The organism is Streptomyces sp. NPDC057543 (genome assembly GCF_042801895.1).
Lineage (GTDB): Bacteria > Actinomycetota > Actinomycetes > Streptomycetales > Streptomycetaceae > Streptomyces.
Window position 1 is genome coordinate 1 of record NZ_JBHVFF010000029.1, and the last position, 44,737, is coordinate 44,737.

29 protein-coding genes and 1 pseudogene are annotated in these 44,737 nt (G+C 69.4%); 9 read left to right on the forward strand and 21 right to left on the reverse strand.

Features of this window, described 5'->3' with window-relative positions:
* Positions 1–335: 335 nt before the first annotated feature.
* From ACFU8Q_RS07890 to ACFU8Q_RS07920, 7 genes are all read right to left on the reverse strand, one after another.
* Positions 336–845: a GNAT family N-acetyltransferase gene (locus tag ACFU8Q_RS07890; protein ID WP_384449438.1), complete on the reverse strand. Its 510-nt coding sequence runs from the start codon at positions 843–845 to the stop codon at positions 336–338.
* Positions 846–1,190: 345 nt separating this feature from the next.
* The gene (locus ACFU8Q_RS07895; protein WP_384449363.1) at positions 1,191–1,607 is read right to left on the reverse strand and encodes a hypothetical protein; all 417 of its coding nucleotides are present in this window, start codon (positions 1,605–1,607) and stop codon (positions 1,191–1,193) included.
* Positions 1,604–3,472 (reverse strand): PQQ-binding-like beta-propeller repeat protein, encoded by a 1,869-nt coding sequence (locus ACFU8Q_RS07900; RefSeq protein WP_384449364.1) that lies wholly within the window; start codon positions 3,470–3,472, stop codon positions 1,604–1,606. Before ACFU8Q_RS07900 ends, ACFU8Q_RS07895 begins: the two co-directional genes overlap by 4 nt.
* 29 nt (positions 3,473–3,501) lie before the next feature.
* Complete coding sequence (locus tag ACFU8Q_RS07905; protein WP_384449367.1) at positions 3,502–6,330, reverse strand: fibronectin type III domain-containing protein; 2,829 nt, start codon at positions 6,328–6,330, stop codon at positions 3,502–3,504.
* 25 nt (positions 6,331–6,355) lie between these two features.
* Positions 6,356–7,276, reverse strand: a complete 921-nt coding sequence (locus tag ACFU8Q_RS07910; RefSeq protein WP_384449370.1) for a carbohydrate ABC transporter permease — start codon at positions 7,274–7,276, stop codon at positions 6,356–6,358.
* Complete coding sequence (locus tag ACFU8Q_RS07915) at positions 7,276–8,178, reverse strand: carbohydrate ABC transporter permease (protein WP_384449373.1); 903 nt, start codon at positions 8,176–8,178, stop codon at positions 7,276–7,278. Before ACFU8Q_RS07915 ends, ACFU8Q_RS07910 begins: the two co-directional genes overlap by 1 nt.
* Before the next feature lie 74 nt (positions 8,179–8,252).
* Positions 8,253–9,539 carry an extracellular solute-binding protein gene (locus ACFU8Q_RS07920; RefSeq protein ID WP_384449376.1) on the reverse strand — a complete coding sequence of 429 codons (1,287 nt, stop codon included), beginning with the start codon at positions 9,537–9,539 and terminating at the stop codon, positions 8,253–8,255.
* A gap of 630 nt (positions 9,540–10,169) precedes the next feature.
* On the opposite strand from ACFU8Q_RS07920, the gene ACFU8Q_RS07925 reads away from it, so the two are divergent.
* Positions 10,170–10,910, forward strand: a complete 741-nt coding sequence (locus ACFU8Q_RS07925) for a GntR family transcriptional regulator (protein ID WP_384449379.1) — start codon at positions 10,170–10,172, stop codon at positions 10,908–10,910.
* Between the two features lie 141 nt (positions 10,911–11,051).
* On the forward strand, positions 11,052–12,128 hold the full coding sequence (locus tag ACFU8Q_RS07930; RefSeq protein WP_384449382.1) for a mannonate dehydratase: 1,077 nt from the start codon (positions 11,052–11,054) through the stop codon (positions 12,126–12,128).
* A 265-nt stretch (positions 12,129–12,393) separates the two neighbouring features.
* Here the strand turns inward: ACFU8Q_RS07930 and ACFU8Q_RS07935 are convergent, their stop codons facing one another.
* Positions 12,394–14,466, reverse strand: a complete 2,073-nt coding sequence (locus ACFU8Q_RS07935) for a beta-galactosidase (RefSeq protein WP_384449384.1) — start codon at positions 14,464–14,466, stop codon at positions 12,394–12,396.
* Between the two features lie 267 nt (positions 14,467–14,733).
* On the opposite strand from ACFU8Q_RS07935, the gene ACFU8Q_RS07940 reads away from it, so the two are divergent.
* Positions 14,734–15,516, forward strand: coding sequence for an SDR family oxidoreductase (locus ACFU8Q_RS07940; RefSeq protein ID WP_384449387.1), 783 nt, complete (start codon positions 14,734–14,736; stop codon positions 15,514–15,516).
* A 45-nt stretch (positions 15,517–15,561) separates the two neighbouring features.
* On the forward strand, positions 15,562–16,419 hold the full coding sequence (locus tag ACFU8Q_RS07945; RefSeq protein WP_384449389.1) for an SMP-30/gluconolactonase/LRE family protein: 858 nt from the start codon (positions 15,562–15,564) through the stop codon (positions 16,417–16,419).
* A 186-nt stretch (positions 16,420–16,605) separates the two neighbouring features.
* On the opposite strand, the gene ACFU8Q_RS07950 is transcribed toward ACFU8Q_RS07945, so the two are convergent.
* The 11 genes from ACFU8Q_RS07950 to ACFU8Q_RS08000 form a co-directional block, all read right to left on the reverse strand.
* On the reverse strand, positions 16,606–17,430 hold the full coding sequence (locus ACFU8Q_RS07950; RefSeq protein WP_384449392.1) for an NAD-dependent epimerase/dehydratase family protein: 825 nt from the start codon (positions 17,428–17,430) through the stop codon (positions 16,606–16,608).
* Positions 17,427–21,446, reverse strand: coding sequence for a hypothetical protein (locus tag ACFU8Q_RS07955; protein ID WP_384449394.1), 4,020 nt, complete (start codon positions 21,444–21,446; stop codon positions 17,427–17,429). Before ACFU8Q_RS07955 ends, ACFU8Q_RS07950 begins: the two co-directional genes overlap by 4 nt.
* Positions 21,443–22,396 (reverse strand): carbohydrate ABC transporter permease, encoded by a 954-nt coding sequence (locus ACFU8Q_RS07960; RefSeq protein ID WP_384449398.1) that lies wholly within the window; start codon positions 22,394–22,396, stop codon positions 21,443–21,445. The genes ACFU8Q_RS07955 and ACFU8Q_RS07960 overlap by 4 nt, the downstream gene beginning before the upstream one ends.
* Positions 22,393–23,292 (reverse strand): carbohydrate ABC transporter permease, encoded by a 900-nt coding sequence (locus ACFU8Q_RS07965; RefSeq protein ID WP_384449401.1) that lies wholly within the window; start codon positions 23,290–23,292, stop codon positions 22,393–22,395. Before ACFU8Q_RS07965 ends, ACFU8Q_RS07960 begins: the two co-directional genes overlap by 4 nt.
* Positions 23,293–23,317: 25 nt before the next feature.
* Positions 23,318–24,673: an ABC transporter substrate-binding protein gene (locus ACFU8Q_RS07970; protein ID WP_384449404.1), complete on the reverse strand. Its 1,356-nt coding sequence runs from the start codon at positions 24,671–24,673 to the stop codon at positions 23,318–23,320.
* Between the two features lie 25 nt (positions 24,674–24,698).
* Complete coding sequence (locus tag ACFU8Q_RS07975) at positions 24,699–25,970, reverse strand: enolase C-terminal domain-like protein (protein ID WP_384449407.1); 1,272 nt, start codon at positions 25,968–25,970, stop codon at positions 24,699–24,701.
* Positions 25,971–26,186: 216 nt separating this feature from the next.
* Complete coding sequence (locus tag ACFU8Q_RS07980) at positions 26,187–29,015, reverse strand: sugar-binding protein (protein ID WP_384449409.1); 2,829 nt, start codon at positions 29,013–29,015, stop codon at positions 26,187–26,189.
* Positions 29,016–29,094: 79 nt separating this feature from the next.
* Positions 29,095–30,870, reverse strand: a complete 1,776-nt coding sequence (locus ACFU8Q_RS07985) for an alpha-galactosidase (RefSeq protein WP_384449412.1) — start codon at positions 30,868–30,870, stop codon at positions 29,095–29,097.
* A gap of 464 nt (positions 30,871–31,334) precedes the next feature.
* Complete coding sequence (locus ACFU8Q_RS07990; RefSeq protein WP_384449415.1) at positions 31,335–32,402, reverse strand: LacI family DNA-binding transcriptional regulator; 1,068 nt, start codon at positions 32,400–32,402, stop codon at positions 31,335–31,337.
* A gap of 89 nt (positions 32,403–32,491) precedes the next feature.
* Positions 32,492–35,545: a glycoside hydrolase family 2 TIM barrel-domain containing protein gene (locus ACFU8Q_RS07995; RefSeq protein WP_384449418.1), complete on the reverse strand. Its 3,054-nt coding sequence runs from the start codon at positions 35,543–35,545 to the stop codon at positions 32,492–32,494.
* 30 nt (positions 35,546–35,575) lie between these two features.
* Positions 35,576–36,604: a LacI family DNA-binding transcriptional regulator gene (locus ACFU8Q_RS08000; RefSeq protein ID WP_384449421.1), complete on the reverse strand. Its 1,029-nt coding sequence runs from the start codon at positions 36,602–36,604 to the stop codon at positions 35,576–35,578.
* 189 nt (positions 36,605–36,793) lie between these two features.
* Between ACFU8Q_RS08000 and ACFU8Q_RS08005 the strand changes: the two genes are divergently transcribed.
* Positions 36,794–38,980: a hypothetical protein gene (locus ACFU8Q_RS08005; protein WP_384449423.1), complete on the forward strand. Its 2,187-nt coding sequence runs from the start codon at positions 36,794–36,796 to the stop codon at positions 38,978–38,980.
* A gap of 72 nt (positions 38,981–39,052) precedes the next feature.
* Here the strand turns inward: ACFU8Q_RS08005 and ACFU8Q_RS08010 are convergent, their stop codons facing one another.
* Both ACFU8Q_RS08010 and ACFU8Q_RS08015 read right to left on the reverse strand, forming a co-directional pair.
* The gene (locus ACFU8Q_RS08010; protein WP_384449426.1) at positions 39,053–39,649 is read right to left on the reverse strand and encodes a hypothetical protein; all 597 of its coding nucleotides are present in this window, start codon (positions 39,647–39,649) and stop codon (positions 39,053–39,055) included.
* Positions 39,650–39,668: 19 nt separating this feature from the next.
* A pseudogene (locus ACFU8Q_RS08015) lies at positions 39,669–39,866 on the reverse strand (DUF1116 domain-containing protein); the annotation flags it as partial.
* A 206-nt stretch (positions 39,867–40,072) separates the two neighbouring features.
* On the opposite strand from ACFU8Q_RS08015, the gene ACFU8Q_RS08020 reads away from it, so the two are divergent.
* From ACFU8Q_RS08020 to ACFU8Q_RS08035, 4 genes are all read left to right on the forward strand, one after another.
* Positions 40,073–40,906: a TniB family NTP-binding protein gene (locus tag ACFU8Q_RS08020; protein WP_384449441.1), complete on the forward strand. Its 834-nt coding sequence runs from the start codon at positions 40,073–40,075 to the stop codon at positions 40,904–40,906.
* A 484-nt stretch (positions 40,907–41,390) separates the two neighbouring features.
* The gene (locus ACFU8Q_RS08025; protein ID WP_384449429.1) at positions 41,391–42,134 is read left to right on the forward strand and encodes an IclR family transcriptional regulator; all 744 of its coding nucleotides are present in this window, start codon (positions 41,391–41,393) and stop codon (positions 42,132–42,134) included.
* Entirely contained in the window at positions 42,131–43,168 is a 1,038-nt protein-coding gene (gene hisC / locus ACFU8Q_RS08030) for a histidinol-phosphate transaminase (RefSeq protein ID WP_384449432.1), read from the forward strand. The genes ACFU8Q_RS08025 and hisC overlap by 4 nt, the downstream gene beginning before the upstream one ends.
* Positions 43,169–43,242: 74 nt before the next feature.
* Positions 43,243–44,709 carry a purine-cytosine permease family protein gene (locus ACFU8Q_RS08035; protein ID WP_384449435.1) on the forward strand — a complete coding sequence of 489 codons (1,467 nt, stop codon included), beginning with the start codon at positions 43,243–43,245 and terminating at the stop codon, positions 44,707–44,709.
* Positions 44,710–44,737 lie beyond the last annotated feature (28 nt).

Genomic DNA, 44,737 nt, shown 5'->3' on the forward strand with positions numbered 1-44,737 from the left:
GTCGCCTGCACATCAGTAAGAAATTCCACCGGCACCCGGTGGACGGTAGCCACCCGTCATCCGAGCCCACTGGACTTCCAGAGAAACCTGTCACCGTATCCCGGAACTGTGTTAAACGACCAAGATCAATCTCAGCGCCAACCACGGTTCGATTGATCCCCTAGGCCGGACCTGGAGACCACGTTCGCCGCATTCGCGACCATGAACTGCGCCAGGCCACTACCGAGAGCAGGGCGCCTCCTGGCTCGCCAAGCGCCGTCTGGACGCCTGACCGAGCAGGGCATCGCCGAACTCGCCGCCACCGGCGCAGATGTCCTCGGAGCATCGGCCTCGTCTCAGGTCAGATCTGTGCGAGGGTGGATGGTCCAGTGGTTGGTTCGTAGGACTCGTCCGGCGAAGGTGACGTCCTGCTCGCCCAGGGACCTGAAACCGAGGGAGCGGCAGATACCGTTCGAGGCGGCGTTCGCTGTCGCCGGAAATGCGTGTATGAGCCCCCACCGGCCGTCGTCGCGGGCCAGCTCGAGCAGCATGCGGACGCCCTGCTTGCCGAATCCCCGCCCCTGAAACTCCGGCAGTACCATCCAGCCGATCTCGGAGATGTGTTCGACGTCGGTGTCGTGGGGCCACAAGGTCACGGTTCCCGCGACCACGTCCGGTTCGGCTTCATCGGGCACGATCATCTTTATCCAGTCCGTGCCGGACCCCGCCCGTTGAACATCACGCCGGACCTTCGACTCCATGCCCTCGCGAGGCAACGGGCCACCGAGATCGACCATCATGGCGGGATCGCATCGCATCCGAACATAGGCGTCGACGTCACCGTACTCAACATCACGTAGCAGCATCTGTGTTGCTCCTCTGCCCTGCTGATCTCTTGCTACTCCCGCGATCATTCCAAAAGGACCGTTGGAGGTGGACGTCATGGCCGGCGGCGGCTGATCGACGACGACGGTGATGTCGGATCTTGAGACATCGGGGAACCGGGCGAGCATGCGGCTGGACAGGTGCTGCCGGGCCTGGTTGCGCCAGTCGCCATGTTCATGTCTCCGCCGGTAGGGGTCCACAAGTTTCGGGAGATGCGGTCAGGGCAGCGAGCGCCTGGTCAGCAGGGAGCGTCCGGGAGATCTGCCCGGGGCAGCCGGCCAGTTCGTCGGCGAAGCCGACCAGCAGTGCGCCGCCGTCGACAGGGGTCACGCTGTGTACCCGGTAGGGGAAGCGCAGGGCGCGGCGAATCCGGGTGTGGGTGTGCAGGTCGCGCGCACGGTGGCATCGTCGCCGCCGGTGAGGCGACGACGCGGTCGCCGAGCGTGGTGACGGCCAGGTCGGCGATCCGGCGGCAGTGGGTTCAGCGGCTCGCCATGCTCCCGGCCTGTCGTGAGGTCCCAGACCCACCCGAAGCGGGCCGCCTCCAGGGACAGCAGCTGGGCCCGGCCCACGCCGTCGGCCCGGCTGAGCCGCCGGGCCACCGAGCGGTACACGGTCGCCGTGCGCCGCTCGTCCTCGCCGACGGGCGACGGTGCCGTAGGCAGTACCTCGCCCGGATCGGCGCCGACCAGGAAGTCCATGTCGGTCCACATCACCCGCTGTCCCTCCCGCCGTCCGCTCAAACCCGCAGGTTGCGCCGCGCCCGGGCGGGCTTGCGACCTGTCTCGGCGTCCACCGCGAGCACGGTGCCGGCGTGCGTGCCCACGTAGACGACTCCGTCGGCGTAGACGGGGCCGGTGCCGCGGCCATCCAGTGCGTGCCGCCACAGGACCACGCCGGCGCTCAGGCTGATCTTGAACAGGCCGCGCCCGTACTTGGTGCCGACGATCCACCCGGACGAGCCGCAGATCGCCGGGGACGAGGCGCCGTATCGGTTCGGCAGGTGCCAGAGGAGCCCGCCGTCGTTGCCGTCCACCGCGTACACGCCGCCGTGACTGTCGCCGGCGAAGACCACGCCTTCGGTCAGCGCCGGGGTGTTGTCGACCACACCGGCCGCCTGTACGCCCCACAACTGCTCACCGGTGGCGGCGTCGTAGGCGTACAGCTGACCGGCGCCGGTGCCCGCGCAGACGATGCCGTGCGCGACGCTCGGGGTGCAGCAGCTCAACTGGCTCGCGGTGGAGCCCTGGTGCCACAGCTCCTCGCCGCTCACCGCGTCGAAGGCGGTCAACTGGGCCCGCGCGCCCTGCACGTAGACCCGGCCGTCGGCGACCGCCGCTGCGGCGGCCGACCCGTCGGGCAACCGCCGCTCCCAGCGCTCCTCGCCGGTCGCCGCGTCCAGCGCGCGGATCCGGGAGGCATCGCGCAGGAGGTTGGCCGGGTGGTGGACGACGTAGAGCAGGCCGTCGGCGACCACCGGCGCCCCCGAGTGGCCCACCCGCTGCCGCCAGCGCTCCTGCCCGTCCGCGGCGCCGACCGCGTGCAGCACGCCGGACTCGCCGACGACATACACCGTCCCGTCGGCGACCGCCGGCGTCTGCTTCAGGGCACCGACCGCGTCGAAGGACCAACGCGCCGCGCCCGTCACCGCGTCCAGCGCGTAGCAGCGGCCGTCGGCGCAGTCGACGTACACGGTGCCCGCGCAGACGACCGGCGCGGCGACGACCGCGTCCGGCAGCCGCACGCTCCATGCCTGGAAACCGGACGGCAGCGTGCCCTTCGGATAGACGCCGGTGTGGGCCGGGCCACCGCGGACCATGGCGGACGGTCCGCCGCCGGGCCCGGCCGCCGACTGTGCTCCGGTGGAGGGAACGGCGTCCGATACGGCCGCGCGAACGGTGTCCCTCCTCTCACCCCCGGCATTGCCGGGAACCTTCTCCGCCCCCGCACGGCCGTCGCCGTCGCCGTCGCCAGGGACTGCGTCCGCCACCTCGCCCCACAACCCCGGATCCATCACCTCCACCAGGTCGACCAGTGAGCGCAGTTCGGTCAGGATCGCGTGGGCGTCGTCCCTCCCCCGGCGCGGGCCCGGAGGCTGCGCGTAGAAGAGGTAGCCGCCGTCCACCTGCCACTCCAGCCAGCGGCGGTCGTCGGTGAACTCGCGCACGGCCGGGGTGAGCAGCCGTGCCGCCGTCTCCGGGTCCACGCACTCCACGACATGGATGGCGTCGTAGGCCGGGTCGCCGATCTCGTACAGATGGCGGTCCGGACGCTCGGCGACGAGCCGCTTCAGCAGTGGCACCATCGTGTCCACGACCAGCGAGTGCCGGCTCACCGCGACCAGCGGCAGCACGGCCGGCAGTTGGACGAGGTATACGGTGCGGGCTGCCGAGGGGTCGTCGGTGACACAGTCGAAGACGCTGAACCAATGGCTGTCCAGGGTGCCGCTCACGGCGTCCACTGCCATCGCCTTCTCGGTATCGACGCCGAGCGCCCCCGCGCACAACTGCAGGCGTTCGGGATGCCAGTCCGTGTACGTCCACCGGTGTTCCTTCGCCAGGCGACGCCGCGCCGCGCTGCGTTCCCGCTGATCCTTTTTCCTTGACATGCCCTACCCCCTCCAGTCGCCCGGGGAGCCTACCTCGGCCCCAACTCCCCTCGTGGCAAAGGTCTGGTGTCCTCGGCCCGGGGGCGGCCGCGCCGGTCGTGGTCGTCGTCCACGGTGGTTACGGTCCAGTGGTCGAAGTCGTAGACGACGGATTCGCCATCGACCGAGGCCGTGAACGTCGAGCCCCGCTTGTCCTGCTGCAGCCACGGGGTGTCAAACAGCTTGTATGCGTCGTAGGCGACCGGTGTGCCGTTCACGAGATGAGTGGCGCCGGGTGCCTGGGACGCGGAGTCGAAGGTGATGTCTAGGTCGTCTCCGCTCAGGCTGTGGTACACGAGCCGCGGGTTCGTATCGTCGAGGTGGCTCACGTCCATTGCCGTGGCACTGGTGAGAGCTCTCGCGAACGCGTCGAGGTCGGCGTACGTGGACGCATCCGCCGATTCCAGCACCCAGGCGTTGCTGTCGGCCTGGCTGCGCAGAATGTCATAGCTGTAGCTGAGGGTGGCGGTCGGGTGGTTCTGCGCCGTCGTCTTCACCTTGTTCGCGGGGTCGTTCGGTGTTTGGTGGTACCAGGTCCCGGGCTTCGCCAACTTGTACGCGAAGTACATCCGTCCCGTGTCGGCGATCGTCCATCCGTCGACCTCGCGCCGTTCCCGGATCGAACCGTTCGCGGGGAACAGCGCGTTGATGTAGTTCGAGGTTTGGTCGCCCGACGACTTGTAGACGCCCACGGCCGTGGGGCCGTTCTGCATCACCCGCTGATTGGCCGGCTGGTCGTAGGCGCCGATCGGAGCGTTGCCCTGGTCGACCGACAGCCGGAACAGCGGATTCGCGGCGTCGGACTGCCAGCGGAGCACGACCGGCAGATCCTCGATCCAGTTGTCGACCCGACGGTACTGGACCTCGGTGGCGAGGCCCCAGGTGGGTCGCACGTAGCTCGTGCGGTAGACGTCCATCGCGTGGCCGCTGGAGTTCTGGAGGTTCGCCTTGTGCGCGGTGTAGGACTTGTCGGTCTTCCGGCCGATCTCCACCGCCGGCTCCGGCGGCGTGTACTTCGTCCCCGGCCAGGCCGCGAGACCGGCGTACTCGAGGTTCGGACGGTACGCCGAGGGCGCCGGGTTGTCGGATTCGCCGACACCCTGCTGTGCGCGGTGGGCGCCGAAGTACGTCCAGGCGAGCACCGAGTGGTCCGCGGGCCGCCAGGTCGGATCGTTGACGGAGGACAGGTCGCCCTTGGCGCGGCTCTCCGACGAGATCATGTAGCCGTCGATCCAGTCGTTCGCCCACTCGAACCACATCACGTCCATCGCCATCTTCACCCGCCGGCGCAACTGGGCGTCGTCGGCCCACTGATAGACGGCATTGAGGCAGAAGTACGTCATGAAGGTGTACTCGGGGCTCTGGTACTCCGCCCATCCGCCGCGCACGCCCGCGTTCACCATCTCGAGGATGTTCGCCTTGTTGGTGGCCTTCAGCTGGGCCCCGGAGTTGCCGTTCAGGTCGGCGAGGTCGGGGAAGTACTGGCCGACGAGGTATCCGGTGGCGTAGTTGCTCATCCGCAGGTTCTCGGTCTGCGGGAGCTTCTGGTAGGCGTACGAGGCGAAGTAGCTGCGCACGTGCGCGAGCATGCCCGGGCTGAACTGGTCCCCGACCATGAGGTAGGAGTACATCTTCGCCATGGTCTTGTACTGCTCGTAGTCGTAGTTCTGGAACTGGGTGTCGAGCTTGGCGAGGTTCGTCGTCACGTTCTCGTGGTCGGCGAGTTGCGCGGTGTACTGGGCCACGTTGACGGCGCCGCTCTCCTCCTTCATGGCCTTCGTCTTGTCCCACAGCCACTGCGTCCGGGTCTTTTGGGTGCCGGGGTAGGGGGCGGGCGACTCGGGCACGTACGGGCCGGTCGATGTCTTGAGCGGCGCGCTCAGCGCACTGATGTTGCCGCTCGCGTCCCTGGCCCGCACCGTGAAGTCGTAACGCGTGACCGGCATCAGGCCGGTGACGACGGCCGAGGTGGTGGTGCCGCTGACGGAGGCGACCTGGTAGCCGTCGCGGAAGACGTCGTACCCGGTCACTCCGAGGTTGTCGGTCGAGGCGGTCCAGCCGAGCGAGACGCTGCCGGACGTCACGCCGGCGGTCAGCCGGGTCGGGGCGGTGGGCGGCTCCGTGTCGGTGATGCCCCCGGCCACCTCGTAGACGCCGAGATTGTCGACGGTGATCGCCTCGTCGGTGCCGCCGGTGTCGACGCGCACCGAAAAGCCCAGCTCCACCGTGGAGATGAGCCGCTGCCCGCCGTTCGGCACAATCGTGAAGCGGTACGCGGGGAGGGCGGTGTCGTCGACCTGCGACAGGTGGCCGGAGGTGCCGGTGTACGCGGGGGTGGTGGTGACGCTCACCGCCGGCACCGGGAACCGCGGCACGAGATTGTTGTCGAAGTTGCCGAACTGGATCTGTGCGTAGATGTCCTTGGCGACGGGCTTGTCACTGGCCGCGCTCCGCGCCAGGTCGTACCGGAGGACGAACTGCCGGGCGGGGCTGCCGACCGGCTCGCTGTAGACGGCGTTGATGCGGTCCTTCAGCGCCCCGGTGGACCAGCGGTGGTAGAAGTAGCTGGAGAGATTGCTGCCCTGGGAGGCGTCGCGGAGTTCGAGGGCGTTGTCACCGTCGACCTGCACGATCTGCTGAGTGCCTCCCGATGTCTGGCCGGCCATGGTCAGCGGGCTCTTGCCGCTGTCGAATCCGGTGTCCAGGTCCGCGGCGAGCAGGTTCGTCGGCGGGTCGTCGGCTGCTACGGCGGTGGTGCCTGGTGCCGCCAGAAGCAGGACGACACACACGGCTGTCAGTCTTCGCGTCAGGATGTTCATGGATCATCCTTTCGGGGTGGGTGGGCTACTTGACGGCTCCGGTGACGAGGCCCTTGCTCCAGAACGACTGCAACGACACGAACATGGCGACGACGGGCACGACGGAGACCAGCGCGCCGGTGACGACGGTGGTGTAGCTGACGGGATAGCCCTGGAGCTCGCGCCAGCCGACGAGGCCCACCGTCACGGGCTGGAGCGAGGTGTCGGCGAGCATGAGCGAGGGCAGGAGGAAGTTCGTCCAGATCGCGACGAACTGGAACAGGAAGATCGTGACCATCGCGGGCGCCATGAGCCGCGCGCACATCGCGAAGATGCGCAACTCGCCGGCTCCGTCGATGCGCCCGGACTCGATCAGGGCGTCCGGTATCGAGGACGCGGCGTAGATCCGGCTGAGGTACACGCCGAAGGGGCTGACGATGCTCGGGACGAACACGGCCCAGAAGGTGTTGATGGTCCCCGTGTAGCTGAACACGAGGTAGAGCGGGATGGCGAGCACGGGTGCGGGCAGCAGCACGGCGGCGAGCACCGTGCCGAAGACGGCCTCACGTCCCGGGAACGGGAACTTGGCGAGCGCGTATCCGCACATGGACGCCAGGAGCGTGGAGACGATCCCGCCGCCGACCGCGTACAACAGCGAGTTGAGCAGCCAACGCGAGTAGATACCGCCCTGGGCCTCGAACAGGGTCCGGATGTTGTCGAAGAGGGCGAAGTGCTTTCCGAACCAGAAGCCGTTGCCCGAGAAGATCTCTCCGGTGCCCTTGGTGGCGGAGACGACCAGCCACCACACCGGGAGCAGGAAGTAGACGGCGAAGAGAGTCATGACGGCCAGTACGAACAGGCGCGATGCCGGGTTGACCGTCGTGAGGGCGCCCGCCCGGGAGCGCCGCGGCCTCGGTTCCCCGGCCGCGGACGCGGTTCGGACGGGTGATTGCAGGGTGGCGGTCATCAGTCGACGCTCCTGGCCGATGCGCGGAAGACAAGGACAGACAGCACGCAGATCAGCGCGCCGAGCACCACGGACTGCGCGGCGGCGTAGTTGAAGTCGTTGGCCGACAGGGACCGCAGCGCGGCCATGATCGGTGTGTAGGTGGACGACAGGTTCGGCGCCACGGATTTCATGGTGGCCGGCTCGTTGTACAGCTGGAACGTGCCGATGATGGAGAAGACGAGGGTGAGCAGCAGGGCCGGCCGGATCTGCGGGACCTTGATGAGCAGCGCGGCCTTCCAGCCGGAGCAGCCGTCGAGGGCTGCGGCCTCCATGGTCTCCTCGGGGACCGCCTGCAGGGCCGCGAAGATCAGGATGGTGTTGTAGCCGGTCCATGCCCAGGTCAGGATGTTGGCGATCGAGAAGGGCAGGGCGCCGTCGGTGACGAAGCTGAAGTGGACGCCCATCGACCCGAAGTACCGGGTGATGGGGCTCAGTGAGGGCGCGTACAGGAAGGACCACACCAGACCGGCGATCACACCGGGCAGCCCGTAGGGGATGAAGTAGGCGATCCGGAAGAACCTGCGCCCCTTCGTGGCCGACGAATCGATGAGCAGGGCGAGGAAGAGCGCGATGGCGAGCATCAGGGGCACCTGGATGACGCCGACGAAGGCCACCCGGCCCAGGGACGAGATGAAGTCCGTGTCGTGGAACACCCGGACGTAGTTGTCGAAGCCCGCGAAGACGGACTCGGCTCCGGACAGGCCGAGACCGGAGCGTTTTTCGGCGAAGAAGCTCTGGCCCACGGAGTACCCGGTGGGTACCAGGTAGACGATGACGAAGAGCAGGAGGAACGGCAGGACGAAGGGCGCGGCTCGCCAAAGTTCGCGCAGTCGGCGCCGCCGGATCGTCGAGGAGGACATGGTCACCTCTTCCGTGGAGTGGCGGGTTTGCGGATCCAGCGGGGGCCGCGTCGGCGCACGGCCCCCGCGCGGGGCTACTTGCTCACGGAGAATCCCTGGGACCGCAGTGCCGAGACCGTGCCCTTCTGGGCGCTGTTCAGGGCGTCCTGGAAGGTTCCCTTCTTGGTGTGCACCTTGCCGAGACCGTCACCGAGCGCCGTGGCCGTGGTCGACATGACCGGGCCCCACCGCCAGTCGGGGTTCACCTTGGCCGCCTCCTGACGGAACATCTGATAGATGGGCCGGCCGCCGTAGTAGCTCTGGGGAGCGTCCAGTGCCTTGTTGGCGAGCCCCGACTTGGAGGCCGGGAGGATGGCCGCGGAGGCGATCAGGTTCGACACCGAGCCGGAGTCGGTCGACATCCACAGGGCGAATTCGGTGGCCTCCTTCGGCCTCGGGCAGCCCTTCATCACGGCCGTGGCCGAGCCGCCCGAGTTGCCGACGGCGTCCTGGGTGCCCCACCGGGGCATCGGCGCGACGTCCCACTTGCCCGCGGAGCCTGCGGCGTTGTCCCGGATGAGGGAGGCGGACCAGACCGGGCCGACCTCCGCCCAGACCTTGCCCTTGCTCCACGCGGAGTACAGGGCGGCGTCGAAGGCCGGGTGGGAGGTGACGAGGTCCCGGTCGAAGAGTCCCTGCCAGTAGTCGGCGACCTTGCCGTTCGCCGCGCTGTCGAGCGAGACGGACCAGGCGTCGTTCTTGACGCCGAACCAGGGGGCACCGCCCTGCCAGGCGAATCCGGCGTACAGGTAGGGGTCGATGGGGAGGTTCATGAGGCGGGACGACGGATCGGCGGCCTTCACCGCGGCGGCTGCGGAGGTGAACTCGTCCCAGGTTCGGGGGACTTCGATGTGCGCCTTCTTGAAGAGGTCGGCGCGGTAGAACATCGCCATCGGCGCGGTGTCGACCGGGACTCCGTAGGCCTTGCCGTTGACGCCGACGTTGCCCCACACCCAGTCGGCGAACTCGTTTTTCTGCGGTTCGACGTAGCTGCTGACGTCCTGGAGGACACCGGTGGCGAGGAAGCTCGAGAAAGTCTCGTAGCCGACCTGTGCCAAGCAGGGGGCCTTGCCCGCCTTGGCGGCGGTGAGCATCTTGTCGTAGCCGCCCGCGCCGCCGTCGGTTATCGCCTCGTACTTCACGTGGCTGTCGGGGTGCGACTTGTTCCACAGCTCGACGGACTTCTCGTAACCCTGCGCCCACCCCCAGAAGGTGATTTCGGCCGAGCCGCTGCTGCTCGCTCCGGTACTGCCGCTGCACCCGGAAAGCATGATGCAGGTGGCGGTGATGATGGCCGCTGCGGCGAGTTTCGCCCTGCGCATGACCATGACGTCCTCTCAATTTCTGCTCTGAACAGCGTTGTTCGTGTCATCGAGTGGATCGAGGCCGCCCTCGCGGGCGGCCCTTGGCGTGCCTGACCGGTCTTGCGGGAAAATCTGGTCGGCGTCGAGTTCGTCGCTTCGTTCCCGGTCCCGTGCCGGGCGGGCGGCTGCGAAACCCGGTGGGAGGGGCGCGGCGGACGTACTGGTGCGTGGCCGGGCGCGGACGGGATGTCCCGCCGTGGCCGGCTGACTGCTCGGACTCCGATGCCGGTGGATCGGGCAACGGGCGTTCACCCGAAGGGAGTTCGCGCGTTGTGGGGACTTACCGGAACTGCGGTCGTCCGCGCGGTTCCCGACGGCTCGACGGAAGCGGCTCCCGGAGAGGCACGACTCCCGGGCGCTGACGGGACAGGGGCTCCGGGCTCGTCCGCGGCCACGGCCGTGGCGCTGCTTTCCCGTACGGGCGCGGGGCCCGGATCCTGTCGTCCCATTCGAATGAGGGAATTTGACGACTCGCCCTACGGTGACGGGTCTCGCGCGTCGGCGCACACGGTGTTTCCCTTCCACGACGAGTGGGGGTCGATAGGCGGGATACTTGCATACAAGCATACGGCGTGCAACGATCATTTCGTGAATCCCCCTCAACAACCTCGCATCCCTGAGCAGACATTGGCCGTTCGCGATGCGGGACTGGCCCCGATCACCCGGGACGGGGCGCGGACCCGGACGTCCGACCGCGTCTACGAGGAGTTGGCCGCCGCGATCCGCGAACTCCGGTTCGCTCCGGGAGCCTCCCTGTCCGAGACGGACCTGGCCGGACAACTCCACGTCAGCCGCACACCGGTGCGCGAGGCCCTCGCACGGCTCGTCGACGCGGGCCTCGTGCGCGTCGTGCCGCAGGTCGGCACCCGGGTCGGTCTGATCAGCCTGCGGGACGTCGAAGAGGCCCGCTTCGTCCGCGAGAGCCTGGAGGTCGCGGCCTTCGAAGTGGCGTGCGCCGACCCGACGGTGGACGTCACCGTGCTGCGAGAACTGCTCGATCGTCAGGAGCACAGCTGCCGCACCGAGGACTACGACGCGTTCTTCCTCGCCGACGAGGCGCTGCACTGCGAGATTTTCTCGCTCAGCGGCTATCCCGGTGCGTGGCAGGCTGTGCAGCGGATGAAGCTGCAACTAGACCGGCTCCGCCGGCTGGCCCTGCCCGGCGCCGCCGCGATGCGCGAACTGATCGACGAGCACCGGCTGATCGTGGACGCGCTGGAGAACGCCGACCTGCCCGCTGGTCGCACCCTGATCAGCCGGCACGCCCGGCGCGCTCTGGAACGCGGCCCGGCGCTGCGCGCCGAGTACCCGGGTTTCTTCACCGATTGACCTCGATCCGGACACCCGCCGGACCGCCACCACGGCACGCCCGGGGCGTGGCGTCGTCCGGCCCTTCCCCTACCTGAAGAAAGGCGACGTCATGGAGTTCGAGAACGCGGACGGGCTCGGCCGGCAGCGGGGCGGGCAGGCATGACCATACGGCTCTCCCTCGGCCACATCGACACCTACGACGCCCGCGTCGCGACCTTCGCCCACCAACTCGGGCTCAGCGGCGTCCAGTTCCACACGCCGGACCTGCTGCCGGGAGCCGACGGCTTCTGGAGCCTGCCGGAGCTGCAGGCCCTGCGGAACCGCTGCGACGCCGACGGGCTGACGATCGACGGCATCGAGAACGTCCCCCTCGCCCATTTCTGGAAGATCCAGCGCGGTCTGCCCGGCCGCGACGAGCAGATCGAGAACTACCGGAAGACCATCCGCAACCTCGCCGCCGTCGGGGTCGACGTGCTCGGCTACAACTTCCTCGCCACCTACGTATGGCGCACGGACATGGCGGCGAAGGGCCGCGGCGGCGCCAAGGTCACCGCCTTCGACCTGGCCGACGTCCCGGCGGGCAACGCGCTCGCCGGCTACCGGCTGACCCCCGACCGGAAGCTGGACGAGCCGATCGACGCCGAGCGGATGTGGGCGAACCACCAGTACTTCCTGGACGCCGTACTGCCCGTCGCGGAGGAAGTCGGTGTGCGGCTCGCCCTCCATCCCGACGATCCGCCCACACCACAGCCCCTCGGGGGCATCGCCCGGATCTTCACCTCTCCGGCCGCCATCGCACAGGCCCACGCCCAGGCCGGCGGCAGCCCGTCGTGGGGGTTGAACCTCTGCCTCGGCACCGTGTCGGAAATGGCCGGCGAGCAGAGCATCAACGAAGTCATCGACCTGCTGGGACCGGCCATCTGCTACGTCCACTTCCGGGATGTAAGCGGCACGGTGCCGCGCTTCAGCGAGTGCTTCCTCGGCGAGGGCAACTTCGACCCGGCACGGGTGATCCGCCGGCTCGACGCCTCGGGATTCGACGGCTTTCTGATCGACGATCATGTTCCGGCAATGATCGGTGACTTGGACACCTGGGGCGACACCTCGTCCGAGGCGTACTGCAGCCGGGGCCGGGCGCACGCGATCGGGTATCTGCAAGGCGTCCTGAACGGACTGTCGCTCGACGAGCCGGTCGGCCCACGCACTGTTCCGGCCGACGGCCGGCTGTCGGCATGACCGTGTGAGGCTCGCCCGGCCCGCACGAGGTTCGCCCGGTCGGGCGGCGGGGGCGGGGCGTCCTGCGCCGAGGTCCGGCGCGCGGCTGAGGGACCCGCTCGCCGGTGGCCGCCCGACTCGCGGTCACCACACCGGACGGCGCGCCTGCCGGGCTCCTTCCGGATCCGGTGTCCCGGATCCCCTGAGGACGAGCCGGGTGGGGAACACCCTGGTGGCGAACTCCGCGGCACGTCGGTGGGCCGTTGGTCGGTACGGCCGGGTGCGTTCAGCGGGCCCGTCTGAGGACCCTCGCCCCGCCCGCGGGCACCGTGACCCCGCCCTCGTGCACCGATCCGTCCAGCAGGTCGGTACCCCGGCCGGGAACGGTGGTCTCGGTGTCTCCGTGGTTGATGAGGAAGACGTAGTCATGACCCGCCGAGCGGCGCGTCACGGCCTCGACGGCGCTTCCGGCCTGAACCACTGTCACCCCGGACCGCTTCACGAGCTGCCCCACCAGACGCGCACGCGCGTCGGCGTCCAGCTCCACGCCCACGTACCAGGCTTCCCCCTCCCCCCGGTCCACGCGGGTGATCGCCGGTGTGCCCGCGAAGTCGCCGCTGTCGTACCAGCAGGCCGCTTCCGCGTCCGTGAGGTCGATCTCCTCGTGCCAGGTGGCGACCCGGGCCGGCCCCGTGACCCCGTCGATCTCGACGAAGTCCCCGTCCACCATCGGCGCGAACTCCTCCACGCGCACGCCCAGCAGCTCTCGGAACGCTCCGGGGTAGCCGCCGAGCCGCACCCGGTCGAGCGGATCGACGATGCCCGAGAAGTAGGTGACGAGCACGGTCACCCCCGCGTCCACGGCAGTGGTGAGCGCGGCCACGTCCTGGTCACGGACCAGGTAGAGCAGGGGCACGATGATCAGCCGGTAGTCCGACAGGTCCGCCGACGGCGGAACGATGTCGACGCTGACGCCCGCGTCCCGCAGACTCCGGTACCACCCGAGGGCGGCCTCCATGTACGACAGACCGTTGTGCGGATGCGACTCGCGGTCGGCGGCCCACCACGACTCCTCGGAGAAGAGCAGCGCGCAGTCCGCCGCCACCCGGCTGCCGAGCACCTCGGCACAGCGTGCCAACTCCGCGCCGAGCGCCTTCACTTCCCGGAACTTTCTACTGCCGGACCCGGCGTGCGGGAGCATCGCGGAATGGAACCGCTCGGCGCCCGCACGCGCGGCCCGCCACTGGAAGAAGCAGATGCCGTCGGATCCGCGGGCGAGGTGGGACAGCACGTCCCGGCGGAGCTGCCCCGGGCGCTTCGCGGGGTTGACCGGGCGCCAGCTCGTGGCACCGGTGGCCGTCTCCATCAGCAGCCACGGCTTCCCCCGGGACAGTCCGCGGGCCCGGTCGGCCGAGAAGGACAGCTCGGCCTGGGCGTCGGACGTCGGTCTCAGGTAGTGATCGGCGGCGATGAGATCCACATCGCCGGTCCACGAGCTGTAGTTCATGTTCTTCCCGGCGTCGAAGAGCACCAGGTTCGTGGTGACCGGCACATCCGGCGTGATCCGCCGCAGGACGGCGCTCTCGGCCCGCAGCTGCGCCCGCAGCTGGTCGGAGCTGAACCGGTCGAAGTCCAGCACCTGCGTCGGGTTCGAGTCGGTGAACGTAGCCCGTGGCGGCTGGATCTGTTCCCACGCCGAGTACGTCTGGCTCCACGCACTGGTCGTCCACGCGGCGTTCAGTTCGTCGAGCGAGTTCCCGTAGCGGTCTCTCAGCCAGCTCCGGAAGGCGACGGCGCTCGCTTCGCCGTAGCACCGGGAGTTGTGGCCGCCGAGTTCGTTGGAGACGTGCCACAACGCGAGCGCCGGGTGTTCGCCGTAGCGCTCCGCCATCTTCTCGACCAGCGCGAGCGAGTGTTCGCGATAGATCCGTGACGACGGCGACCAGGCCTGGCGTCCGCCTTGCGCCATCGTCCGCCCCTCCCGGTCGACCGGCAGTACCTCCGGATACCGCGTGGTGAGCCACGGCGGGGGCGACGCGGTGGCCGTGGCGAGATCGACGGCGACTTCGCCCGCGTGCAGCAGGTCGAGCAGGCGATCCAGCCAGCCGAAGTTCCATCGATCGGGCTCCGGCTGCAACGTCGACCAGGAGAAGACACCCACGGTGACCAGATTGACTCCGGCCTCGCGCATCAGCCGGACGTCCTCGGGCCATACGCTCTCGTCCCACTGTTCGGGGTTGTAGTCGCCGCCGAACGCCACGGGTTCCCCGCCGCACCGGGCAACGACGTTGGCGGGCCATCTGATCCATCCTGCCGTCACGAGCTTCTTCTCCTCACCGCCCGACGAACGAGCGCCCACGCGAAGGACCCCGACACGGCGTCGAGCAACAGCCGGGCGCGGCCGAGAAGCACCGCCCGAGAGTGCGCCGGAGTGCGGAACGGCCACAGACTAGCGGGCCGAGACAACGTTGTTTAGAGTGAAGTCGACGTCATCGGAACGTAGTTCGTCCGGACCCTCCGTGCGGTGGTCGTCAGCCGAAACCGCCCGTCGCAGCTGCCCACTGGATCCTTTCCACGGCAGGGTCCAGCCAGGCGCGAGGCCCGGAACACATCGAGGGAGTGGAACGTGGCGGAGTTCGATGGCAAGGTCGCCATCGTCACCGGTGGATTCAGCGGCATCGGAGGCGCGACGGCCCGGCTGCTGTCCGCGCGCGGGGCGGCGGTCGTGGCGGCCGGCATCCCACCGAAAGGCGCGTACGAGGAGCTGCCTCCCGGTGTCGAGCGCGTCGATGTCGACGTCACCGACGAGAGCGCCACCGCTCGACTCGTCACCCAGGTCGTGGCGGCGTACGGCGGCCTCGACATCCTCGTCGCCGCGGCCGGGATCCAGCGCTACGGCAGCGCGGCGGAGACCGGCGCCGACGAGTGGAACGAGGTGCTCGCGGTCAACGTGACCGGCGCCTTCCACGCCGTCAAACACACCCTGCCCCACCTGCGCACCCGAGGCGCGGGCTCGATCGTGATCGTCTCCTCCGTGCAGGCATTCGTCACGCAGACCGCCGTCGCCGCCTACACCACCAGCAAGGGGGCGCTCAACGCACTCGCCCGGTCGATCGCCATCGACGAGGCGAAGCACGGGATCAGGGCCAACACGGTCTGTCCCGCGTCGGTCGACACCCCGATGCTGCGCGCTTCCGCCCGCGCCTTCTCCGACGGCAGTGACCGGGGCACGCAGGAACTGGTCGAGTCCTGGGGACGGATGCATCCGCTCGGCCGGGTGGCGCGACCGGACGAGGTCGCCGAGGCGATCGCCTTCCTGGCCGGGGACCGGGCCAGCTTCATCACCGGCATCTCGCTGCCCGTCGACGGCGGGCTGCTCGCCAACGCGGCCGTGGTACTTCCCGGTTGAGGGCGGACGTCGTACTCGACCGCATGCGACAACGGAGGACTCCCGATGACGGCCAGGATTGCGATCCCCGGCAGAGCCAGAGTGGGCGAAGGACCGGTCTGGGACGCCGGGCTCCGGCGCCTGCACTGGGTGGACATCCCCGCCGGGCACATCCACAGCAGTGACCCGGCCACCGGCCGGACCACCACTCTTCGGCTGCCGACGCAGGTCGGCGCCGCGGTGCCGCGACGCGCCGGAGGCTTCGTGACGGCGACGGCCCAGGGATTCGCGAGCGTCGACACCGACGGTTCGATGACCACCCGGTGCGCACTCCTGCCCGACGGCGAGCGCATGAACGACGCGAAGTGCGACCGGCACGGGCGGTTCTGGGCCGGCAGCACGGCGATGGACTTCCGGCCGGGCGGCGGCGCCCTGCGCGTCCTGCTGCCGGACTGGACGAGCCGTGTGGTCCTCGAAGGGCTCGCTCTGCCCAACGGGCTCGACTGGAGCCCCGATGGCCGCGTCTTCTACCTCGCCGACTCGATCGCGGGCGAGATCTACGCCTTCGACACCACGGACGGAGACCCGTGGATCAGCCGTCGGCGTACACTCTTCCGGCTCCCCGCGCACACGGGCATGCCGGACGGGCTCACCGTCGACGCGGCCGGGTGTCTGTGGGTCGCGGTGTGGGGCGGCGCGCGCGTGGTACGGATCTCCCCCGACGGCGACCTGCTCGGCGAGATCCCGCTGCCCGTGCGCCAGCCGTCCTCCTGCGCGTTCGGCGGCCCCCGCCTCGACACGCTGTACGTCACCTCGGCCCGGGACGGCCTGGAACTCCCGGACGACGACCCGGCGGGGTCCGTGTTCGTCGTCGATGAGGTGGGCGGCGTCGTGGGCCTGCCTTCGGCCACATTCGCCGGATGAGCGGATCGGCCGGGGCGCGCAGGGCCGGGACGCGACGGGCCGAGCAGGACCGGGACCAGCAGGCCAGTGGCGGGCAGACAGGCCGGGCAGGCGTTCCCGGCCCGGGTTCCCCCTCCCCCACCCGGCCCCGGACAACGCTGTCCGACCTCGGAGGAACCGGCCCCGATCGGCCGGGCCCTCCGGTCGTCAGCCGAGCGGCATCGTGCAGAAGCGGGCGCCTACACGGAAGTTGCGAGGCTCGGCGGGATCGAGGTCCGTCGGGCCGAAAGTCCCGGAGCCGAGGATCGAAGCCAGGTGGTGTTCCGCGTCGTCCTCGGGGCGGTACCCGATGGCCTCCCCCTCCGCCAGGGACCACCACCGGCGGGTATTGCGGGAGATGCCCCACAGAATGCGGAACGCGGCGGGCTCGGCATGCAGGCATGCCTCGACGAGCCGGCCCGCGTCGCCCGGCGACAGCCAGGCGGCCAGGTCCTCGGGGGCGAGCGGGCGCGGCCGGAACGCGCCGATCCGCAGACAGGTGACGTCGACGCCGAACCGGGAGTGGTACAGGCTGCCCAGCGCCTCGATCGCGGCCTTGCTGACACCGTAGTAGGTGTCCGGGCGCGGCGGCACGACGGCGGGCAGGACGCCGTCGGCCGCGTCGTCCCGCGTGTGAAACCCCGCGGCGTGAATGCTCGACGCGAGCACCACGCGGGGAACGCCCTGTTTCCGTACGGCTTCGAGGATCCGCCTGGTGCCGTCGATGTTGATGTCGGCGATCCGCTCCCATGACGTCTCCCCGGCCAGTCCGCCCAGGTGGAGCACCGCGTCGACGTCCCGGCAGGCCGCGTCGATCGCGTCCTGGTCGGTGAAGGACGCCCGTACCGTCTCCACGTTCTCCTCCGGTCCGGCCTGCTCGATCTCCGCGACGTCCAGGAGGCGCAGGGTCCGGCCTGCGCGGGCCAGGCGCGGGCGCAGCTCGCGGCCGATGCGGCCCGCGGCCCCGGTGATCAGGATCCGCTGCCCGGTCACGGCGCCTCTCCGGCCGGGTGGGCGACGGCAGGCAGTTCCGGGGCCGGAACCTGGTGGCCGTAGGGGCGCGGGGTCGCGGACGCGGGAACGTAGGGAGGCTGGTTGTAGGTGTGCTGCCGGCGGAAGGCGAGATCCGTCGGTGGGAACCAGTGCCGCCAACTGCCTGGATCCGTGTCCACGGCCGCCGACTTCGGTCCGACGCCGTTGCCGTTCTCGGCCGCGACGGCGTACTCGTACACGGTCACGCCCGCCGGACGGGCCTGGCCCGGATCGTCGTGTCCGGGGATGACGCCGGGCGCGTGATCGATGTGCCGGAACCCGAACCCGGCGAAGATCTCGCGGTAGGCGACCTCGCCCTTGCGGCGCCGGTAGAGCCGATACCCGCCCGCGCCCAGCACCTCGCCCCAGGTGGCGGTGACCGTCCCGTGGTCGAGCCGGAGTCTCAGCCCGTCCGGCGGATCGGGCGCCCGGCGGGTCGGGTGGACGGGATAGTCGGCGCCCGGTGCGGCCTGTCGGTGACTGTTCCGGGCAATGACGCGGACGTGGCGCTTCTCGTCCTCGGCGAGGCCGGTCAGGTGCACGGGACTTCGTTCCGTCTCCGCGGCCGTCACCCAGGTGTGGCCGCCGTCGGCGCTGAGCTGGACGAGGTAGCGGTCCGCGGCGGCTGCCGCGGAGAAGTGCACGAGCGCGCCGTCGCCGACGGTCTCGGTGCGCAGGACCTGCGAGGGCGGCGGCTGCGGTTGTCCTCTCGTCAGTTCCCAGTGATGGCGGCCTCGGGGCAGGGCGACGGCGATCGTGTCCGGCGACATGGCGAGGGGGCGTACCTGCTCGCCGTCGATGTGGAAGCGGGCCGCGGCTTCGAGCCCGCCGGGGACGTGCAGGCTCACCGAACTGTCCGTCGGGGCGTGGTAGACGCCCTGGGCCTCGGTGGGGTCCCGGTAGCGCAGGGTGATGCCGAGATCGTCGTCCCCGGTGGTCAGGAGGAGTTCGGAGGTTCCCACGGCGCTTCCGTGGAAGAGGGTCAGTTGCCGCAGGCCGTCGTCGAAGAGCCTGATGGTCCCGGCCGTCCCCGAGAAGCGCAACCCCCGCTCGGCGAACTCGACGGTCTTGGGTTCATAGTGCACGGAAGCCTCGTGCCGGAACACGAAGTCCAGGCTGTGCGGGGTCCGGATCCGGGCTCCCCAGGGTGTCGAGTGCGCGGGGGCGATCTCCAGGTCGTCGCGGTGGCTCACGACGGCCAGCGTGTTGCCGTTCGCGCCGTCGTCCCTTCCTTCCAGGCGCACGCCCCAGGAGACGTCGGTCACGAAGGCACCGTCGAGGGCGCCGTCCGTACGCACGCCGCGGACCACGTGGATGAACGGCATCCGCTCGGCGAGGTGCGGGAAGCTGTTGGCGTCGTGACCGGTGGCCTCGGTCAGCACGGACCATGTCCACACCATGCGCTGGCCTGCGGCGAACGCGTCGTAGGTGACGAGGTAGTCGCTGCCGACGAGGATGACGCTACGGCTCAGGTAGAGGGCGCCCACCGGGCCGTCCGGGTCGGAGACGATCTCCGCGTACTGCGCGCCGTCCAGGTCGTGGAGGGGCCGGTCCAGGGTGTTCCGGCCGATCGAGCGGTACGCGCCGTCCTTCCAGACCGCGCAGGAGGTGGCGAAGGTGGCGTCGGGGGCCCGGCGGTCGCCGGCGTCTTCGGGGCCGTGGCCGCTGTAGGAGTGCCCTGCGGCGTAGTAGTAGATGTGCCCGCTGCCGTTGTCGTCGGCGATCCCCCAGCGGTAGTTGGGGCCGCGGTCCACCTGCTGAAGGAAGACCGCGACCTCGCCGGGCCGGTCGACGTCGGCACGCAGCGTGACGCCGTATCCGGTGTACTTGGAGCTCTTCAGCCGAGGATTGGTCCCCCGGTCACCGGCGGACCGCACCGTGACCCGCCACGGGTCCGGCGCGCCGGGCGGGCTGTCGAGCCGATGAGCGAACTCGTCGCTCCCCCAGAGCAGATGCTCCGCGACGAGTGGACGGTAGCGGCGCAGGGCCTCGCCGAGAAGCCGCATCTCGATGGGCGGGCGCCGGGGCCAGAAGGCGTGGGCTCCCTGCGCGGGGTGCAGGCGGCGGAGTTCGCCGCCGGGGCCTGTCTCGACCGGGGAGGTCAGGGCGTTCACCAGCCACTCGCCGACGGCAGCGAACTCCGGTGTGGCGAGGCGGTTGCGGCCGTCGGTCAGCCGGCCCAGGAAGTTGCCCTGGGTGACCGGGCGGAGGAAGGCCCAGACGTAGGTGGCGAGGCTCTCGGTCCAGCGGCCGGCCCGGGAACCGTGGGCCGGCAGCGCCGGTCTGGTGTGAAAGACGCCGGCCAGCTCGACGAACTTCTCGAACTGGTCGAGCCACTGAGGTGCTGCCTCGTGGTCGGGGAAGAGCCATGCGAGGCAGGCGAGCGCCGCCTTGCCGTCGGCAAGGAAGTTCGGGTGGCCCGCGATCATGCGGCGCAGCGGGCCGATCTCCTCGCCGGCCGAGACGTGGGCGGTCAGCAGCAGCAGCGCGTCGGCGCGTTCACGGTCCGCCGCTCCGAGCCGGTCGGCGAGGCGGTCGTAGCCGTCGAGCAGCCGGTCGTAGAGCGGGCGTTGACCGATGTTGAGGTAGCCGGGGTGTTCGTTCACCCCGTGGGCGATGAGACTCGGGCCCTCCGGTCCGGTGAACAGGGCTGCCGTCAGGTCGTCGGGGGAGCCGAGTTCGCCTTCGGAGCACAGCCGGGCGGGTCGCCTTCCCGAGTAGGTCAGGCTCCAGTCCTTGACGCGATCCAGGCTGAGCGTGCCCTGCCAGTGGTGGAGGTGGCGCACGTACGAGGACGGGTACTGCGTCCCCTTCTGGTCGCGCAGTACCTCGAGGTCGCGTTCGTGGTCGTAGAAGGCGATCGCGGTCCGGCGGGTCCCGGAGCGCAGGGGCCAGGTCCAGTGCAGCACGCCGTCGTGGCGGAAGCGGAGTTGGAGATGGTCCGCGGAGGCCCAGGACGCGTAGGTGCGGTCGTCCCACCGGGCGTGGTCGCGGAGGAACACTCCCATCGCATCGCCTCCGGTGGCGTCCCAGAACGTGGCGTGCGGGCGGATGTTCCATGCGTGGCTCGGGGCGTACGGGCCGACGGTGAAGGCGAAGTCGGTGTCCGGGCTCTCCCTGCCGCCGGGCCCGGAGAACGACGGGTCCTCGCCGCTGTCGCCGAGCACGATCGGCTCGTCGATCCCGAGCCAGTGGTACAGCTGCCGTGATTCCGGGTCGGCGTGGTCGTCGGAGGACTGCGAGAACGGCCAGGTCGACGAGAAGCGGTGGGTCGGCGTCACGCCGTCCCAGCTCAGCTCCCATGCCGTCGTCGCGGAGTCGAGCGCCGACATCTCCTCGGCCACATCGAGGAAGTCGCAGCCCTGGAGACAGCCGACGGTCACCGTGTAGGTGGCGTTGCCGGTGAAGTGGTAGCGGAGTTCGTGGGTGGCGAACAGCGGACCGGCTTCCACGAGCCGTACTTCCAGGCGTTCGAGGTGCGTGGTGCCGCAGCGCAGGGCGGACCTCCCCACCCAGCCGTGTCCTCGGTCCAGCTGGATGACGGGACCCGGTACGACGTCGGCGGCGAACCGGCCCGAGGAGGGCAGCCGGATCCGGAGCACTCCGCTGTCGACGACGGTGGACGGGCCGTCCTCGGTGATCCGGACCGGTCGCGGGACGCGGGCCGTCGGCAGCGATTCGTCGGCGCACAGGGTGAATTCGCGCGTCGCGCCGGACGGCAGGTCGGCGAAGAAGCTGACGACGGCGAACGCCAGGTGGCTGCCCGTCGATTTCACCCGGGAGAGCTGGAAGGGCACCGGCCGCCCCGTCCCGTCGACCAGCCGGAGCTGTTCGGCGCGGACCGACGGGGCGGCCCAGCGTACCGGGTGGTGCAGCAGGGTCCTGGGCCAGGCGAACTCCGGGTGGCACAGCGGATCGGCGAGCCGGAACCGCACCCGGTCGCCGCCCGGGGGCCAGGAGGTGACCGGGCCGGTCATGATCCGTCCCCCTCCTCGGCCGGGACGGCGGGCGCTCCGGTGACGCCCTGCGTGCCGAACGCCGCGCCGCCGGCGACGCCTTCGACGAGGTGGCGCTGGAGGAGCACGAACAGGAGCAGGATGGGTGTGGCCACGATGAACGTGCCGGCGGCGATGAGCGGCCAGTTCTGCGTGTACTCGCCGAAGAACGAGTACAGCCCGCGGGTGACCGGCCACAGTGCCGCGTCGGACAACATGACCAGCGGCAGAATGAGGTTGTTCCAGGCATGGACGAAACCGAAGATGGCGAAGGTGGCCAGGGCCGGCTTCATCTGCGGCATGATGATCGTGAAGATGAACCGGACGTAGCCGCAGCCGTCCAGCGCTGCGGCCTCGTCGATCTCGCGCGGGATGCCCTTGATGTAGCCGACGAAGAAGAAGAACCCCGCGCCGGACAGGCTGGTCAGGATCAGGTACCCGGCCATGCTGTTGTACAGGTGGAGCGAGCGCGCTTCGATGAACAGCGGGATGAGGCCGCCGGGCAGGAACCCGGAGAAGATGAAGAACGTGTACAAGAGATTGGAGCGCTTGAAGTAGCCGCGCGAGATGGGGAAGGCCAGGAAGACCCCGAGGATCAGTGTGACCGTGTCGGGGATGACCGCGTAGATCAGGCTATTGATCATCTGCCGTCCGAAATTGCCCTGGCTCCACGCCGTCGAGAAGCTCTCCGTGGTCCACGGATCCGGCATCCCGGTGGGGTTCTGGAGGAACCCGGTGTAGGTCTTGAACGCTTGCAGCAGCATGTACACCAGCGGCAGGGCGAACAGCACGGCGGCGATCGCGAAGCAGAGCAGGTTCACCCCGGCGGCCTTGGCCGCCTTCGTGGACAGCAGGGGTGCCTTCGGCTGCGGCGTACTGCTCCGTGCCGGGCTCTGATCGGTCCGGTCCAGGACGGCAGGAGAGGCCTTCACAGCGAGATCTCCCGTCGGCGCAGGGTGAACAGCAGTCCGCCGCCGATCACGACGGTCAGGAAGAACTGCAGCATGGCGAGCATCGAGCCGTAACCGAGTTGACTGTCGCCCCCGAACGCTGACTGGAACATGTACAGCCCGAGGGTCTTGGTGCCGAAGTTGCCGCCGGTGAGGACCATGATCAGCGCGTACTCGCCCAGCGTCCCCATCGCCGTGAGGAATACCGTCACCGTGGTGGCCGGGGCCAGCAGGGGCCAGGTCACGTGCCGGAACACCCGCAGGCGTCCGGCGCCGTCCATGGCCGCCGCCTCGTAGACCGCCGGTGGGATGTTCCGCAGCCCGGCGATGTAGATGAGCATCGTGTAGCCGGAGAACATCCACACGTTCACCAGGATCACCAGGGGCAGGGCCAGCGAGCTCGACCCGAGGAACGCAGAGGAGTTGCCGAAGATGCCGTGCATGACCTTCTCCACCGGGCCCGAGTAGGGGTCCAGCATGAGCGCGAAGATGGCGCCGACCACCGCGACCGAGAAGATCTGTGGCATGAAGATGATGGCGCGGTAGAGGGTGTAGGAGCGTCCGGGCCGGTTCAGCAGCAGGGCGAGGCCCAGACCGATCGCGGTCTGCAGTACGGTCACGCCGACCACATAGGTCAGCGTGACCCGCACCGCGTCCCCGACCACGGACGACAGCGACGTGAAGGCCGCCGAGTAGTTGCACAGACCGCAGACGTTCAGGGGCGTGCCCGGGAGCCCGGAGTACCGGGTGAACGAGTATCCGATGGTGGCGAGCGACGGGTAGAGCCCGAACAGCAGCCACCCGGCTCCCGGTATCGCGATGCTGGCCCAGGGGATGAACCGCCGCGTCCGTTGGTTTCCGAAGGGACAGCGTGCCACGCCGAGCCTCCTTTCCGAGAGTGCGTTACTTGCCGACCGACTTGCGGTAGGCCGACGCCGAGGCGGACAGGAGGCCGTCGATGCTGTCGCTGCCGATCGGCTTCATCTTGTACAGGTCGGGACCGCCCGCCTCGATGGGCGCCCCGGCCGGGATCCACGGGTTGGTGAGCTGCGGGAAGGCGTCACTCATGTGACCGTTCAGCCAGTCCATCCAGGGCAGGCCGGTGTTCTGCAGCGCCGGCTGGGTGGAGATGGAGCCGGTCTTCTCCAGCCACTTCTTGTAGTTGTCGGGCTCGGAGAACATCGCGAGCCACTGCATCGCCAGGTCCTTGTGCGGCGCGGTGGTCGGAACCACCCAGGTGAGATCCGGCTTGAACGCCACGCGGTTGGCCGCCGGGTCGTCGGTGCCCGGCAGGGCGAAGAACCCGAGGTCGAGCTTCGGGTTGGCCTGCTGGATGGTCAGCCCGTCCCAGGAGCCGTCGAGCAGGAACGGGTAGTCGTCGGCCTTCGTGGCCCAGACGCCGGGCGCGGTCTGCTGGGACACGCCCGAGGCATTGGGCTCGATGTACTGCATGACCTCCGTGTGCCGCTGCGAAATCTCCTTGTAGACCGGGTCGGTCCAGGACTGCGTGCCCTTCCAGAACGCGGTGGCCCGGTCCTCGGACACCTTGACGGACTCCGAGGGCTGATGCCCGTTCATGATCATCTGATTCGCGATGCCCTGCCACACGCCGCCGTGCATGCCGCTCTGCGCGGACACGAAGATCGGCGTCATCCCGGCCTTCTTGAGCTTGTCGCAGGCGTCCAGGAATTCCTGGTACGTCGTGGGAACGGACAGGCCGTGCTTCGCGAGCAGGTCCTTCTTGTACCAGATCGCACCCGCACCGACGTACTCGGCGGCCATGACGCCGTAGACGCCGCCCTTGTATCCGACCGCGGCGGCCTGGACCTCCGGGTCGTACTGCTTCATGAACGGCTGGTCCTTGAGGTCGGTCAGTTGACCGGACGTGATGAGTGCGGCCGCCCCTCCGGGCTTGAGATTGGTGTAGCCGGGGGCGTAGCCCTGCTGGGTCGGGGGGAACTGGGCCAGGACGTCGAGGGACTTGGACTGCAGCATGCTGTTCCACAGCTGTTGCCAGGCTCCGTTGGCGTTCGGGGCCGTCTGCAGTTTGACGGTGACTCCCGGGTGCGCCTTCTCGAACTTGGCGTTGAGCTCCTTGGTGAACTCGACCGCACCGGGATTGGTCCACTCCGCGACGGTCAGCGTGACGTTCTGCTTCGCGCCACCGCCGCTTCCGGAGGACGGGGTGGTGCAGGCGCCGAGGACCGTGGTCAGGCAGACGGTCGCGGCAAGGATCGTGATGGGTGTACGGGTTCTCATGGGCCGGGCTCCTTCGGGCGGTCGGTCAGGGGCGTTGGAGGGCACCGTCGGCGCGGCGCGGCGGCTTCCACGCACGACCGGGGGCGGGGAACTGGGGCGGGTGTTTCAGGGCAAGGCGTTCGTCGAGGTCGATGCCGAGTCCGGGTGCGGTGCTCGGCCACAGGTGGCCGTCGCGGATCTCGGGGCAGCCGGGGAACACCTCCTGCGCGGCGGCCCCGAACAGGTGCTGCTCCTGGATCCCGAAGTTCGGGCAGGCCAGGTCCAGGGCCAGGTTGGCGGCATGGCCGACCGGCGAGACGTCACCGGGGCCGTGCCACGCGGTCCGTACACCGAACAGTTCGCACGCGCCCGCGAGCCGCCAGGCCGGGGTGATGCCGCCGATGGCGGAGATGTGGACGCGGATGAAGTCACACAGCCGCTCCTGGACGACCGGCCGGTACTCGGCGGGGTTGGTGAAGAGTTCACCGATGGCGATGGGCGTCACGGACCGGCTGCGCAGGGTCCGGAGCCACTCGATGTCCTCCGGCGCGACCGGGTCCTCCAGATAGAACAGGTCGTACGGCTCCAGGTCCTTCGCGAGCCGTACGGCGTCGGTGGGGTGGACCCGCTCGTGGACGTCGTGGATCAACTCGACCTCGGCGCCCAGCTCCTGGCGCAGATGACCGAACAGCTCCCGGACGGTGCGCCGGTACGCCGCCGGGTCCCAGGCATTCGGGGTCAGGGGCGGGCGGGAGCCGGCCGGGGCCGCGGCGGCCGGTGCCCCATAGGTACCAGCACCGGGGACGGCGACCTGGCAGCGCACGTACCGGTAGCCCTGGGACATCAGGTCGCGTACTTCGTCGGCGACCTCCTCGGCGTCCCGCCCCTGGGCGTGCGCGTAGAGCGGCACCGCGGTACGGCACCGGCCGCCGAGAAGCTGCCACACCGGGAGGCCGGCCTGCTTCCCCTTGATGTCCCACAGCGCCATGTCCACCCCGGACAGCGCGTTGTTGAGCACCGGACCCGAGCGCCAGTAGCCGCTGACGTGCAGGGTCGACGCGATGTCGGTGATGTCGGCGGGGTCACGTCCGATCAGCTGCGGCGCCAGGTAGTCGTCGACCGCGGTGGCGACCGCGGCCGCCCGCTGGGTGAAGGTGGCACAGCCGAGTCCGTACAGTCCGGGTTCGCTGGTGTCGACCCGGACGACGACGAGCGTCGTACCGGCCGGTGCGGTGAGGATGGCCCGGACCGAGGTGATCCGGACGCCGGAGGGCTGCGCCCACGGCGGCTCGATGGGTTGGTCGGGGGTGTCGCTCACGGATGTGGCTCCTGGTTCTGGGCCGGCGCTCGCCGCACGTGCGAGCGCCGGTGGGACGGGTACCTCCGGACCTTGTCCGGTCCGGTACGTCGGTCGGGATCCCTGACTTTGTGTGCGGGGCGGGCCGGAGTCAGACGACGGGAGCCGCCCGGCCGTCGGACTCCCGCCGGGCGGGCGCCGCGGATGGCCGGGCGCCCGCGGATGGTCGAGCGCCGCTCAGCGCCCGATGCCCCACCGGGTGTCGACGCGACCGCCGGTGAACTGCGCGCCGGTGCCCCAGAACGGGGCGAAGTTGTAACAGCCCGATGTCGGGTGCGCCGCCTGTGTCGTCCAGTAGGTGGCGCCGTGACCGGTCGCTCCGGCGTCCTGAACCTGGACGGCGAACGTGGTCCGGGCGACGCTCCCGGGCGGCGTCGCTCTCACCTCGGCCGCCAGTTCCGGAAGTTGGCTCCAGGCGAGGGCGATCTCGTATCTGGTCTGCTTGTTCACGTCATCCCTGGAGACGAGGACCCGGCCCTCGGAGCCGTCGTCCTGCTGGGCGTCCATCGGGCCGAGCGGCGTCGGGAGCACCGCGTTGGTCGGGTAGAACGTCTGGTAGTTGGTTCCGGGCGCCAGTTGCCGGTGCAGTTCGCAACGGCCCCCGGTGGCCAGGGTGGCGACGTACAGGTGCGAGATCGACCGCAGGCACTTCTCGTAGTGCGGGTCACCGGCCAGCAGATCCTCGGTCTTGTCGGCCGTGGCGTCGAAGGCCAGTTGGACGCTGTCCGCCTGGAACGGAAACTTGTACGCGTCGGCCGTGAACGCCGGGTTCGACACTTGCAGGTCGTCCTCGACCAGGGCTCTGACGTACAGGAAGGTGTCGTCCCAGGCGGCCTGGAACGAGTACATCCTGCTGTCACCGGTCGCGGTCACGCTGGTCATCGTCACCGGGACGACATCGTTCCACTGGCTCGCGCTCCCGCCGACGGTGACGTGCCGGAACGGGAGGTAGGCGACCTGTACGGTCTGCGATCCGCGCTGGTGCGAGCCCGGCCGGTGGTCCAGGGTGACGTCGTAGCCGACGGTGTACCGGTTCTTCTCGCTGACGTCGAACTCCGTGATGGGGAAGGAGACGGTGCGGGACTCCCCGGGCCTGATCCCGTTGACCGGGACCGTCCGCCGCGCGACCCGCCAGCCCGGCGGCGGCGTGATCCTGAGCGAGGCGTCCAGCGCCTTCGGTGTGACGTTCTCCACCCGTACGTCGATGGTGCTCGTCGAGTCCAGCGGCTTCACGAAGGACAGGGGGCTGACGTGCAGCGGCGTGGTGTAGTCGAAGTGCGCGCCCTGGGTCAGGGCCTTGCGGAGCGCCGCCGGTGACAGGTCGCTGTCGAAGTAGACGGTCTCCCACGGCTTCAGCGTCAGTGTGACACGGGACGCGCTGCCGTCGGTGAGCCGCCGCCCGAGGTAGTCGTAGGCGCGGATGCCGCGCGCGTCGTTCAGGGTGAGGGTGCCCGTGTGACCGGCGCTCTGGTGCTCATCGGTGCCGTCGTAGAGCTGGTCGGCGTAGACGGCGGCCCTGCCCTTGCCGTCCGCGCCGCGGAAGAGGAAGCCCCAGGTGGACTTCGCGTCCAGGTACAACTCCCCCTGGAGTTCGGAGTCTTCGAGCAGGCTCGTCATCGTGGCGTAGGCGACCACCACGGGCCGCGGAGTCCTGGTCTTCGCGTCGTAGATGTTGAAGTCGTCGCCGGAGTAGCCCTTGTCGTAGGACAGCGAGAACCAGAAGATCCGGATGGCCGATTCCTCTTCGGCACCGGCGAGCATGTGCAGCAGATAGGTCGGGGCCAGCGTCCGGGCCACCCCGTAGGCGGCCTCCTCGGCCGGCAGGTCCGCGAAGTTGTAGCGGGTGGCGGTGCCCAGCTCGGTCTGCCACTGCCCGGCGCGCCCGTTCGTCCGCGACCAGAGCTTGTCCATCTTGATCTGCGTCTTGGTCATCGCGTACTGCGTCGCGTCGGGGTAGCCGTAGGCGTGGTTGACCGAACCGTCGATGTAGCCGGTGTCCTTGGAGCCCTGGGCGTAGACGATGTCTCGGTTGTAGGAGACCGAGCCGCCGCCGATCAGGTTCACGTCCGGGTACTCCGGTTTCACCCGTTCCCAGATCATCCGGCACATGTCGCGGTAGTCCTGCGCGTCGCCGGTCTTCCACGTCCAGCCGTGGACCCACGGCTCGTTCCACAGCTCCCAGTTGGGGACCAGGTCCTGCAACGGAGCGATCGCGTGGTAGACCATCTCGACGTGCGCGGCCATGTCCTTGGGCCGGTTCTGGTAGAGCTTGAGCGGCTCGCCGTCCGGGCCCGGCTGGACATTCCACGACATGTTGTAGTTGATGCCGCCGAGGGTCTCGATCCCGTGCTCGTGCCAGTCGGCTATCTCGGCCCGGGCGACATCGATCTGGGGCTGCTGCCAGAACACGCCCGCTTTCGGGGACACGGTGTCGGGCTGGACGGACGCAATGCCCCGGGTCCACTTCACACCCATGCGCTGCGCGATCCGCTTGGTGATCGCCGGGGTGGATTCCGGCCGGATTCCCATGCCGAACACCGACTGCGGACGACGTCCCGCGACCGTGGGCCGGATCACGCCGAGCCCGACGGTCTGCGCGAGCAACTGCGTCCCGGCCGAGTCCGTGACGGTCGCGGTGACCAGGTAGTAGTCGGGGCCGAGCGAGCCGAGCGGGATCGTGACGGTGCTCGGGGTGCCCGCCGCCGCCTCGAACGGCTCCGTTCCGCTTCCGGGAGTCTCGTTCCGGGCCGAGACGGACCAGGCGACCGTTCCGCTCAGCGCGGTGGGGCTGGTCACGGTGACCAGCAGGTCGGGAGTCGCCCGGGCCTCGCCGTCGACCTGGTAGAGCCCGGTCGGGTCGGAGAAGGCGAGGGTGACCGCAGGCGCCGCCGCAGCGGCCTGCGCAGTTGCCGCTCCGGCGGCCTGGGCGCGCGGCGCTATGACGCCGGTGGCCGCGGCTCCGAGGACGGTCGCCGCCCCCAGACCCACGAGTTTGCGGCGGGACATCTCGCCGGGAGACGGCGATTCCGCGGTCGTACGAGGACGTCGATCTTGGCTGTTGGACACGAGCGGACCTCTCCAGACGTCAGCGCGGGCGAGCCGCGGGTGACACCGGCCTGAGCACACACAGGCCGGAGGGGGGAACGGGGATCGAGTGCAGGCCGGGGCCCAGGGTCCGGACGGACGAGCCGGCGGGCCGACCACAGGCGTCCGCCGCGTCCAGCCGGACCTCCACGGCACGGCCGTCGACGTCCAGGGCCACGTGCGTGGCGGCGGTGGAGTTGACGAGGGCGGTCTCGGTGAAGGCTTCGAGGCGCAGCGGGGCGACACGGTGTTCGGCGTAGTAGGTGATCACGGCTCGCTTCCCGGCGCTCGCGATCACCGTCTCGTAGAGCTGGTCGGGTCGTCCCGCGCGGATGTCACCGCGGGTGAGGACGTCTCGGTGGTCGCGCCAGAACCCGAGCCAGAAGGCCGTCATCGCGCGGTGCTCGGCGGACTGCCCGGCCAGTGGCACGGAGATCTGCGGGGTCGCGTACAGGGCCGAGTGGAGCTGCCTGGCCGCCGTCTCCGCGGTGGCCCCGGGGTCCCACATGAGCATGTCCGAGTGGACGGATCCGCCCGTGGCGGTGGCGGCGATGTCCAGCGTCCGCACCCGGTTGGCGGTCGCGTCGGCCGGGCAGTCCTCGGCGCGCAGGAGGTTGCCGAAGCCGAGCATGCCCGGACCGGTGTAGGGCTGCCGGAGTTCGACGAGCAGTTCGTCGCCGCGCACTTCGCGCAGCCCTTCGCGCAGGTCGGTCAGCAGCATCCGCATCGCCACGCCGACGTCGGCCCCGGCCCGGTCGCCCTCCTCCCGGGCGTAGACCATCGCGAAATCCAGGAAGTCGATCTTCAGTCCGTCCAGACCGTAACGGCGTACGAGATCCACACAGGCCTCGGTGACGAACCGCCGGACTTCCTCGTGGCGCGGGTCGAGGACACGGCACGAAAGACGCGGTACGGCATGTGGAGCGAACTTTCTCAACTTCTCGTGCGCCAGGGTGCGTTCGCCGAGCAGCAGCGGAGCGATCCAGGCCAGGTAGCGCAGTCCGAGGCCCTGAACGGTCTTGACGTGCGCGGCGAAGTCGGGGAATTTCGCCGGGTCGGGCGTCCAGTCGCCGCTGCCGGAGTAGCCGGGTCCTTGGGCTCGTCGCTGCCAGCCGTCGTCCAGCAGCAGCACCCCGCAACCGACCTCGGCCGCGCGCGCCGCCTCGGCCTCTACGCGCGCCCCGTCCATGTCCCGGTGCAGCGAGTACCAGGTCGAATAGGCCGGGGCGCGGGCCGCGTCAGGCGTGGGCAGTTCGTCGCCGTCGCACAGCAGGCGCGTCAGGGCCCGCGTCGTGTCGGCGAAGGACCGTCCCGGGGCCTGGACACGTACGCGGCAGCCTTCTCCCGCACGCAGGTCCATGGCCAGCCAGACCCCGAAGCGGGCCGTGGCCTCCGCCACGCCGAACCTGACCCTGGTCGTCGCCGTGACCCGGTCGGACGCGAACGCCAGCAGCGCCGCGCCTGCCGCGTCGTACAGGCAGCCCAGCGGCGCCGAGTCGACGAGGCCGACGCTGCGCCAGCCGCTCGCCCAGTCCGCGATCAGGTGCCGGTCCCAGCCGGCCGTCGGGTGCCAGTAGCCGACGGCGTCGCCGATCGGAACGGCCAGACGCAGCAACGTCGGCCCGGGCGGGCCGGCCTGAAGGTGAATCACTGCGCCGTCCTCGTCGTGCTCCACCTCGGGACGCGGGCCTTCGGTCAGCAGAGCAACCTCGATGCCGTGCACGTGGAGTGCGTCATGGTCGGCCCACAACTGCGCCAGATCCATGATGTCGGCCATCTCCGATTCCCTCCTTCGAGATCCGACCCTCGAAATACGCGAGTGAGACAACGTTGCCTAGAAATGCAGCAGACCCACCCAGGACACCTCCATCGGTCTGAAGGTGTTGGCCTTGCATCAGTAGTTTTCCCGTCGATTCACGGGACGATCACCCCTGGTCAGGTAGCCGATGGCAATGAACTGGTGGCCTTCGACCAGTGCGACGCGAGCTGTACCGGCACAAGGCCGTAGTCGCCGCCCTCCCTGGGTCGGTTCTGAACCATAGCCAGTCAAGACAACGTTGCCTAGGGGTTCAGCGCGACTGTCGGCGGCCGGTTGCCCAGAAGGGGCGTGACGATGGCGCGCAGGCTCTTCCCGGGCGCATCACCTTGCCCAACAGGGCCTGGAGGCACGGAAGTCACGCCTGAACTGTTGCCCGAAACCTCTCGTTCCCGCCGGGCGCCACGCGCATGGCCGGAACGGGCCTAGCGAGCGGTGTCCGGGGCGACGGGGAGGTCTGCCACTGCGGCGCCGGACGTGCGGCGCTCGACGAGGGTCGTGGGGATCACGACGGTCTTGGGGCGCGAGGTGTCTCCCGCGATGCGCTTGAACAGCAGTTCGGCGCCGATCCTGCCGATGGCGCGCACGTCGTAGGAGACGACGGTGAGCGGACGCGCCATCAGTCCGGCGGTCTCGAAGTCGTCGAAGCCGACCACGTCCAGGTCCTGCCCCAGCCGGTTCAACGCGCCGAGGGCGCCGAGGGTGATCCGGTTATTGAGGGCGAAGAGCGCGGTGGGCGGCTGCGGCGCCGAGAGCATCCGCTCGACCGCGGCCTCGGTGTCGCGCAGCGAGTGCAGGCCGTACCGGATCAGGTCGGGCCGGTACGGCAGCCCCGCCCCCTCCAGCGCACTCTCTGCGGCCGACAGCCGCTCGGCCATGGGATGGATGCTCAGCCAGTCCGACAGCACGCCGATCCGCTCATGGCCGCGCACCACCAGGTGCTCGATCGCGGACCGCGCGCCAGCCGCGTTGTCGATGAGCACGGTGTCGGCGCGCAGGTTGGTGGGCGGACGGTCGAGGAAGACGGCCGGGGTGCCCATCTCTATCTCGGCACGCAGATAGACGTGGTCGGCGGTGCTGCCGGCGGGCACGACCAGCAGCCCGTCGACCCGGTGCTCGCACATCTGCAGCAGGAGCTTGCGCTCGCGGTCGGCGTCCTCCTCCGAACTGGCCGTGATCAGCAGCGTGTCGTGCTCCAGGGCGCACTGCGCCGCGGCGGCGGCGATGCCCGCGTAGAAGGGGTTGGCCAGGTCCTCGATGAGCAGTCCGACCGTGGCCGACGTACTGCTCGAACGCAGGTCCCGGGCCTTGTTGTTGCGCCGGAACCCCAGCCGGGTCACCGCGGCCAGCACGCGCTCGGCCAGCTCCGGGTCGACGGTGGGCACGCCGTTCACCACGCGCGAGACGGTCTTGAGGCTCACGCCTGCCTCGCGTGCGACGTCGACCATCGTCGGGCGCCGCGGCCCGGACGTGTTCGGACCCGGTGTACTCATGGACGGAACGCTCCTCTCGGCGACATGGCGCGGTGAGGGTGCCAACGTTGTCCCGCTGGGCAACCGCACAGCCGCCGAGCTCCCGCGGATCACCCTACGCCATCGTCGTCCTCCGCTTCGATGGGCCTGATCCGGAGGGTGAAGCGGGCCTGAACCGCGGCCAGATGGTGCCGTGGCTGGACGGCAGGTCCGCACGAGCCGCTGCCGAGGCCGTGGTGTTCGACGTCGATGTTGAGGTGGACGAGGCCGTCGGGCTCCAGGCCGACGGTGTGGTCCGCGCTCTGCAACGCCTGTGTGGACCACGGTTTCACGGTCAGGTCGAACCACGGGCTACCGGTGATCTCGATGCCGCCGGTACCGTATGCGGCTTGACATGGAGAGGTGCCGTCCCTGTCGTCGCCGCCGTCCCCGCCGGGACTGGAGGGGGTGAGGCGGGCCCACCGGAGGTGTCTTCGGTTGCCGTTCTCCTGCGGACGCACGTAAGGGGTCTGCATGGCTTCGACGGTGCTCTCGTACCGTCCGACCCGTACCGCGGTGTCGCTGTCCCGGTAGGCCTCACCGGGTCCGAGACCGAACCAGGTGACCTGGTCGAACTCGCCCGGCACGGTCATCGCGACGCCGAGCCTGGGCAGCGGGACGGGCCACGGACCCGTCGGTGCGGTGTCGACGGTCAGCACAAGCCGGTTCCCGTCCTCGGTACTCCAGTGGTAGTCGGCGAGCAGTCCGAGGTCCGATCCCGCCGGGGAGATCCTGGTCCGTACGGTGATCCCGTCGTCGTCGGTCTCGATCCGCAGGACCTTGTGCCGGAGGCGGTCCAGTCCGGCCTGCTGCCATGCCGCACCCAGTGGTGAGAACCGGTCGTTGTCGATCGGCGCCCGCCACACATCGACCCGGGGACCGCGCACGGGCAGTTCGCCGAGGCGGACCAGGGTTCCGGTGATCGCGTCGAACCGGGCGGCGCCCAGCGTGATCGTGTCACCGTCGCGGCGCGGTACCGGGAGCCGGCCGTCGTCTCCGCGTCCCGGTGAGGCGTCCGGCGGAGCGGCCTGCGACGTGCTGTCGGCGACCGGACCGATCTGGGCCCAGGCGATGGTGTGGCCCACGTCGGCCCAGGGTTCGTTCGCGGCGAGTCCGGCGCTCACGGTCAGCCAGTGTTCTCCTCGCCCGGCCGTGTCGACGGCCTTGGCCAGGGCGTCGGGCCAGCCGGCACGGTCCTGGGCGCCGGGCCCGATCACCGGTACGTCCCACTCGCCCTCGGCCACCGGGACACCGTCCGCCTCCAGGTGCCAAGTCCACCTGAGATAACCGGTGTCACGTGTGTGGTGCAGGTTGCGGACCACGATGCCCCGGCCCGGCGCGGCCTCGATCCTGACCGGCTCGATGACCTTCGCGTACTCCAGCAGTCCGGGCGAGGGGGTGCGGTCCGGGAACAGCAGCCCGTCGATGACGAAGTTGCCGTCGTGGACGGGCTCTCCGAAGTCCCCGCCGTAGGCGTGGTACAGGGTTCCCCCGGCGTCTCGCCGTGCGATGCCGTGGTCGATCCATTCCCAGACGAAGCCTCCGGCCAGTCGTGGATGCGCCTCGAACAGCTCCTGGTACTCCCGCAGTCCGCCGGGACCGTTGCCCATGGCGTGCCCGTACTCGCACAGCAGCAACGGCATGGCGCGCCGCCGTGCGTCGTTCGCGGGGTCGCCGGTCAGTGGTTCCTGTCCGCAGGCGATCGCCGCCACCGTGGCGTGGTCCGGGTACATCAACGAATAGAGATCGGTGCAGACGCAGTTGTCCCAGTCGCCCTCGTAGTGGATGAGGCGGTCCGGATCCCGGTCGCGGATCCATGCGGCCATGGCCTCCAGGTTCGCCCCGGTGCCCGACTCGTTGCCCAGCGACCAGATCACGACGCTGGGATGGTTCTTGTCCCGTTCCACCATCCGTTCGGCCCGGTCGAGCAGCGCCGCCCGCCAGGCCGGATCGGCACCGGGACTGCCCCGCCAGGCGTTCTTCGAGAAGCCGTGCGTCTCCAGGTCGCATTCGTCGATGACCCAGAGCCCGTACTCGTCGCACAGGTCGAGGAAGGCCGTGTCCGGCGGGTAGTGGCTCGTTCTGACAGCATTGATGTGATGCCGTTTCATCAGCAGAACGTCGGCGAGCATCGTCTCGTGCCTGAGTGTCCGTCCGGTGACCGGATGCCATTCGTGCCGGTTGACACCGCGGAACAGCAGAGGCCTTCCGTTGGCGGTCAGTACACCGTCCTCGACCGCGATCCGCCGGAAGCCGATCCGGATCGGCACCCGTTCCGTCGCCGTCGTCAACTCACCTCGGTAGAGGTGTGGTTGTTCGTCGCTCCAGGGCGTGACACCGGTCACGGCGTGCGGTCCGGCCGGGTCGGCGTCGACGAGCCCGAGTTCCGGGACGTTGAGCCGGGCCCCGCCCTCGACGTCGACGCGCAGCGTGCCCACGCCTGTGTGGTGGTCGTAGTCGGCGTGGACGAAGAAGTCGGCGATGCCCCCGGCGGGCCGGGCCAGCAGGCGCACCGAGCGGAAGATTCCCGACAGCCACCACATGTCCTGGTCTTCCAGGTAGGTTCCGGCGGACCACTGGTGCACCCGGACCGCCAGCACGTTGCGTCCGGGGGACAGCACGTCCGTGACGTCGAACTCGGTCGGCAGCCGGCTGCCCTTGCCGTCGCCCAGCCGCACCCCGTTCAGCCAGACCGCGAAGCACGAGTCCACGCCCTCGAACCTGAGGACCGCCGCTTGCCCGTCGGCGAAGCCCGCTCCGGCCTCGAACTCCCGGCGGTACTCCCCCGTCGGGTTGTCGTCGGGCACCCGGGGCGGGTCGACCGGGATCGGGTACGTGATGTTCGTGTAGGCGGGAGCACCGAACCGGGTGGGTCCTGGCAGGCCGTCCAGCTGCCAGCACGAGGGCACCGCGATGCGGGTCCAGGCGCCCGCGTCGAACGCGGGGTCCTCGAACTCCGGGGTCAGGTCGTTGAGCCCGGCAGCCAACCGGAAGCTCCACGAGCCGTCCAGTTCGATCATCGGTGCGTCGGAACGGAACGACGCACGGGGCCGGGCCCGGCCGTTGCCGGGTGACACGTCCTCGACATACGCGTTCGCGGTGCGGCAGCGCTGCGTGTGGTCCATCGGTGTGGCTGTCCTTTCCCTGCGTTCGGATCAGTTCGGCATGGGGGGCGGCGCCGTCGACGCGCGGACTTTGAGGGTGCTGGGCGTGACGTGCTCGCGTTGTGCCGGGGGCTGCCCGTCCAGGACGTCGAGCAGAATCCGCGCGGCCCGTCGGCCCACGTCGGCGCTGTGCAGGCTGACGCTGGTCAGCGCGGGGTCGACGAGTTCCGCGGCTGTGGTGTCGTCGAAGCCCGCCACGGACACGTCCGTCGGCAGGGTTCTTCCGTGCTCGCGCAGCCAGCGCATCGCGCCGAACGCCATGCTGTCGTTGAAGGCGAAGATCGCGGTGGGCGGCTCTGGTCGCGTCATCAGCCGTCCGGCCGCGGCGTAGCCGGACGCGGCGGTGAAGTCGCCGTGTTCCACCAGGTCGTCGGGGATCATACGGCGGACGTCGGTCAAGGCGCGGCGCAGGCCCCGCAGCCGGGCGGCCATGGCGAGCCGGTTCTCCGCCGGGCCGTTGACGACGCCGATCCGGCGGTGTCCCAGGGCGAGCAGGTGCTGGGTGACGGCGTAGGCGCCGCCCTCGTCGTCGGGGTGGACGCGGTAGAGGTCTTCGTCCGTGTAGCCGATGACGACGGTGGGATAGCCCGCCGACCGCAGCGCGGGAAGCGCCTCCCCGCCGACCCCGGCTTCCACGAGGAGCCCGTCGACCTGGCGGCGCCGGGTGAAGCGGCGGTGGGCCGAGGCCGCGTCGTCGGGCACCTCTCGGGTGGACAGCAGCAAGCCGTAGCCGCGGGCGGCGAGTTCCTGGTCCGCTCCCCCGACCAGGCGGATCAGATGGTCGTTGGAGAACGCGAAGCCGGGGTTGTACGGGAGGACGACGCCGACGACCTCGGTGCGTCCGCTCGCGAGGGCGCGAGCGCCCGCGCTCGGGCGGTAGTCGAGCACTCGCATGGCGCACAGCACCTTGTCCCGAACGCCGTCGGTGACCGTGGGGTCGCCGTTCACCACCCGGGAGACCGTCTGGTGCGAGACACCCGCCCTGGCCGCGACGGTGCGCAGAGTCGGCCGATCGGACACTCAGGGACCCCTAACCAATGACCGTTCACTTGGAGCACATCGGATCATAGGGCTCCCACTCACCCAGTGGAAGCCGCCTCACATGGATTGACGCGCTGCTTGAGCGTCTCTATCTTCAACGACGTCAAGTGAACGGTCACTTGCTGTCTGGCCGACCGGAAGATGCTCACCGAGCAAAGGATCCTGATCATGAGCGACAGGACGCCGGAACGTAACCTCCCCTCACCCCGCAAGGGCGCCGTGACCCGTCGCCAAGCGCTGGCCTACGGCAGGAACGCCGCGATCGCCGCAGGACTGGCCGGTGCGTTCTCCTTGGAGAGCGCCGTCACCGCGGCGGCAGCGCCCGACGTTGCGTCAGGAACCCTTGCCGCACCGGCTCCCGACGCCTCCCCGTACGCCGGCACCTCCGACGTGGTGACTTCCTGGACCGGGAACACCTTCTCCGGGGCCACCGAGTGGGTGCAGAACTTCATCTTCAACATCGCCGTCGCCGCGGACGGCACGGTCTACACCGTCAGCTTCTGGGACGAGGCCGGCAACTACGCCGGTATCTACAAGGACGGCCACCTCATCGGAAACTGCAGAGGGGCCAACGGCGACGCGGTCGCGGTCAACGGCACCTACGCCTACCTCACCGTCGGCAACGGCCTGACGCGCTTCACCCTGAACGGCACCGGCACGTCCTTGACGTACAACGTGGGAAGCCCGCCGGCCGCGGCGGCCGCTTCGACGACGCAGGTGGTGGCCACCGACCGGGTGTCCAACCAGGTGAAGGTCTTCGACGCGGCCACCGGATCGCTCCAGCGGAGTTGGAGCGTCAACAAGCCGGGCGCGGTCGCGATCGACGCCGACGGCGGCATCTGGGTCGTCGAGAACATCACACGGGACACGAACGACGGACACTTCTGGCACGTCGATTCCGCGCGTCCGGCACGGATCCTGCACTTCTCCAACGCCGGGACCGCGTTGCCCGGAACCATCAGCGGGCCTGCGGGCGACTGGATCCCGACCTCGCTGGCGATCGACGTCCACGGAGACCTGCTGGTCGGTGACAACGGCCCGCTCCGTCAGGTGCACACGTACGGCAACCTGTCCGGGACGCCGGTGCAGACACGAAGTCTGGGCCTCGCCGGCGGTATCGGGGCGGGGACACCGGGCCGCAACATCGCCGACAAGTTCTTCGGCATCACCGGGGTCGGTGGTGACTCGGCGGGCAACGTCTACGTCGCCATGTGCGAGTTCGGTTCGTGGATCCGCAAGTTCGACTCGCTGGGAAACCTGGTCTGGCAGCTCCAAGGGAGTGCCTTCGTCGACGCCGCCGACTTCGACCCGCAGTCCGACGGGCTGGACGTCTACACCAAGCAGTGCCATTACCGTCTCGACGTCACGAAGCCGCCGGGGCGCGATGTGGCCTGGCGCGGCTACTCCCTCGACTCCGTCAAGTACCCCCAGGACGCACGCCTGTTCCTGACCGGCCACCAGCACCATGCCGCGTCTCCGTCGCTGCTGCGCAAGAACGGCTCCCTGTACATGTACGTCACCGGCATGTACTGCTCGCACCTGCTCATCTACCGGTTCGAGGGTGAGATCGCCAAGCCGTCCGGGGCGTTCTTCAAACAGCACTGGACCGGCGACGACCCCACGTGGCCCCCGTACCAGCCGGCGCAGGGCCAATGGATCTGGCGCGACCTGAGCGGGAACGGCAGGTTCGAAGCCGGCGAATACCTCCAGCCCGGCACAGGTCAGAACTCCCCGGGCAACTGCTGGGTCTGGTTCGTCGACACCAATGGAGACGTCTGGGAGGGCGGGGACCGTAACCTGCGCCGCTATCCCCTCCAGGGCTTCGACGCCCAGGGCAACCCGGTCTACGACTACGTCAGCATGGTGACGATCCCCCTGCCCGCCCCGTTCACCACCGTCCGACGCCTGCACTACGACGTGGACGGCGACGTCATGTACATGGCCGGGTACACGCCCACCGCGCCGTTCGACAACGCCTACTGGAAGGAGTGCGGCAAGGTCCTGGCGCGCTACGACCGTTGGAGCACCGGCAACCGTGCGGCGACCTGGACCATGCTCCTCCCCTGGGACACCACGGCGACGCCGGCCGTGACGACGGTGGGCCTCGCGTGGGCAGGCGACTACATCTTCACAGTCGGTGTCCAGACCCGCGGCCAGGTCTGGGTCTGGAGGGCCAGTGACGGAAGCGCCGTCGGCAGCTGGCTCCCCGGCAGCAACGTCGGCGGGGTCGACCGGACCGGATGGGTCGACATCCCGTACGGCATCTCCGCGGTCCGGCGCTCCACCGGGGAGTACCTGGTCAACGTCGAGGACGATCTCTTCAACAAGGTGCTGCTCTACCGCTGGGTCCCCTGAGCTTCGTCGCAAGGGCGGGCAGGCCGCAGCACGGCTGACGCGGCGGTGCGGTTCCCGGCGCGGGGAAGGCGCCTATCGGGCCGCCGCGATCCTCGTAGGGATGCGTTCGAGGACGACGTACGCGATCAAGGCGACGACGAGGCCTCTCACCGCGTCGGAGAACTGCGGCGCGAACCGGTGCACGAGTCCGCCGACCAGCGCACCGCACGCCCACGCCGCGAATGCCGTGGGGCGCACGGCCGCGGCGTGACGCCGGTCGACCGTGCTGCGCAGGATCACCTGGTCGGCGATGAGCACGCCGCCGAGCGGCGGGACGAAGACGCTGAGGACGACGAGCCAGTCGAGGAAGTGGTCCCACACCCCGGCGAGCGCGGCGGCTGTGCCGATGACCCCCGGGACGAGGATCGTGATCCGCATCCTGAGGCGGGTCAGGTGCGACCAGCTGAGGGCTCCGTTGCAGAGGCAGTGGCTGCACGCCGAGCCGAGGTTGACGAAGACGAACACGGCCGCGAGGGCGTCGAGGACGACGCCGTGACCGCCGGTGAGGATCGGCAGGAAGTTGCCTCCGACCGTGGCAGCGGAGGCGATGGCCCCGGCTGCCACGACGATGCCACCGGTGATCTGGGCGACGAGGCTGGCCAGCGGGAACGCGGTGGCGGTAGCGATCATGGCCCCCGGAGAAGTAGTCCGAGCAGGCGATGAATTCGAAGACTTCCTTCTTCTGTTCGGTGGTGAAGTCGGTCTGCAACAGCGACGGAGCCAGCGCCTGCAGGAGCAGGAGGGTGCCCGCACTGTTTCGGTTGTGGCACTCGTCGCCCATGTGCAGGGCCTGAGAGAGGAGCAGACGGAGGTCGACGGTGCCGCCGATCTCCTTGGCTTCCTTCAGAACCTGCCATGCCGCTCATTCCCATCGAGCCGAGACCGAGCAGGTTTGGTATACCCGGGGCATCGGTGGCGTGCCTGTCAGGGGGACGACGGGCAAGCGTGCCAGGAGTGCGGCGTTCACCATCGTCGGCTCACCGGTCGGAGTCCCCCTGAGGGGAACAGCGCCTCGCCTACCACTTCCAGCTTCGTCACCATCCGCGCCCCGCCATCAGCACCCTGACCACCCAGGTGCGCACCCTGATGGTCCTCGGCCGTCACCAGCAGGCCACCGCACGCCCCTCGCTGATCGTCACCGGACCCGCCGCCGCAGGCAAAACGACCGCCCTCCTGAACGCCGGGCGTGCCTGCCACCTCGCCCACACCCGCAAAAACCCGCCCCCGACCGGATCTGCGCACGCTGCGGTACCCGTCGCGTACGTCCTCGTCCCGCCCGGCGCCACCGCGAAAACCCTCATCACCGAATTCGCCCGCTACCTCGGCATCCCCGTGGCCGCCCGCATGACCCAGACCCAGATCACCGACGCCGTCTGCCACACCTACACCCAGGCTGGTGTCCAACTCGTCCTCATCGACGAGATCCACCGCCTCAACCCACGCACCACCACCGGCGCCCAAACCGCCGACCTGATCAAAGACCTCACCGAACGCCTGCCCGCGACCTTCGTCTACGCCGGCATCAACGTCACCGACACACCCCTCTTCACCGGAACCCGCGGCGCCCAACTCGCAGGACGCGCCACCCTGGTCAACTGCGGGCCCCTCCCCGCCCGCCACAGCACCCGCCACCCCTTCCGCGACGTCATCACCGACATCGAAAACAACCTCGACCTCACCCATCACCAACCCGGCACACTCCCCCGCCACGCCCCCTACCTCCACCAACGCACCGCCGGCCGCATCGGATCCCTCACCCGACTCATCCGCCAAGCCGCTATCACCGCCATCTGCGACGGCACCGAACGCATCACCAAAACCTCGCTCGAAGCCATCTACCTCGACCATCTCGCAGAAACCCACCACCGCCCAACCCGAGGCCGCTAACCCACACCCCACCCACCGAAGCCCTGACCAGCACAAACGCCAACCGAGCCTTTACACGCCAGAACTACCTACAACGAACCCAGCCACACTCAGCACAGAACACATAACCCAAGCTCACACGTACTGACCTCGCCATCCGAACCACTCACCCCACCTCTCAACGAAACAACAACACACCAGGTCAACCAACACCCGGCACACCAACAAACCCCCCTCCGAGCGTCAACTCTAGAGCGCTGCGCCAGGTGGGCGGGCAGCTTCTGAAAGTTCCGGGTCTCGGCCGTAGCTGACCACGAGCTCCGTGCGCGTCACCCAGGACAGCCTCGGCTCACGCTGCCCGGGACCGCAAGCATCCGGCACGGGCATCTGACGGTTCGAGAAGAACCGAGTGTCGCCCATTGACAGTCAGAGGAGCGGACCCTAGCCTCCGGACATTCGAATAAGCGATCGTTGTTCGTATATACGAATGACGAGAGGGGGGCACGTGAGCGATACATCGGTGGTCCGCGCCATGCGGATCCTGGAGTTGCTGGCCCACACGGAGAAGCCGGTGCCGCTGAAAGACCTGGCAGCGGCGTTGGACATCCCCAAGAGCACCGCGCACGGCATCCTGCGCGATCTGGTGCAGGAGCGCTTCGTGGACCTGAAGGAGCCTGCGGCCTACACGATCGGCCTCAAGGCGTTTGAGGTCGGTTCCGCCCACCTGCGCGTGGCCGGATTCAGCGGTGTGGTCGCGTCGGAGCTGGGACGCCTGTGCCGGGCGCTCGACCTGACCGCGCACTACGCGGTGCTGGACGGCACGGACGCGGTGTACCTGTACAAGCAGGACCCGCCGGGCCTGGGTGTGCGGCTGGCCAGTTCGGTCGGGGCCCGGCTGCCGTCCCACCTGACCGCGGTCGGGAAGAGCTGCCTGGCCTGGCTGGAGGTGGGTACGGTCGCCGACCACGTCGTCTTCACGGGTGCAGCGGACTCGTCGCGGGGGCCGGAGGCGGACGCGCTGGCGTGCGAGCTTGCCCGGGTCCGCGAGCGCGGGTACTCCACCGACCACGGGCAGGTGGCGCTGGGCATCGAGTGCGTGGCCGCCCCCGTGTTCGATGCCGGCGGACCCCGCGGAGCGCTCGGGGTCAGCTACCTGCACGGCGCCTCCAGCCAGGTTGACGATGTCGCGGGCGCGGTGCGCGAGTCGGCCGCACGGCTGACCTCCATGCTCGGAGGTACGGTCCGATGATCGAGGCACGACCGTGGCTGGACCGGATCCAGCCGTACCGGCCCGGCCGTCACGCGACCAGCGCCGACGGATCGATGGCGTCCAACGAGTCCCCCCTCGGCGCCAGCCCCGCGGTCGCCGAAGCCGTCGCCGCCGCTGCCGTTGAGGCCCACCTCTACCCCGACTCTCTTGCACTGGCCCTCCGCGAGGAGCTCGCCTGCCTGCACGACGTGCATCCTGATCAGATCCTGTTGGGCAACGGCTCCGACGAACTTATCTTCCTGCTCGCCTGGGCCTACCTGGCCCAGGGCGGGCACGCTGTGTGCGCCGATCCGGCCTATCGTATGGACGAGATCAGCAGCCAGGTCGTCGACGCCCAGCTCACCAAGGTGCCGCTGCGTGACTGGACCCACGACCTCGACACCATGGCGGCCATCCCGGCCGACATCGCCTACGTCGTGAACCCGCACAATCCCACCGGTACCGTGGTTGGCCGCGGCGCACTGGAGCGGTTCGTCGCGACCGCCCGGGCCCGACTTGTCGTCGTCGACGAGGCATATATCGATTTCACCGATGCCCCGGACGCGACCACCGCCCTGCCACTGGCCCGCAGAGGCCAGGCCGTCGTGCTGCGGACCTTCTCCAAGGTCCACGGCCTGGCCGGACTGCGGGTCGGCTACCTGATCGGCAACCAGGAGATCGTGGCCACGCTGCGCAAGATCCGCGCCCCCTTCTCCGTCAGTGCCCTCGCCCAAGCCGCAGCCCTCGCGGCGGTCCGCGACCTGGACCACACGGACGCGGTGCGACGGCACACCCGCGACCACCTGGCGGCCCTGACCGACCTGATCAGCAAGGCCGGCTACCGGGTCGTCCCTTCCCAGGCCAACTTCGTGCTCGTGCAGACCCCCGACGAGCAACGGCTGATCGACCGGCTGGCCGCGCACGGCATCACGGTCCGCCCGGGCAGCTCGCTGGGTGTGCCCGGCACCGTGCGGATGAGCGTCCCCACCGCCAAGGGACTCGACCTGGTGGCACGGGCTCTGGCCTCCGGCTGAACCATCCCGGACGAACAACCGCACAACAAAGAACGACCGGCAGTTTCGAGAGTACCGTCACCCAAGGAGCGAGGATGGCACAGTCGGAAAGACCCGCCGCAGTTCTCGAGCGGCGCACGATCGACGTGGTACCGGATGCGGAGCGGCACGGGACGCCGCTGAGTCAGTTCACGCTCTGGTTCGGGGCGAACATGCAGATCACAGCCGTGGTCAACGGCTCGCTGGCGGTCGTGTTCGGCGCCGACGCGCTGTGGGGCATTGTCGGGTTGCTGATCGGCAACCTGGTCGGCGGCGTGGTCATGGCGCTGCACTCCGCCCAGGGCCCCCGCCTGGGGCTCCCGCAGATGATCTCCAGCCGGGCGCAGTTCGGCGTGCTGGGCGCGGTCGTGCCGCTGGTCCTGGTGATCGTGATGTACCTCGGCTTCGCCGCCACCGGAACGGTGCTGGCCGGTCAGGCGGTCGACGACATCCTGCACACCAGCACACCCGCAGTCGGCATCGTCGTGTTCGGCGTCCTGACCGCGCTCGTGGCGATCCTGGGCTACCGCTACATCCACGCACTTGGACGTGCGGCGACCGTGCTGGGAACGATCGGCTTCGCCTACCTCGCCATCCGTCTGGCCACCACCCACGACCTCGGTGGGGCCTTCCACAGCACCTCGTTCGGCGCCGCCACGTTCCTGCTGGCGATCTCCCTGGGCGCTGGCTGGCAGCTCACCTACGGCCCCTACGTCGCCGACTACTCCCGCTACCTGCCACGCGACACCCCCGAGCGCACCACCTTCCACTGCACCCTGTGGGGAAGCGTGGCCGGCTCGCAGCTGTCGATGACCCTCGGTGTGCTGCTCGCCTCGATACCGGCCTCGCAGGGCGGCGGATTCCTCGACAACCAGGTCGGCTTCCTCGGCACGCTGGCCGGTGGCGGCTTCATCGCCGTCCTGATCTACCTGGTCGTCCTCGTCGGGAAACTGACCGTCAACTGCCTGAACGCCTACGGCGGCTTCATGTCCGCGCTCACCACCGTGTCGGCCTTCACCAACGCCCGGCGTATCTCCCAGGCCGCCCGCGGCGCTTACATCGGCGGTTTCATCGCCGCTTCGATGCTCATCGCGATCCTGGCCAGCCACGACTTCCTGAGCAACTTCAAGAACTTCGTACTGACCCTGCTGATGGTGTTCACCCCCTGGAGCGCCATCAACCTGGTCGACTACTACCTGGTGTCCAAGGAAAAGGTGGACATCCCCGCCCTGTACGACCCCTCCGCACGCTACGGCCGATGGAACTTCATCGCGCTGACCAGCTACGGCATCGGCATCGTGGCCCAGATCCCGTTCCTGGCCCAGTCGTTGTACACCGGCCCGGTGACCAAAGCCCTTGGCGGCGCCGACATCTCCTGGATCGTCGGTCTCCTACTCACGGCGGCGCTCTATTACGGATGGATCCGCAAGCGCTCCACCGCGCCAACCGCGATGATCTACCCGGAGGACGCCGACGCCACCGGGCCCCGCACCGACTCCCGCGCCGAGATGAACAGCCTGTAGTACGCCGGCAGCCCGCCGAACGCGTGCC

Excerpts from the sequence above, each read along its gene's own strand:
- ACFU8Q_RS07890 (WP_384449438.1), bottom strand. The coding sequence starts at position 845 with ATGCTGCTACGTGATGTTGAGTACGGTGACGTCGACGCCTATGTTCGG.
- ACFU8Q_RS07900 (WP_384449364.1), bottom strand. The coding sequence starts at position 3,472 with ATGTCAAGGAAAAAGGATCAGCGGGAACGCAGCGCGGCGCGGCGTCGC.
- ACFU8Q_RS07905 (WP_384449367.1), bottom strand. The coding sequence starts at position 6,330 with ATGAACATCCTGACGCGAAGACTGACAGCCGTGTGTGTCGTCCTGCTT.
- ACFU8Q_RS07910 (WP_384449370.1), bottom strand. The coding sequence starts at position 7,276 with ATGACCGCCACCCTGCAATCACCCGTCCGAACCGCGTCCGCGGCCGGG.
- ACFU8Q_RS07915 (WP_384449373.1), bottom strand. The coding sequence starts at position 8,178 with ATGTCCTCCTCGACGATCCGGCGGCGCCGACTGCGCGAACTTTGGCGA.
- ACFU8Q_RS07920 (WP_384449376.1), bottom strand. The coding sequence starts at position 9,539 with ATGCGCAGGGCGAAACTCGCCGCAGCGGCCATCATCACCGCCACCTGC.
- ACFU8Q_RS07930 (WP_384449382.1), top strand. The coding sequence starts at position 11,052 with ATGACCATACGGCTCTCCCTCGGCCACATCGACACCTACGACGCCCGC.
- ACFU8Q_RS07945 (WP_384449389.1), top strand. The coding sequence starts at position 15,562 with ATGACGGCCAGGATTGCGATCCCCGGCAGAGCCAGAGTGGGCGAAGGA.
- ACFU8Q_RS07955 (WP_384449394.1), bottom strand. The coding sequence starts at position 21,446 with ATGACCGGCCCGGTCACCTCCTGGCCCCCGGGCGGCGACCGGGTGCGG.
- ACFU8Q_RS07970 (WP_384449404.1), bottom strand. The coding sequence starts at position 24,673 with ATGAGAACCCGTACACCCATCACGATCCTTGCCGCGACCGTCTGCCTG.
- ACFU8Q_RS07980 (WP_384449409.1), bottom strand. The coding sequence starts at position 29,015 with ATGTCCCGCCGCAAACTCGTGGGTCTGGGGGCGGCGACCGTCCTCGGA.
- ACFU8Q_RS07985 (WP_384449412.1), bottom strand. The coding sequence starts at position 30,870 with ATGGCCGACATCATGGATCTGGCGCAGTTGTGGGCCGACCATGACGCA.
- ACFU8Q_RS07990 (WP_384449415.1), bottom strand. The coding sequence starts at position 32,402 with ATGAGTACACCGGGTCCGAACACGTCCGGGCCGCGGCGCCCGACGATG.
- ACFU8Q_RS07995 (WP_384449418.1), bottom strand. The coding sequence starts at position 35,545 with ATGGACCACACGCAGCGCTGCCGCACCGCGAACGCGTATGTCGAGGAC.
- ACFU8Q_RS08005 (WP_384449423.1), top strand. The coding sequence starts at position 36,794 with ATGAGCGACAGGACGCCGGAACGTAACCTCCCCTCACCCCGCAAGGGC.
- ACFU8Q_RS08010 (WP_384449426.1), bottom strand. The coding sequence starts at position 39,649 with ATGATCGCTACCGCCACCGCGTTCCCGCTGGCCAGCCTCGTCGCCCAG.
- hisC (WP_384449432.1), top strand. The coding sequence starts at position 42,131 with ATGATCGAGGCACGACCGTGGCTGGACCGGATCCAGCCGTACCGGCCC.
- ACFU8Q_RS08035 (WP_384449435.1), top strand. The coding sequence starts at position 43,243 with ATGGCACAGTCGGAAAGACCCGCCGCAGTTCTCGAGCGGCGCACGATC.